This window comes from Lysinibacillus sp. FSL K6-0232 (assembly GCF_038008325.1).
In the GTDB taxonomy this organism is placed as follows: domain Bacteria; phylum Bacillota; class Bacilli; order Bacillales_A; family Planococcaceae; genus Lysinibacillus.
The window spans coordinates 12,501-70,171 of sequence record NZ_JBBOYW010000001.1; the positions used below are offsets into that span (position 1 = coordinate 12,501).

Consider the following 57,671-nt stretch of genomic DNA (forward strand, 5'->3'; position numbering starts at 1 on the left):
AGCTGACGCTGGATAACGATGTATATCGAAAGCCGACGGTTAAGTTATTAAGGGCGCACGGCGAATGCCTTGGCACTAGGAGCCGAAGAAGGACGGCACTAACACCGATATGCTTCGGGGAGCTGTAAGTGAGCTTTGATCCGGAGATTTCCGAATGGGGGAACCCACTACGTTTAATGGCGTAGTATCTTGACGTGAATACATAGCGTCTTGAAGGCAGACCCAGGGAACTGAAACATCTAAGTACCTGGAGGAAGAGAAAGAAAAATCGATTCCCTGAGTAGCGGCGAGCGAAACGGGAAGAGCCCAAACCAAGAGGCTTGCCTCTTGGGGTTGTAGGACACTCTATACGGAGTTACAAAAGAGCGAGTTAGATGAAGCGACTTGGAAAGGTCCGCCAGAGCAGGTAATAGCCCTGTAGTCGAAAGTTCGTTCTCTCCTGAGTGGATCCTGAGTACGGCGGAACACGTGAAATTCCGTCGGAATCCGGGAGGACCATCTCCCAAGGCTAAATACTACCTAGTGACCGATAGTGAACCAGTACCGTGAGGGAAAGGTGAAAAGCACCCCGGGAGGGGAGTGAAAGAGAACCTGAAACCGTGTGCCTACAAGTAGTTAGAGCCCGTTCATGGGTGATAGCGTGCCTTTTGTAGAATGAACCGGCGAGTTACGATTACGTGCAAGGTTAAGCTGTAGAAGGCGGAGCCGCAGCGAAAGCGAGTCTGAATAGGGCGAAGTAGTACGTGGTCGTAGACCCGAAACCAGGTGATCTACCCATGTCCAGGGTGAAGGTAAGGTAACACTTACTGGAGGCCCGAACCCACGCACGTTGAAAAGTGCGGGGATGAGGTGTGGGTAGCGGAGAAATTCCAATCGAACTTGGAGATAGCTGGTTCTCTCCGAAATAGCTTTAGGGCTAGCCTCGTGATGAGAATACTGGAGGTAGAGCACTGTTTGGACTAGGGGGCCATCCCGGTTTACCGAATTCAGACAAACTCCGAATGCCAGATATTTATACACGGGAGTCAGACTGCGAGTGATAAGATCCGTAGTCAAAAGGGAAACAGCCCAGACCACCAGCTAAGGTCCCAAAGTAATCGTTAAGTGGAAAAGGATGTGGCGTTGCACAGACAACCAGGATGTTGGCTTAGAAGCAGCCATCATTTAAAGAGTGCGTAATAGCTCACTGGTCGAGTGACGCTGCGCCGAAAATGTATCGGGGCTAAACGATTCACCGAAGCTGTGGATTGACATCTACGATGTCAGTGGTAGGAGAGCGTTCTAAGGGCGTTGAAGTCAGACCGGAAGGACTGGTGGAGCGCTTAGAAGTGAGAATGCCGGTATGAGTAGCGAAAGACGGGTGAGAATCCCGTCCACCGTATGACTAAGGTTTCCTGAGGAAGGCTCGTCCGCTCAGGGTTAGTCGGGACCTAAGCCGAGGCCGATAGGCGTAGGCGATGGACAACAGGTTGATATTCCTGTACCACCTCCTCACCGTTTGAGAAATGGGGGGACGCAGGAGGATAGGGTAAGCGCGCTGTTGGAAATGCGCGTCCAAGCAGTAAGGCGTGTGTGTAGGCAAATCCGCACACTGTAACGCCAAGCTGTGATGGCGAGTCCGTATGGACGAAGTTCCTGATTTCACACTGCCAAGAAAAGCCTCTATCGAGGTGAGAGGTGCCCGTACCGCAAACCGACACAGGTAGTCGAGGAGAGAATCCTAAGGTGTGCGAGAGAACTCTCGTTAAGGAACTCGGCAAAATGACCCCGTAACTTCGGGAGAAGGGGTGCTCTGTTAGGGTGAAAGCCCGAGAGAGCCGCAGTGAATAGGCCCAGGCGACTGTTTAGCAAAAACACAGGTCTCTGCAAAACCGTAAGGTGACGTATAGGGGCTGACGCCTGCCCGGTGCTGGAAGGTTAAGAGGAGTGGTTAGCGCAAGCGAAGCTACGAATTGAAGCCCCAGTAAACGGCGGCCGTAACTATAACGGTCCTAAGGTAGCGAAATTCCTTGTCGGGTAAGTTCCGACCCGCACGAAAGGCGTAACGATCTGGGCACTGTCTCAACGAGAGACTCGGTGAAATTATAGTACCTGTGAAGATGCAGGTTACCCGCGACAGGACGGAAAGACCCCGTGGAGCTTTACTGTAGCCTGATATTGAATTTTGGTACAACTTGTACAGGATAGGTAGGAGCCAGAGATCTCGGAGCGCCAGCTTCGAAGGAGGCGTCGGTGGGATACTACCCTGGTTGTATTGAAATTCTAACCCATGCCCCTTAGCGGGGCAGGAGACAGTGTCAGGCGGACAGTTTGACTGGGGCGGTCGCCTCCTAAAAGGTAACGGAGGCGCCCAAAGGTTCCCTCAGAATGGTTGGAAATCATTCGTAGAGTGTAAAGGCACAAGGGAGCTTGACTGCGAGACCGACAAGTCGAGCAGGGTCGAAAGACGGGCTTAGTGATCCGGTGGTTCCGCATGGAAGGGCCATCGCTCAACGGATAAAAGCTACCCCGGGGATAACAGGCTTATCTCCCCCAAGAGTCCACATCGACGGGGAGGTTTGGCACCTCGATGTCGGCTCATCGCATCCTGGGGCTGTAGTCGGTCCCAAGGGTTGGGCTGTTCGCCCATTAAAGCGGTACGCGAGCTGGGTTCAGAACGTCGTGAGACAGTTCGGTCCCTATCCGTCGTGGGCGTAGGAAATTTGAGAGGAGCTGTCCTTAGTACGAGAGGACCGGGATGGACACACCGCTGGTGTACCAGTTGTCTTGCCAAAGGCATCGCTGGGTAGCTATGTGTGGACGGGATAAGTGCTGAAAGCATCTAAGCATGAAGCCCCCCTCAAGATGAGATTTCCCATTACGCAAGTAAGTAAGATCCCTCAAAGACGATGAGGTAGATAGGTTCGAGGTGGAAGTGTGGCGACACATGGAGCTGACGAATACTAATCGATCGAGGACTTAACCAAAACCAGTTTGACGCAATTCAATGCCCGTTTATCCAGTTTTGAAAGAATAATTCTTTCAACCAAAAGAGAGCTTCAAGCTACAAATTGAAGGTCAAATATAGTCTAGTGATAATGGCAAAGAGGTCACACCCGTTCCCATCCCGAACACGGAAGTTAAGCTCTTTCGCGCCGATGGTAGTTGGGGGCTTCCCCCTGTGAGAGTAGGACATCGCTAGGCAATCTATATAGAAAAGCAGTTAGCTAAATGCTGGCTGTTTTTTTATTTTGATTCTTGTTGTTTTTATGATAGTGCCACCCCTGATCGGAATGAATCGTTGTTCGATATTGCATACACATTTGAAGAATTGGAAATGCTTGTTTGAGTGAATAGATCACGAACTCAAGTATTGGGCGTTTAGCCATACTCAAACCAACAATTTCTCCGCTATATAAATTCAATAATTGGGCTCAAATAAAGCTTTTCATTGTCTGTACATTTGAATTCTGTTACATCAGTCACTAGTTTTTGAAGGGCTATGGTGTGTTGAAACGTTTTTTTGCCACTTTCCTCACAGCCCTTTTATACGATTGATAACGAGATTTACACACGAATTTCATGTATTTAAAGTTCAAATTCTGCATAATGCGTTGTACTTTTTAATGTTTGATTGTGTGTCCTTGCGCTTTTAATTCCGCATGAATGTAACGATATCTATATCTACCTTCATGCTTCTCAAAAGTTTTTAGAATCAATGTTTTTCAAGCTTGATTCGGATTGTCCAACTGTAGCTGCTTCATGTGATAATGGTATGTGGCTTCAGGTATATCCACCTGTTGGAAAACACCTTTTAATCGGAATCGTTCTGCTTTATGTTCAAAGGTAATCACTGCTTGTGCTTTTTGAGGAAGGCATCCGGGTTCTCTCGAAAAGCCTTCCACTTTTTTTAATACGCAACCTCCAGACAAAGCAGTTCATTTCCAGATGGCAATTAAACTAGGGTTATTCATAATTAAATTGAATCGCTGTTGCCACTTCGTCCCAATTTTTTAAAGACATGTCCCCAATGTCTTACTTGAGATTTTGCAGCGATTCTATATTTCCTCGCAATGACTCGATAACTTAATGGACTATTTAAATAATCTTGTACCACCATGAATTTAAACTCTTCACTATATTTAGCCATAGAAAAACACCCCAAAACAAAGGTCTAATATGCTTATTTTTGAAAGTAGTAAATAGTTGCCCAGTATCGAATGCAATATGGCATCCTTCCTTATTACAATGTCAAAGTGCATTCTCAAAAATTTTAGGTATTATCACCATCTGCTTCTTAAATATTTGGTGATTCAAAATCTTTAATTGTAAATAGCTTGGTTATTCTGTTTAAAAGCTTTGTGTAGCATTGCTTGCCGTAGCAATAAATGTAATTTAAAATGATTTATTTTATTTAAATATTTATAATAATACTTATCGAAATAGGCTTTATCTTCCAAATGCAACAAACCAAACTGTACTTCTTTTATTGTAGATTCTTATTTTACAAATATGATGATGGTGTAAATGAAGTTTTGAAAGTCGCATTTCACTTATTACATAAAACTTATGTTTATCAATCAACATTTTATCTATATGTATAACTTTTATTTCTGACAAGAAAGTATAGAATTTGGTTCTAATCGACATGACCTGCTCTTATACTGTAAAGATTACGTGAAAAAGGAGAGGGAATTTTGTGGATTGATGGTGTGTTTTCTGGTGGAGGTTTGAAAGGATTTGCATTAGTAGGGGCATATCAAGTGTTAGAAGCTGAAAATTTCCGATTTAAACGTGTGGCTGGTACAAGTGCAGGCGCGATTCTAGCTGCCTTTATTGCTGCAGGATATAGTGGTAAAGAGATTGAAATAATGCTAGAAGAACTAGATATACCTTCATTATTAGATCCAAGAAGAACATTCTTTCCTTTTCCGTTTATGAAATGGATAAATGTATATAATCATTTAGGCTTGTACAAAGGTAAAGCATTAGAAAAATGGTTTTTCAAAAAATTATCAGAAAAAGGTGTATATACTTTTGGTGATTTACCTAAAGACTCTTTAAAATTAGTAGCGTCAGATTTAACAAATGGCAGAATGATTGTGTTGCCAGATGACTTGCATAAATACCATATTGATGCCGAAAACTTTTCTGTTGCCTGCGCATTACGTATGAGTTGTGGCATACCATTCTTTTTTGAACCAGTTACATTAAAAAATGGTAGAGGCGAATCAATCATTGTTGATGGCGGTGTTTTAAGTAATTTCCCATTATGGATATTTGATGATAGAGAGGGACGAAAAGCAAGGCCAATTTTAGGTCTAAAACTTAGTAGAAGAAGAGAAGAACAATGTCCTCATGAAATAAAAAATGGTTTGAATTTATTTGAAGCATTATTTTCAACTATGAAAGATGCACATGATGAACGATATATATCAAGACGACATGAGAGAGAGATTATTTTTATTCCTGTAGAAGATTATAGTGCAACTCAATTTGATTTGAATGAAGAAACAAAAGAAACGCTATTAGAAATAGGAAGAAATCGTACGATTCAATTTTTAAGAAATTGGCCGAGGTTCAGGTTATAAAAAATTATATAAAACTATTGACCATTCATAAACAAGGTGTTATTATATAAGAGTTGCTGCTGAAACAGTAACTACTAAAATAAAAAATAACTGTTTGACAAAGAATATAGAACATGTTATTATATAAAAGTTAACTCTTAATAAAGAGGTAACACTTATAAATGAACCTTGAAAACTGAACAAGCAAAACGTAATCAATAAATTTTAGTAGCTTACTTTAGTAAGTGAACGAAATAATTTTGGACATCGAATGAAGATGAGATGCCAGCAAAACAATTTGAGCAAATCAAATTTCTTTTTATGGAGAGTTTGATCCTGGCTCAGGACGAACGCTGGCGGCGTGCCTAATACATGCAAGTCGAGCGAACAGAGGAGGAGCTTGCTCCTCTGACGTTAGCGGCGGACGGGTGAGTAACACGTGGGTAACCTACCCTGTAGTTGGGGATAACTCCGGGAAACCGGGGCTAATACCGAATGATACTTGGAAACACATGTTTTTGAGTTGAAAGATGGTTCTGCTATCGCTACAGGATGGACCCGCGGCGCATTAGCTAGTTGGTGAGGTAACGGCTCACCAAGGCGACGATGCGTAGCCGACCTGAGAGGGTGATCGGCCACACTGGGACTGAGACACGGCCCAGACTCCTACGGGAGGCAGCAGTAGGGAATCTTCCACAATGGGCGAAAGCCTGATGGAGCAACGCCGCGTGAGTGAAGAAGGTTTTCGGATCGTAAAACTCTGTTGTAAGGGAAGAACAAGTACAGTAGTAACTGGCTGTACCTTGACGGTACCTTATTAGAAAGCCACGGCTAACTACGTGCCAGCAGCCGCGGTAATACGTAGGTGGCAAGCGTTGTCCGGAATTATTGGGCGTAAAGCGCGCGCAGGCGGTCCTTTAAGTCTGATGTGAAAGCCCACGGCTCAACCGTGGAGGGTCATTGGAAACTGGGGGACTTGAGTGCAGAAGAGGAAAGTGGAATTCCAAGTGTAGCGGTGAAATGCGTAGAGATTTGGAGGAACACCAGTGGCGAAGGCGACTTTCTGGTCTGTAACTGACGCTGAGGCGCGAAAGCGTGGGGAGCAAACAGGATTAGATACCCTGGTAGTCCACGCCGTAAACGATGAGTGCTAAGTGTTAGGGGGTTTCCGCCCCTTAGTGCTGCAGCTAACGCATTAAGCACTCCGCCTGGGGAGTACGGTCGCAAGACTGAAACTCAAAGGAATTGACGGGGGCCCGCACAAGCGGTGGAGCATGTGGTTTAATTCGAAGCAACGCGAAGAACCTTACCAGGTCTTGACATCCCGTTGACCACTGTAGAGATATAGTTTCCCCTTCGGGGGCAACGGTGACAGGTGGTGCATGGTTGTCGTCAGCTCGTGTCGTGAGATGTTGGGTTAAGTCCCGCAACGAGCGCAACCCTTGATCTTAGTTGCCATCATTTAGTTGGGCACTCTAAGGTGACTGCCGGTGACAAACCGGAGGAAGGTGGGGATGACGTCAAATCATCATGCCCCTTATGACCTGGGCTACACACGTGCTACAATGGACGATACAAACGGTTGCCAACTCGCGAGAGGGAGCTAATCCGATAAAGTCGTTCTCAGTTCGGATTGTAGGCTGCAACTCGCCTACATGAAGCCGGAATCGCTAGTAATCGCGGATCAGCATGCCGCGGTGAATACGTTCCCGGGCCTTGTACACACCGCCCGTCACACCACGAGAGTTTGTAACACCCGAAGTCGGTGAGGTAACCTTTTGGAGCCAGCCGCCGAAGGTGGGATAGATGATTGGGGTGAAGTCGTAACAAGGTAGCCGTATCGGAAGGTGCGGCTGGATCACCTCCTTTCTAAGGATATTTTCGGAATACAAACCTTGGGTTTGTACGATTACGTTTTGCTGTTCAGTTTTGAAGGTTCATTCTTCTGAATGAAATACTTCAAAATCATGTACTCCTGTTATTCTCAACAATAGAAGCAGGTAGTAGCTTTGTTCTTTGAAAACTGGATAAAACGACATTGAAATTGTAACAAACACATTTATTTTTTAAGTTTTTTAGGCTTAATAATTTAAGGGTTTTGAGATACGAGTTAGACAAGGAAGCGATTGAGTGAGTAAAGGAGCGTACCTCTGTACGTGACTGAGCGAGCGAATGAAGCTGACGCTGGATAACGACGTATATCGAAAGCCGACGGTTAAGTTATTAAGGGCGCACGGCGAATGCCTTGGCACTAGGAGCCGAAGAAGGACGGCACTAACACCGATATGCTTCGGGGAGCTGTAAGTGAGCTTTGATCCGGAGATTTCCGAATGGGGGAACCCACTACGTTTAATGGCGTAGTATCTTGACGTGAATACATAGCGTCTTGAAGGCAGACCCAGGGAACTGAAACATCTAAGTACCTGGAGGAAGAGAAAGAAAAATCGATTCCCTGAGTAGCGGCGAGCGAAACGGGAAGAGCCCAAACCAAGAGGCTTGCCTCTTGGGGTTGTAGGACACTCTATACGGAGTTACAAAAGAGCGAGTTAGATGAAGCGACTTGGAAAGGTCCGCCAGAGCAGGTAATAGCCCTGTAGTCGAAAGTTCGTTCTCTCCTGAGTGGATCCTGAGTACGGCGGAACACGTGAAATTCCGTCGGAATCCGGGAGGACCATCTCCCAAGGCTAAATACTACCTAGTGACCGATAGTGAACCAGTACCGTGAGGGAAAGGTGAAAAGCACCCCGGGAGGGGAGTGAAAGAGAACCTGAAACCGTGTGCCTACAAGTAGTTAGAGCCCGTTCATGGGTGATAGCGTGCCTTTTGTAGAATGAACCGGCGAGTTACGATTACGTGCAAGGTTAAGCTGTAGAAGGCGGAGCCGCAGCGAAAGCGAGTCTGAATAGGGCGAAGTAGTACGTGGTCGTAGACCCGAAACCAGGTGATCTACCCATGTCCAGGGTGAAGGTAAGGTAACACTTACTGGAGGCCCGAACCCACGCACGTTGAAAAGTGCGGGGATGAGGTGTGGGTAGCGGAGAAATTCCAATCGAACTTGGAGATAGCTGGTTCTCTCCGAAATAGCTTTAGGGCTAGCCTCGTGATGAGAATACTGGAGGTAGAGCACTGTTTGGACTAGGGGGCCATCCCGGTTTACCGAATTCAGACAAACTCCGAATGCCAGATATTTATACACGGGAGTCAGACTGCGAGTGATAAGATCCGTAGTCAAAAGGGAAACAGCCCAGACCACCAGCTAAGGTCCCAAAGTAATCGTTAAGTGGAAAAGGATGTGGCGTTGCACAGACAACCAGGATGTTGGCTTAGAAGCAGCCATCATTTAAAGAGTGCGTAATAGCTCACTGGTCGAGTGACGCTGCGCCGAAAATGTATCGGGGCTAAACGATTCACCGAAGCTGTGGATTGACATCTACGATGTCAGTGGTAGGAGAGCGTTCTAAGGGCGTTGAAGTCAGACCGGAAGGACTGGTGGAGCGCTTAGAAGTGAGAATGCCGGTATGAGTAGCGAAAGACGGGTGAGAATCCCGTCCACCGTATGACTAAGGTTTCCTGAGGAAGGCTCGTCCGCTCAGGGTTAGTCGGGACCTAAGCCGAGGCCGATAGGCGTAGGCGATGGACAACAGGTTGATATTCCTGTACCACCTCCTCACCGTTTGAGAAATGGGGGGACGCAGGAGGATAGGGTAAGCGCGCTGTTGGTAATGCGCGTCCAAGCAGTAAGGTGTGTGTGTAGGCAAATCCGCACACTGTAACGCCAAGCTGTGATGGCGAGTCCGTATGGACGAAGTTCCTGATTTCACACTGCCAAGAAAAGCCTCTATCGAGGTGAGAGGTGCCCGTACCGCAAACCGACACAGGTAGTCGAGGAGAGAATCCTAAGGTGTGCGAGAGAACTCTCGTTAAGGAACTCGGCAAAATGACCCCGTAACTTCGGGAGAAGGGGTGCTCTGTTAGGGTGAAAGCCCGAGAGAGCCGCAGTGAATAGGCCCAGGCGACTGTTTAGCAAAAACACAGGTCTCTGCAAAACCGTAAGGTGACGTATAGGGGCTGACGCCTGCCCGGTGCTGGAAGGTTAAGAGGAGTGGTTAGCGCAAGCGAAGCTACGAATTGAAGCCCCAGTAAACGGCGGCCGTAACTATAACGGTCCTAAGGTAGCGAAATTCCTTGTCGGGTAAGTTCCGACCCGCACGAAAGGCGTAACGATCTGGGCACTGTCTCAACGAGAGACTCGGTGAAATTATAGTACCTGTGAAGATGCAGGTTACCCGCGACAGGACGGAAAGACCCCGTGGAGCTTTACTGTAGCCTGATATTGAATTTTGGTACAACTTGTACAGGATAGGTAGGAGCCAGAGATCTCGGAGCGCCAGCTTCGAAGGAGGCGTCGGTGGGATACTACCCTGGTTGTATTGAAATTCTAACCCATGCCCCTTAGCGGGGCAGGAGACAGTGTCAGGCGGACAGTTTGACTGGGGCGGTCGCCTCCTAAAAGGTAACGGAGGCGCCCAAAGGTTCCCTCAGAATGGTTGGAAATCATTCGTAGAGTGTAAAGGCACAAGGGAGCTTGACTGCGAGACCGACAAGTCGAGCAGGGTCGAAAGACGGGCTTAGTGATCCGGTGGTTCCGCATGGAAGGGCCATCGCTCAACGGATAAAAGCTACCCCGGGGATAACAGGCTTATCTCCCCCAAGAGTCCACATCGACGGGGAGGTTTGGCACCTCGATGTCGGCTCATCGCATCCTGGGGCTGTAGTCGGTCCCAAGGGTTGGGCTGTTCGCCCATTAAAGCGGTACGCGAGCTGGGTTCAGAACGTCGTGAGACAGTTCGGTCCCTATCCGTCGTGGGCGTAGGAAATTTGAGAGGAGCTGTCCTTAGTACGAGAGGACCGGGATGGACACACCGCTGGTGTACCAGTTGTCTTGCCAAAGGCATCGCTGGGTAGCTATGTGTGGACGGGATAAGTGCTGAAAGCATCTAAGCATGAAGCCCCCCTCAAGATGAGATTTCCCATTACGCAAGTAAGTAAGATCCCTCAAAGACGATGAGGTAGATAGGTTCGAGGTGGAAGTGTGGCGACACATGGAGCTGACGAATACTAATCGATCGAGGACTTAACCAAAACCAGTTTGACGCAATTCAATGCACCGTTTATCCAGTTTTGAAAGAATAATTCTTTCAACCAAAAGAGAGCTTCAAGCTACAAATTGAAGGTCAAATATAGTCTAGTGATAATGGCAAAGAGGTCACACCCGTTCCCATCCCGAACACGGAAGTTAAGCTCTTTCGCGCCGATGGTAGTTGGGGGCTTCCCCCTGTGAGAGTAGGACATCGCTAGGCAATCTATATAGAAAAGCAGTCAGCTAAACGCTGGTTGCTTTTTTATTTTTAAGAAATTTGTTTATAATTTAAAGAAAATATTGCAAAACTTGCTTATTCTATCATCATATATTTTCTATTATAAAATACTTTTTGCATTGCTATTTAGTTGGAATTTTTGATTAGATTTACTATGATTAAAAATCTGAATTGTCTTTCTTTTAGAAGTTTCTTGACAGTAGCAGTCCACGTTGTTAATCTTACAATTAATATTCTTTTAACCATAGGAGGAAGTTACGAAAATGTGGGAAACTAAATTTGCCAAAGAAGGTTTAACTTTTGATGATGTATTATTAGTACCAGCTCATTCCGAAGTATTACCGAAAGATGTTGATTTATCTGTTCAACTAACGCCAAAGATTAAATTAAATATTCCGTTGGTCAGTGCAGGTATGGATACAGTGACAGAGTCTAAAATGGCAATTGCTATGGCACGCCAAGGTGGTATCGGTATTATCCATAAAAATATGGGAATCGATGAGCAAGCTGAACAAGTAGAAAAAGTAAAACGTTCTGAAAATGGTGTTATTACAAACCCATTCTTCTTAACTCCGACTCATCAAGTTTTCGATGCTGAGCACTTAATGGGGAAATATAGAATCTCTGGTGTACCTATTGTAGATAGCATGGAAAACCAAAAGCTTGTAGGGATTATTACAAACCGTGACTTACGTTTTATCTCTGACTATTCTTTAAAAATTGAAGATGTTATGACAAAAGAGGATTTAATTACAGCACCTATTGGGACAACTTTAGAAGATGCTGAAAAAATTCTTCAACAATATAAAATCGAAAAACTTCCAATTGTCGATGAAGAAGGTCGATTAACTGGACTTATCACAATTAAAGACATTGAAAAAGTGATTGAATTCCCGAACGCTGCTAAAGATACACATGGTCGTTTACTTGTAGGTGCAGCTGTTGGTGTATCAAAGGATACAATGGTACGTATTGAGAAGCTTGTAGAAGCACAAGTTGATATTGTTGTAATCGATACAGCACATGGTCACTCAGAAGGTGTGTTACAAACAATTCGTTCTATCCGTGAAACATATCCAGAGCTAGAAATTATCGCTGGTAATGTAGCAACTGCAGAAGGTGCGCGTGCATTGTTTGAAGCTGGTGCAGATGTTGTGAAAGTTGGTATTGGTCCTGGCTCTATATGTACTACACGTGTAGTTGCTGGCGTAGGTGTACCGCAAATTACAGCAGTTTATGATTGTGCTACAGTAGCTCGTGAGCTTGGTAAAACAATTATTGCCGATGGTGGTATTAAATACTCTGGTGATATCGTAAAAGCTTTAGCTGCTGGTGGGAATATTGTTATGCTTGGTTCATTGCTTGCAGGTACATCTGAATCTCCAGGAGAAACAGAAATTTTCCAAGGTCGTCGCTTCAAAGTTTATCGTGGTATGGGCTCAATTGGGGCAATGGAAAAAGGTTCAAAGGATCGTTACTTCCAAGAAGATGCGAAAAAATTAGTGCCAGAAGGTATTGAGGGACGTCTTCCATATAAAGGACCTCTAGCTGATACAGTTTACCAATTAATCGGTGGTATTCGTGCTGGTATGGGCTACTGTGGAGCACCAAATCTTGAATATCTACGAGAAAATGCACAGTTTGTTAAAATGACAGGTGCAGGTCTACGTGAATCGCATCCACATGATGTACAAATTACAAAAGAATCGCCAAATTATTCAATGTAATATATTGCTTGCAACTTTTATGCTTTCGCTTCGTCTACAAAGATGGCGCGAAGGCATTTTTTTATGGTAGAGAGTCAACACGTTGATAGCTATCTATGATAAAATGTCGAGGACAAGATTATTTTTTGGAGGGCTTTCAAGGTGAAAAAGAAAATAAGCACCGTATTACGCTTACTCCTAATTCCTGTTTTGCTATTAAGCGTGTTTGCTGGTATCCCTACACAGGCAAATGCAGAAACAGATTTAGGATTAACAGTGGATGCTGCGATTTTAATTGACGCAGACTCAGGGAAAATTTTATATGAACAAAATGCAGATACTTCGCTAGGTATCGCAAGTATGACAAAAATGATGACTGAATACCTGTTATTGGACGCAATTAATGCAGGGACAGTTAAATGGGACCAAGAGTATCATGTAACAGATTATACGTATCGTATGTCGCAAAATCGTGCATTAAGTAATGTACCTTTACGTAGAGATGGATCTTATACGATTCGTGAATTATATGAGGCAATGGTTATTTATTCAGCGAATGCAGCAACAGTAGCGATTGCAGAAACAATTGCAGGCTCTGAAACTGAGTTTTTAAAGTTAATGAATAAAAAGGCGGAAGAACTTGGTTTAGAGAACTACAAATTTGTAAATGCTACGGGTCTTAATAATGCTGATTTATTTGGTATGCATCCATCAGGCACAGGACCAAAGGATGAAAATGTGATGCCTGCTAAATCTGTAGCAAAACTGGCATATCATTTGTTAAAAGATCATCCAAATGTGTTAGAAACGTCTAGCATTGCTAAGAAGATATTCCGTGAAGGTACAGAGGATGCTATTAAAATGTCTAACTGGAACTTTATGCTGCCTGGGTTAATCTATGAGTATCAAGGAGTAGATGGATTAAAAACGGGTACAACAGACTTTGCAGGTCATAGTTTTACAGGAACTGCAAAGCGTAATGATACACGTTTAATTGCAGTTGTGATGAAAGCTGTTGATGCAAATGGTGTGGGTTCATATGAAGCACGTTTCGATGCAACAGCAAAATTATTTAACTATGGCTTTTCACAATTTTCAAAAGAGGAAATTTTACCAGCCAACTATACATTTAAAGATCAAAAAACAGTAAAAGTAACAAAAGGGAAAGAAGATAAAGTAGAGATTGCTGTAAAAGAGCCTATTTCATTTATGGTGAAATCTTCTGATAAAGATTTATATAAACCTACACTTGTTTTAGATAAAAAGAGCTTAGAAGCAGGTGTTAAAAAAGATACTGTTGTAGGGAAAGTTGTTCTTGAGCGCACAGAAGGCACAGATTACGGCTTTATCGATGGGAAGGATATTTCATCTGATGTTGTAACAACAACCGCTGTAGAGCGTGCTGGGCGTATCTCATTATTCTTCCAAGGCGTTGGTAACTTCTTCGGCAATTTATGGGGAGGCATTTCAGACTTTGTTGGAGGCTTATTTTAATAATTAATACTAGGGCACATGATTGTTTTCAAACATTCATGTGCTTTTTCACATTTTCACACAGTAATGCATACGCTAGTAGGCGAAAGGATGTGGCTAAATGTGTGGCATAACAGGATGGGCTAGCTTTCAAAAGGATTTAAGAACAAGTGATGCAATAGTAAAATCCATGACACAAACATTGAATAAGAGAGGGCCAGATGATGAAAATATTTGGTGTAGTGAGCATATTGCATTTGGCCATCGACGGCTAGCTGTTATTGATTTGATTGGTGGCAAACAGCCAATGCACAAAGCATATGATGGAGCCAACTATGTCATTACATATAATGGCGAGCTTTATAATACAGAAGAACTGCGTAAGGAACTGCAAAAAAGAGGACATTCTTTTTCAACGCATTCAGATACCGAAGTATTATTAACAGCCTATATTGAATGGAAGGAGCAATGTGTAGATTTTCTAAATGGTATTTTTGCCTTTGGTATTTGGGATGACCAAACGCAATCACTGTTTTTATGCAGGGATCGACTTGGGGTGAAGCCTCTGTATTATATAGAGCAGCGGGGGGATATTATGTTTGCCTCTGAAATGAAAGCATTATTGGTACATCCATCAGTGCAGGTAGCTATTCATTCAGAGGGGCTCGCAAGCATGATGGCTGTAGGGCCGTCTAGGGTACCTGGCAAGACTCTTTTTCACAATATTGAGGAAGTGCGACCTGGCCATGCTATGCGATTTTCTAAAGAAGGTATAAAAAAGTGGCAATACTGGCGGCTACAAAGTTATCAGCATAAGGAATCTGTGGAAGAAACGATTGAGCATGTACGCTTCTTAGTAACAGATGCTATTGAACGACAGCTTATTTCAGATGTGCCAGTTTGTACATTTCTATCAGGTGGACTTGATTCAAGCATTATTACAGGAATTGCCGCAAAACGATTTCAACAACAAAACAGTAAGCTGCATACGTACTCCATTGATTATGAGGATAATGAGCGCTTTTTTCATCCACATGCTTTCCAAACATCAACAGATACGTATTGGATTCAGAAAATGACAGAGGCGTTTCAAACAACACACCATGCAGAGGAAATATCTCAGCAACAGCTCATCGACTTATTAGTAGAATCTGTGATTGTAAGAGATTCGCCCGGTATGGCAGACGTAGACTCATCATTATTATGGTTTTGCCGCAACATCCAAAAGGACTTTACTGTAGCATTATCAGGTGAATGTGCAGACGAAATTTTTGGTGGGTATCCATGGTTTCAAGAAAAAGCTTCAGGCTTTCCTTGGATTCGCTCATTGTCAGAGAGAAGTACATTGTTACAAGATAGGTGGCAGAAGAAATTAAACATTGAATTCTATGCCCAACAGCTATATGCTCAAACAATAGCAGAAGTACCATTATTAGATGGGGAAAGCTCCGCAGCAGCAAGCCATCGTGAAATGCTTTATTTGAATATGCAATGGTTTATGCAAACCTTGCTGGAGCGTAAGGATCGTATGAGTATGGGAGCAAGTTTAGAAGTACGTGTTCCCTTTGCAGACCATCGCCTTGTAGAATATGCATGGAATATTCCGTGGGAAATAAAGAATTTAGATGGGATAGAAAAAGGTTTACTGCGAAAGTCAATGGCACACTTATTACCAAATGAAGTATTATACAGAAAAAAGAATCCCTATCCAAAAACGTACCATCCAGCCTATACTGCAGGTGTGCAAAAGTGGTTAAAGGAGATTCTTAAAGATAAAAATTCAATTCTACATGAGCTATTTGTTCAACAAAAGCTATTGGAATTAATTGAATCTGGTGGTAGCTCCTTTAAGGTTCCATGGTATGGTCAATTAATGGCAGGCCCTCAGCTACTAGCATATTTAGGGCAAATTCATATATGGTTTGAACATTACCATATCCAATTAGTCGAAGCTTAAGAGATGTCCCTCAGCTAGTACCTGAGGGATTTTTTTGTATGCCCCAGCAAGCCATTAATTGTTCAATGGATGACTCAATTGCTTGTACGGGTATGCCACCAAATCCTAGTAAAAATTGAGCTTGTCTAGATTCGCAATGGTCTAATCGATAATCAGATAATGGATAGATGCCGATATTTGCTTGGGAGGCAAGTTGTTGTAATTGTTTTTCTGATAATGTGTGTTGAACATCTAATAAAATATGCATGCCTGCTTGCTCACCTGTAATATTAATGGACGCTGAATATTTCTCTAAAATCGCAGTGAGCCTGTCATGCTTTTTACGATAAACTTTGCGCATGCGATTAAGATGCTTAGCAAAATGACCATCACGCATAAAATTTGCGACGATATGCTGATCGAAACGGGGCACTGTGGATGAATAATAATTAAAAACATCGTTATAGGTAGCTAGTAGCTTAGGTGGCAGCACAAAATAGGCTACACGTAAGGATGGCATTAATGATTTTGTAAAGGTGCTCATATAAATGACCTTATCATTTCGATCTAAAGCATGTAGTGCAGGTATTGGTTTTCCAGTATAACGGAATTCTGAATCATAATCATCCTCAATAATATAACGGGAAGGGCTTTGTGCCGCCCAATTTAAAGCCTGTGCACGTCTTGTAGCAGACAATACTGCCCCTGTTGGGAATTGATGTGATGGTGTAATATATGCAACATTAGCATCCGCTTGCTCAAGCGCATGAATAATGATACCTTCGTCATCAACTGCGATTGGGCAGACTTTACGCTTATGTTGTGTAAACATACGGTGCACAGCGGGATATCCTGGGTTTTCCAATCCAAAGCAGGTGTCTTCATTAAAAAGGCGCAAAATCATTGGAAGAAGCTGCTCAGTACCTGAACCAATCACAATCTGCTTAGGGCTACAAACAACACCACGCGATTGATATAAGTAGTTTGCAATTTCCGTGCGTAAAGATAACTCCCCTTGAGGTTCTCCTGTTAGTAATAGCTCCTTTGAAGTGTCATCAAAAAGCTCCTTCGCATACTTCCTCCAAGTTTGAAAAGGAAAGGCATCAATATCAATAGAACCTGGATTAAAATCGATTTTATATGATTTTTTCTTCGGCTGTGCATTGATGGATGTCACAATTTCCTGCTGAATATAGGGGAGTTCATCAATTGCCTCGACAAAATAACCAACACGCGCTTTGGACATAATATAGCCTTCAGCAAGTAATTGTGCATAGGCAATTTCGATTGTTGTTTGAGAAATATTTAAAAAATCCGCTAATTTTCTTTTAGATGGTAATTTTTCTCCTACAGCAATTTTTTTGGAAATAATGGCATCTTTAATTCCGTTATAAAGCTGATCATAAAGGGGTTTTTCATTATCTTTTTCAAGCTGAAATAACAGCATGTCCATCTGCTAATTACCTCCTGACCTTATAATTTTTTAGAAAACTGGATATTTTGATATGGTCAATTTCTATTATACTAAATTTCATCACAAAGGTGGAGGTTAGAATAATGAAACAAACAGGTACGGAATTAGTAAAACGTGGGATGGCAGAAATGCAAAAGGGTGGCGTTATTATGGATGTAATAAATGCCGAGCAAGCAAAAATTGCAGAAGCAGCAGGAGCAGTAGCTGTGATGGCATTAGAACGAGTACCGTCTGATATTCGGAAGGCAGGCGGGGTTGCACGTATGGCTGATCCTCGGATTGTGGAAGAGGTGATGGGGGCTGTTTCTATTCCTGTAATGGCTAAAGCGCGTATTGGACATATTGTGGAGGCGCGTGTATTAGAGGCAATGGGTGTTGATTATATTGATGAAAGTGAAGTGTTAACACCAGCAGATGAAGAGTATCATTTATTAAAAAGTGATTACACAGTACCATTTGTTTGTGGCTGTCGTGATTTAGGGGAAGCCGCACGTCGCATTGGTGAAGGAGCATCGATGCTGCGTACAAAGGGTGAGCCGGGAACAGGCAATATTGTAGAGGCTGTACGCCATATTCGCAAAGTAAACGCTCAGGTACGTAAGGTAGTGGGTATGACAGAAGATGAGCTAATGACAGAGGCAAAATTACTTGGAGCGCCTTTTGAATTATTAAGAGAAATTAAGCATCTTGGCCGTTTACCAGTTGTGAACTTTGCGGCTGGTGGTGTTGCTACACCTGCTGATGCTGCATTAATGATGGAGCTTGGCGCTGATGGTGTATTTGTTGGCTCAGGTATTTTTAAATCTGACAATCCTGAAAAATTTGCACATGCAATTGTAGAAGCAACAACACATTACAAGGACTACAGGCTGATTGCTGAAATATCCAAAGAGCTTGGTGTACCTATGAAGGGGATTGATATTGCACAGCTAGGACAAAACGAGCGTATGCAGGAGCGTGGCTGGTAGCATGAAGCGAATGGGTGTGTTGGCGTTACAAGGAGCGGTACGTGAGCATATGCGAATGTTAGAGGCGCTTGGCTGTGAAGCTGTGCTAGTAAAACAAAGACAAGATTTAGTAAAGCTTGACGGTCTTATATTGCCTGGTGGGGAAAGTACAGCAATGCGTAAATTGCTGGATCGCTTTGAGCTACTAGAGCCAATCCGTCAGCTAGCACAGCAAGGCTTACCGATGTTTGGAACCTGTGCAGGCTTAATTTTATTAGCCAACCATTTAGTGGATGATACGCGACATTTAGCTGTGATGGATGTGACAGTGGCAAGAAATTCATATGGTCGTCAGGTGGATAGCTTTGAAGTAAAGCTGGATATTCCTAAAATAGGTAATGCGATTCCAGCCGTATTTATTCGTGCGCCTCATATTGAAGCGGTTGGTAAAAATGTTGAAGTGCTTGCACGGCATGAAGGAAAAATTGTGTTAGCACAGGATAGGCATTTATTAGGCTGTGCGTTCCATCCCGAATTAACAGCAGATACACGTATTCTTGAATATTTTGTAGCATCTATAGTATGACTTGCAAAATTCTTTTTCATATAGTACAGTATGGTTAAATTTTAAATAACTGAACACGATGATAGGAAGTAGTAACAAGCACGTTTTTTGTAGAGAGTCAGCGGCTGGTGGGAGCTGATAAAAGCACTTGTGAATCCGTCCTGGAGTTGCACAGTCGAAGTTTAATGAAAGTAGGCTGTAGCCGGCTGAAATGCCGTTATGAAACAAGTGGATTAGGCATATGTCTAGTCAATTAGGGTGGCAACGCGGGTAGCTCTCGTCCCTTTTATGGGATGGGGGCTTTTTTGTGTTCTGATTTCAATCATTTACTGGAGGTATGAACTATGTTAGATATTAAACGCGTGCGTGATAATTTCGCAGAAGTCAAAGAAATGCTATTAACACGTAATGAGGATTTAGGGAACTTGGATGACTTTGAGGAGTTAGATGCAAAGCGCCGAGTATTAATCGCTAAAACAGAGGAGCTTAAAGCAGAACGTAATAAAGTATCTGAGCAAATTTCTATTATGAAGCGCAATAAAGAAAATGCGGATGAAGTCATTGCTCGTATGCGTCAGGTTGGTGATGAAATTAAAGAATTAGATAGCCAATTAAATGAAGTAGAAGAGCGTTTTAAAGATATGATGATGCGTTTACCAAATATTCCACATGAATCAGTCCCAGTTGGCACAACAGAGGACGATAATGTTGAGGAATATACATGGGGTGAAGTACCAGCATTTGATTTTGATATAAAAGCGCATTGGGACATTGCAACAGATTTAGATATTGTTGATTTTGAACGTGGTGCGAAAGTAACTGGTAGCCGTTTCTTATTCTATCGTGGTCTTGGCGCTCGTTTAGAACGTGCATTAATGACATTTATGATGGATTTACATGCAGAGGAGCATGGCTATGAGGAGATGCTACCACCTGTTATTGTCAATCGTGAAAGCTTAACAGGCACTGGTCAGCTACCGAAGTTTGAAGAAGATGTTTTTAAGCTAGAGGAAACAGATTATTTTATGATTCCAACTGCAGAAGTACCCGTGACAAACTTCTATCGTGATGAAATTTTACCAATTGAAATTTTACCAAAAGGTTTTGTTGCGTATAGTGCATGTTTCCGTTCAGAGGCAGGTTCTGCTGGGCGTGATACACGTGGCTTAATTCGTCAGCACCAATTCAACAAAGTAGAATTAGTTCGTTTTGTAAAGCCAGAGGAATCATACGAGCAGCTAGAGCTTTTAACAAACCATGCTGAAAAAGTATTACAACTACTTGGGTTACCATACCGCAGATTAAAAATGTGTACGGCTGATTTAGGTTTTACAGCAGCGAAAAAATATGATTTAGAGGTTTGGATTCCAGCTCAAAATATGTACCGTGAAATTTCTTCTTGCTCTAACTTTGAGGATTTCCAAGCACGACGAGCAAATATCCGCTTCCGTCGTGAGCCAAATGCGAAGCCAGAATATGTTCATACATTAAACGGTTCAGGTCTTGCCCTTGGTCGTACGGTAGCAGCAATCTTAGAAAACTACCAGCAAGCCGACGGAAGCGTAGTAATTCCTGAAGTATTAAGACCATATATGGGCGGCAAGGAAGTAATCGTACCAAACTAAACAAAGTCGGCTCTGCCTCGAAAGCGAAGTGACAGAGGCAAACCAAGGAAGCGTAGTAATTCCTGAAGTATTAAGACCATATATGGGCGGGAAAGAAGTAATCGCACCAAACTAAACGACAAAAGCTATTTTAGATACCTTACTAAAGGAAAATCTAAAATAGCTTTTTCTTAATTACAATTTTCACAGTTGGATGCACCTTCTGTAATTGTTAAAGCCGCTCTTGCCTTTTTTTCGGCCTTTTTACGCTCCCGTAAAGCCTTAAAAAAGTTAGTTAAAATTTGCCCACATTCCGCTGCTAAAATTCCTTCTGTTACCTTACATTCATGATTAAGGCGCGCATCATTCAATAAACGATATAAGGAATCCACACAGCCAGCTTTACTATCTCTTGCCCCATAAACAACACGAGGAATACGAGATTGTAGAATGGCTCCAGCACACATTGGACAAGGCTCCAGCGTCACGTAAAGCGTTGTATTCTCTAAACGCCAGCTACCTATTTTTTTACAGCCTTGTTGAATCGCTAATAATTCTGCATGAGTAGTGGCATTTTGAGAGGTTTCTCGTAAATTATGGGCACGTGCAATAATTTCGCCATTATAAACAAGAACCGCTCCAATTGGTACTTCTCCAAGAGCTGCTGCTTTTTTAGCTTCCATTAAGGCTTCTTGCATAAATTGCTGATCTCTTGTCATACTAATCGCTCCTTCCTTCCAGTTTAGCTTGCTTTGCTAGCAATATCAAAATTTTAAGATAGTTATTTAATTAAGTTAACTTTATAATTAAGATAACTTAATTATAAGGGCTGATAATAAATGAAGGATTTAATTACAAAAATTAATCGTTTACAGGACCAATTAAATATTGAAATGGCAGTGCAATATGAAACAACAATGGATAATGAATTAACGGCTAAGCAAGTATTACTATTGGAGCTAGTTCGTGCAGGGGCAACAACGACAAAGGAGCTTGCTACTACATTACAGGTAACAACTAGCGCTGTTAGTCAGCTTTTGAATAAGCTAGAGGATAAGGGCTATATTTATCGGGCAATTAATCCAGAGAATCGACGTGAAATTAAGTTAGAGCTGGCAGAAAAAGGGCAGCAATATTTTAAAAAGCTACAGCAATTTGAGCAAGACACCACCTACGCAATTTATGGACAATTGCCAATAGAGGATTTACAGCATTTAGGGCGTATTTTAGAAAATTTATTAACAATTGTTAGGAGGGATAAAGCATGAGCTGGGTTGAAAAGTCAAAACCTATATGGCTTATTTTAGTGTTATTTGTGTTGAGTGGTAATTATATGTTGTACCATACATCTATAGGGAGCAATCTATTACCTGATGAGGCACAGGCTGTTGTGTTAGGGTCGTTGTTAGATTTAATGATTTGTTTCCCATTATTTATGATACTTTACCGCAATAAATTTTCGCCGAAGGCATTGATTGCATTCGTCGCATTTGGCTGTATCTTGCTTCGATTAATAGTGCCAACAGATTTATTAGCTCCGTATGCAATGATTACATGGAGTGGCATTGCGGTTGAGGGCTGTATAGTATTGGTAGAAATTTTATTGCTTATAACATTGCTACGTTACACGCCGAAGATTATCCATGATGTAAAAGAGAGCCAATTGCCAACATTATTTGCATTTTCACAGGCTGTAGGAAAATATGTGAAGCAGCATCCAATTATTCAAGTGATTTGTTCTGAAATGCTTGTCTTATATTATGCATTTGGGAGTTGGCGACAAGCAGTGCCTAAAGGGCTGACATTATATAAAAAATCAAATTATATGGCATTTCAAATTATGATCATTCATGCCATTATTATAGAAACCATAGGCATACATTATTGGCTACATACAAAGGCACCAATTGTTTCCATCGTGTTATTAATTCTTAATATTTATTCCATCATTTTTTTCCTAGCAGATATGCAGGCAATGCGCTTGAATCCAATTTTTATAGATAAAAAGTCCATATATCTATCATTAGGCTTAATAAAACGTACCAAAATTGACCTTGATAATATTGCTGTAATTATAGATGATCCAGAGTTACTTGCCCAAAAACGCTCAAAGGAAACGATTGATTTTATTTTGCGAGATTTTGAGAGTGTCCAGCCTGATTTTATTGTGCAATTAAAGCAGCCCGTTATCGTAACTTTTATGATGGGGATTGAAAAGAAGTATCAGTATATAGCTATAAAATCTGATCATCCTACAGAACTAAAGAAAGCTTTAGCTAGAGCTTAAAATAAGGTGAGATTTTGAAAAAATTCATAATGGGCTCGTCCGTTATTTTCTTAATAATTGTAGTGATTCCGTTTAATGCTATGTTTCCTTTTAGTAGAGGCATGGCATTTTATATTTTCCAAAGCGTTTGACAATAATAAACAGTCGTTATATATTTATATATGATTATATGTTCATATATAAAAGGAGTTGTCTGTTATGGGTAATGGCAATCAGCATTTAGATGAGGAAACATTGTTTGTAGTTTCGCAAACATTTAAAGCATTAAGCGATCCAACGCGCATTCGTATTTTAAATTTACTATGTACCGACGAGCATTCTGTCAATGATATTGCAGAAATTTTAGATTTAGGTCAATCAACCGTTTCACACCAATTGCGTTTTTTAAAAAATTTACGCTTGGTGAAGTTTCGACGAGAGGGCACAACCCTCTACTATTCAAAGGATGATGACCATGTGATGAATTTATTGCAACAAGCGATCGACCATGCAACACATCATTAAATGGGAGGGATACTAATGGGACATCATCACGATCATGGGCATGACCATACACATGGTGCAAATAAAAAAGTATTATTACTATCATTTATTATTATTACAAGCTATATGATTATTGAGGCAATTGGTGGCTTTGTTACAAATAGCTTGGCACTTCTGTCAGATGCAGGACATATGTTAAGTGACGCTATTTCTTTAGGTATTGCCCTGTTAGCTTTTATTATGGGGGAAAAGGCTGCTAGCTATAGTAAAACTTATGGTTATAAACGATTTGAAATTTTAGCGGCTGTGTTAAATGGTGTAACATTAATCGTTATCGCATTATTTATTTGTTATGAGGCGATTGAACGCTTTGCCAATCCACCAGCAGTAGCGACAACAGGAATGCTTATTATTAGTACAATCGGGCTTTTCATAAATATTTTAGTCGCATGGATTATGATGCGTGGTAGTGATACAAAGGATAACTTAAATATGCGTGGTGCTTTTTTACATGTGCTTAGTGATATGCTAGGGTCTGTAGGAGCTATTACTGCTGCATTATTAATTATGTTTTTAGGCTGGAGTTGGGCAGACCCACTAGCAAGTGTGATTGTAGCATTACTGGTGCTAAGAAGCGGCTATTACGTCACAAAGGATGCTGTTCATATTTTAATGGAGGGCACACCGAAGAATGTAGATGTTGCAGAGATAGTTGAAGTGATTGAACAAACAAGTGGCATTAAAAGTATTCATGATTTACACATTTGGACAATTACAAGTGGTACAAATGCATTGTCCTGTCATGCGGTTGTTGATGGGCAATTAACAGTAGCTGATAGCGAGCATATATTGCGAAAGGTTGAACATAATCTTGAGCATAAAGGCATTAAGCATGTCACAATTCAGCTAGAAACAGCCTCCCATCAGCATGATAATTCAATTTTATGTCAATTGAAAAATCAACAGGAGCACAATTATCATTAATTATTTTCTTTTAAAAAAGCTTTTTAAATTAACAGAAAATATTGAAAAATATCCAGTGTATAGTTATAATTGAGAAAATTGACAATATAGGAGAAGGAGATGCAAATGAAAAAAACTATAAGTATTGTATTATGTACAGTAGCATTAGTTTTTGGGATTTTTTCATTTTCAACAAACACTATAGCCATTAGTCCTGAGAAAAATGATGGAACGGGTGAAATTATAGCTGCTTCAGATACTTTATATATACCAGAGCCAGTTGCTGGTTTTGATAGTGAAAAAAGCTATAATGAAGGCGAAATTGTCACTATATCAGATAGTTTATATTTACCAGAGGGGCAAACAAATAATACGATAAACAACACAAACAACACAAACAACACAGCCACTCCATATGGCTGGTATGATTCTAAGGACAAAACAATTACAGCGTACTATTCAAGTATCAGCAATGTACCAGAAACTCGTTACTATGAGGAATACAGGGGTGGCTATTGGTATAAAGGTCATCTAAAATTACAAAGCGTTGTAGCATCTGGAAGTGGTTATGTTGCTACATTTAGTGGTCAGATTGTTGCATGGATAAATTGACTTCGATTTTAATAAAATAAGCAGTCTAAGCATCTCTAATGATATGGTAGAGATGCCTTTTTTATGATGTGGGAAAATATTAATATTATGATATAGAAGGTGCACTATGCAATATAAAATGAAGAGATGGATAATTATTATTAGTATTATTTTAGTGATTTGTCTACCTTTCATTAATGGAAGTAGGGAAATTATAGGTGATAGAGGGGATTTTATAAAAGCTATCTATGGCTTTCCATTCGATTGGTTATATTTGTATATTAATGGAAGTTTTAGCTTTCTGGTAATAGGGTTTATCGGGAGTATTATATTTTTTATTGCATCATTAAAATTTTAATATGTGCTTATAAAAAAATAATGGATTGGATTAAAGGAATTTGGCTAATCTCACTAGCGTCGCATAAATTTTAACTGAATTTTCTGTTTTCTTTTCGTTCCTTTTATGAAGAAAAACGAAGACACTTAAGCAGAGGTAGTAGTCATCCATTTTTTTACTATAACCTGTGACGTGTGCGACAGAAAAGATGAACCCTTTATGGAATCGCTTTCCCGGCAATTTTTCGAACCCATAAGTGAGCGGATTTCCATGGAGCTGCCTTTAATAATCGACCAATTGTTAAATAGGTTTTCGAACTATTCGTGTTCAGTTGTGCCAACACATGTAGGCAATACACAATCATCGCAATGTAGACTTGATTATGCACGCCCTGTTCACTTTGCGCGTAAAACTTTTTAATATTTAGGTGTTGTTTCAACCATTTGAAAAATAGTTCAATTGCCCAGCGCGATTTGTACAGTTCTGCGATTTCGTCTGCGTTTAAATCAAACCGATTTGTAAGTAACTGCAGCTCATTTCCTTTTGTATCCGTTACTTTGACCCGACGAAAGTAGTTTTCTGCTCGGTTTTGGGGTGTGCCAATTAAAATCATTTCATCGGATAAGGCGATTGATTCTTCGGGCAATTGAAAGGCTTCAACGACACGAACCGCTGCGTTTTTTCGTAAGCGCGAGACAAAGAAATAACCGTCATCCGTCATCTGATCAAATTGTTTATAGTCTAAATAACCACGGTCAAAAACGTACATGCATTCCTTGTCGTCAACGAGCAGTTCGAGCTGACCATGATCGTGCTCAATCGCATTTGTGAGAATCGCCTGATCCGGATACGAATGCCCTTCTTCTACGTAAATGAGTCGTAAATGAAGCTTGATGCCCGACTTCGTTTGGCGAAATTCAGCCCACTTATGGTTGTTCAAATTCAACGGCAACGTACTCGAATCAATGATTTTCAATGGTGTCGTGATTTGCCGGCGCTGCTTATACTGTGCCTTTTCGTGAATTTGAGCGACTAAATCATAAAATACCTGTTGAAACACCTCTGTTGGTACGTAATTTAACCGACGACCTAACTGTGAAAAGCTGATGGATGTTAATTTAGTGGCTTGTTGAAGTTCATCTGAAAATAACTTCAATTGCACATCGCGCATACTTTCGGCTTCATTCAGTTGGGCGAACAGCAGTAGTTTTAAAAATGAATCCATGTATAGCTTCTTTGTATAGTTATTTAATTGATGGGTTTCAACCAAATCCGCGAATTTCGTGGAGGAGATGGGTGAAAACCATTGTTCAAATGATGTTTTTCGTGTAAACTTATCCATGCTTGAGTCCTTTGTATTGGATTTGGATGGTTTGCTACCACCAACCAGTATAAAGGATTTTTTTATGCTTGGAATAGATGACAGAAATTTCAGTTTAATTAAACGCGTTGGATTATTTTAATGCGACGCTAGTGGGCTAATCTATATTAATTAGAGATATTTTTCTCAGTTATTTTAACTTGCATACCCTGCTGAGGTATGGTATTATGATTTCAAATAGGAGGTGTAGTGATGGAGAATATCATAAAAGAAGATGTTTGTCATACAGAGGAAACTACGTCTTGTCGCAAAAGTCATCATCCTGAGCGTGTGAAAAAGGATTTAACTACTCGATTAAATCGTATTGAAGGTCAGATTCGTGGCATTAAAGGGATGATTGAAAAAGATGTGTATTGTGATGATGTAATTACACAGCTGTCTGCTACACAGTCTGCTTTAAATAGTGTCGCAAAAATATTATTAGAGGGTCATTTAAAGGGCTGTGTCGTAGATCGTCTATCAGAGGGCGATGAGGCTGTATTAGATGAGCTAGTTGTTACTATTCAAAAATTAATGAAAAAATAAAGGAGCGATTTATGATGCAAAATGTAACATTAAATGTACAGGGAATGTCATGTGGTCATTGTGTCAATGCGGTGGAAAAAAGTGTAGGTGCTTTAGCTGGTGTAGAGCAAGTAACCGTTCATTTAGCGGAAGGTTCAGTTGATGTAGCTTTCGATGATGCAAAAGTATCACTTGAGCAAATTAAAGAAACAATCGATGACCAAGGCTATGATGTAAAATAATATTACAGGGTGCTTCTATAGGCACTCTCTTATTTTCAAAATTTTATACCCCCTATCGGTATAAGGAGAGGTGAAAGATAGATGAGTTCTGAAATGAAAGAAGCAAACTTACAAATTACAGGAATGACCTGTGCAGCCTGTGCGACTCGTATTGAAAAAGGTTTGAATAAAATGGATGGTGTAGAGCAGGCAACTGTTAATTTAGCGCTTGAAAAATCGTCTATTAAGTATGATCCGGCAAAGCTAAGTGAAGCAGATTTTGAGCAGAAAATTGAAGCACTTGGCTATGCCATTGTGAAACAAAAGGCAGAGCTTGATATTACAGGGATGACTTGTGCAGCCTGTGCGACTCGTATAGAAAAAGGACTGAATAAACTTAGCGGTGTATCTACTGCTACTGTTAACTTAGCACTTGAAAAAGCAATGATTGAGTTTAATCCTTCAGAGGTAAGCATGGTGGATATTATTGCAAGAGTAGAAAAGCTAGGCTATGGGGCGCATCAAAAGGTAGATGAACAGGAAACAGTAGATCATCGAGAAAAGGCAATTAAACAGCAGCAGCAAAAATTTATTTTATCAGCTATTCTTTCGCTGCCGTTGCTGTGGACGATGGTTGGGCATTTTTCATTTACATCGTTTTTATATGTGCCAGAATTTTTGATGAATCCATGGGTACAAATGCTACTAGCAACCCCGGTGCAATTTATTATTGGTAAACAGTTTTATGTAGGTGCTTATAAAGCATTGCGCAATGGCAGTGCCAATATGGATGTCCTTGTTGTTATGGGCACATCGGCTGCTTATTTCTATAGTGTTTATCAAGCAATTGCCACAGCAGGCTCACATCATGGACCACATCTTTATTTTGAAACAAGTGCCGTTTTAATTACATTAATATTATTAGGTAAATTATTTGAGGCAAAGGCAAAAGGTCGCTCATCAGAGGCGATTAAAAAGCTAATGGGGCTACAAGCAAAAACAGCCTTTGTTGTACGTGATGGCGTGGAAAAGGAAGTTCCTTTAGAAGAGGTTATTATTGGCGATACAATTCTCGTTAAACCGGGTGAAAAAATTCCAGTTGATGGCGAAGTAATAGAAGGTACAACAGCCGTTGACGAATCCATGCTAACAGGTGAGAGTTTACCAGTCGATAAAAAACAAGGTGATCCATTATTTGGTTCTACAATCAATAAAAATGGCTTTATCAAAATGATAGCTACAAAGGTTGGTCGCGATACAGCCTTAGCGCAAATTATTAAAGTGGTAGAGGATGCACAAGGCTCCAAAGCCCCTATTCAACGTTTAGCAGACCAAATTTCAGGTATTTTTGTACCGATTGTTGTTGGTATCGCGCTTGTCACATTTTTAGTATGGATTATTTGGGTGCAACCGGGAGAGTTTACACCTGCGTTAGAAGTATTAATTGCAGTGCTTGTAATTGCTTGTCCATGTGCGCTTGGGCTAGCTACACCAACATCCATCATGGCAGGGTCAGGGCGTGCTGCTGAATTTGGTATTTTATTTAAAGGTGGCGAGCACTTAGAGCAAACGCAAAGTATTAATACAGTTGTTGTTGATAAAACAGGTACAGTAACACATGGTAAGCCTGTTTTAACAGATGTGTTATTAGCTTCGGGACAGGAGGAAGCACACTTTTTATCATTAATTGGTGCAGCAGAGAAGCAGTCAGAGCATCCATTAGCAGAGGCAATTGTCCAAGGAATTGAGGAGCGTGGTATTGAGCTAGGGCATGTTCAATTTTTTGAGGCAATTCCAGGCTATGGTGTACAGGCAACTGTGGCAGGGCAAGGTGTTATCATTGGTACACGGAAATTAATGCAGCAATACAATATTGCTATTGATGCAGTTTTACCGACAATGGAGCAGCTTGAACGCAGTGGTAAAACAGCAATGCTAGCGGCGATTAACGGTCAATATGCAGGCTTAGTTGCTGTTGCTGATACAGTAAAGGATACATCAAAAGAAGCGATTCATCGACTACAGGAAATGGGCATTACAGTCATTATGATGACAGGAGATAATGAACGTACAGCTCAGGCAATTGGGGCAGAGGTTGGCGTTGATCGTGTTATTGCTGAGGTTCTACCAGAGGGCAAAGCAGAGGAGGTAAAAAAATTGCAGGCTGCTGGTAAAAAGGTAGCGATGGTGGGTGATGGCATTAATGATGCACCAGCACTTGCTACAGCGAATATTGGAATGGCAATTGGTACTGGTACAGATGTTGCCATGGAAGCGGCAGATATTACATTAATTCGTGGTGACTTAAATAGTATTGCAGATGCTATTTTAATGAGCCGTAAAACAATGCGTAATATTAAGCAAAATCTATTTTGGGCATTTGCCTACAATACATTAGGTATTCCAATTGCCGCCATTGGTTTATTAGCCCCATGGGTAGCAGGTGCAGCGATGGCGTTTAGCTCTGTATCAGTTGTCTTAAATGCATTGCGTTTACAGCGAGTGAAATTATAAATCATGATGAACTGTAGACCTATTGATTGGGGATGCAGTTCATTTTGCTTTTAGCGATTAATTTAATAAATAGTTTGTGTTGGATATTTTTAACATTATGATTTTCCATTTCACATCAGTATTAATTTCAAACTCTTTTTTACTTAACTAACCATTAGGATAATTCTATTTTTCATGTTCACGATATGGTACAATGAAAAGCACTGATTTATTTTTAAACATAAAGGAGGGGCCTCTTGTGACGGTTCCATTTGTTACGGTAGAAGGTCCGATTGGTGTTGGGAAAACCTCTTTATCGAAAGAGATAGCCACAACATTTAATTACCATCTATTAAAAGAAATAGTAGACGAAAATCCCTTTTTAAATAAGTTTTATGAAAATATAGAGGAGTGGAGCTTCCAAACGGAAATGTTCTTCCTTTGTAATCGCTATAAGCAATTAACAGATATTCAAAAATTTCGATTGGCACATGCTAAGCCTGTTGTAGCAGATTATCATATTTTTAAAAACTTAATTTTTGCGAAGCGTACATTGGCACCCACAGAGTATGAAAAATATGAGGAAATTTATAAAATCTTAACGAAGGATATGCCAGTGCCGAATGTAGTCGTTTATTTATATGCAAGCGTTGACATGTTAATGGAACGTATTGCCATGCGTGGTCGAGAGTTTGAAAAAATGATTTCTCGCGATTATATGGATCAGCTTGTGCTGGATTATCATTCTTTTATCGAGCATTTTGAGAAGATGCACCCTGAAATTCCCGTTATTCGCTTTAATGGGGATCAGCTTGATTTTGTGAAAAATCCAGATGATTTAAGCTATGTTTTAAAAACAATTAAGGATACGTTACAACAAAGGAGTCTGCAATTATGAGTTTAAGAGAGAAATATGATATTCCACCACAAACAGTTATTACGATTGCAGGTACTGTAGGGGTCGGGAAATCAACGATGACAAAGGCGCTAGCGGAGGCATTGCAGTTTCGTACATCCTTTGAAAAAGTCGATACAAATCCATATTTAGATAAATTTTATGAGGACTTTGAAAAATGGAGCTTCCATTTACAAGTGTACTTTTTAGCAGAGCGCTTTAAAGAGCAAAAACGTATTTTTGAGTATGGTGGAGGATTTGTACAAGATCGTTCTATTTATGAGGATACAGGGATATTTGCTAAAATGCATTATGATAAAGGAACAATGAGTCCAACAGATTATGAAACATATACAAATTTATTTGATGCAATGGTGATGACACCATATTTCCCACATCCTGATTTACTGGTTTACCTTGAGGGACCGATTGATGCGGTGATTGGACGCATTCAAGAGCGTGGACGTGCAATGGAGCAACAAACACCAAATGATTACTGGGTGGAAATGCATGAGCGCTACGAGCATTGGATTAATAATTTTAACGCTTGCCCAGTGTTACGTTTAGATATTAATGATTATGATTTATTAAAAAATCCAGATGCCATTGAATCAATTGTAAGCCGCATCAGTCATATGCTAAAACAAACAAGCCATTTACGAAAATAACTACAAGACGTGGAACAATATATAGCTGATTGTTTCACGTTTTTTGAATAGGAGGGATTATTATAAAAATCGCTGTTTATTGTGGTTCTAGTTTAGGGAAAAATGCAATCTATGCGGAGAAGGCGAATGAGCTAGGCACATTGCTTGCTGAAAATGGTCATGGTGTGGTGTATGGCGGTTCAAAAACAGGATTGATGGGCAAGGTAGCCGATGCTGTACTAGCAGCAGGAGGAGAAGTAATCGGTGTGATGCCTACACATTTACAGAAGCGAGAATTGGCACATGCTTCATTAACAGAGATTCATTTTGTTGATTCCATGCATATCCGTAAGGCAAAAATGGTAGAGTTGGCTGATGCATTTATTGCTCTTCCAGGCGGTGCAGGTACATTAGATGAATATTTCGAGGTGTTTACATGGGCACAGATTGGACTGCATGAAAAGCCAATTATTTTATATAATGTACAAGGATTTTATGATGCAATTTTACAGCATTTTAAGCGAATGCTGGAGGAAGGCTTTATACGTGCTGAGCAACAAGCACTTATTCATGTAGCCACTACAGCAGACGAGCTATTACATTTATTAAAAGCATATAAGTAATAAATGATCGCACCAGCTATTTTTGATTGGTGCGATTTAGTTTTTGAGATGTATTGAAATAGTGACTGTGTTTTATTTACAATAAAGGTGTAAGGATTATATTAATCATAATAGGGGTGCTACGGATGACGAAAGTGGAAGTAAGTTTTCAGCATTTACCAACAACAGCAATCTCAGATGCAACAGGTGGGCATACGAATTTACGTAGCGATATTAAGCCATTAGCAGATCATTTTAAAATTGCTGGACGAGCAGTAACAGTACGTTTGCCAGATGGCGAAAATGGAGCAGTGTTGGAGGCGATTCGAGCTGCCAATGAAGGTGATATTTTAGTTATTGATGCAAAGGGTAATACAAATCGAGCTGTGGCTGGAGATTTTGTAATATCCTTAGCGAAGGGGATTGGCGTACAGGGCTTTGTTGTGGATGGGGTAATTCGTGATATTGCGGCCATTCGTGAACTGGATTTCCCTGTATTTGCTTTAGGTACAACGGTAGCGGCTGGCAATAAAAATGGCGGTGGTAAAGTAAATGTGCCGATTGCTATAGGTGGCGTAACCGTTCAGCCTGGAGATTATATTATTGGAGATATAGACGGCGTTATTGTTGTACCACAAGAGGATGCAGAAAAAGTGGTTGAGGCTGCTGAGGCAAAAGTCGACAAGGATGACAAGCGCGCACAGGAAGCACATGCAAATGGCAAGGAATCCATTATTGCTTATTTAGATAAAGTATTAGCGAAGTAAACTAAAATGCCAAAGTGTTGATCACACAACGCTTTGGCATTTTAGATTATTGCAATGCTAAACTTGTCGTAAATTCAAAGCGATTTTCCTCTTTTAAACGATCCACATAGCCAACAATATAAATATTCGCTATTCTTACCTCAGATTCTGTAAATTCTTTATAGAAAGTAGGTGGAAAGGAAACAGACAGCTCCACACTTTCACCAGACTTAATATTTAAGCGATTGCCTGTCGCAAGCACTCTAAACGGATTAGTCGTTTCTCCATGCTCTTCAGGATCATTAATAAAGCCGAATAATACGTTATTTTGGGCAATTGTATAATCACTGTTATTCGTTAGTTTAATGAGATATTCTATCCTCGTGTTTGGATTAATGCTTTTAGAGATTAATTCAAATGTTATATCATCTATAATGCCAGATTCAACCTGATCAAATTTAGGACTACATCCTGATAATATAAAACAAAATAGGATTATAATAAATATTTTTTTCATAAATTAATAAACCGATCTTTTGAGTTACTTACTTGAGCAGAAACTGGTGAAAATAAAGGGATCGATAACATTGTTGTACATAAAACAGTTGCTGTAGTTAAACGTATTTTTCTCTTCAATTTTACCACTCCTATAGTATATATTTATTTACTACATTTATATATTAACACTAAAAAAATCCATTTCCAATCCTTGAATACAAAATATTACTTTTTTACCAAATGAGCTACCATCAAAAAGTAATAAAAATGACTTTTTGATGGTAGCTCTATAAAAATATATTTATCTTTTACGCTAAATTTTCATTATCATTAAAGTAATTTTTCATTTTTTCCTGATCGAAACGGTTTTCCCATTTTGCCATCACTAATGATGCTAATGAGTTACCAATTACGTTAACGACTGTACGTCCCATATCAAGAATACGGTCAATACCTGCGATAAATGCTAAACCTTCAAGTGGAATGCCAACAGTACCTAATGTTGCTAAAAGAACGACGAATGACACCCCTGGTACACCTGCAATACCTTTAGATGTAACCATTAATACAAGCATTAACGTAATTTGTTCACCAATGCTTAGGTGAATACCGTACATTTGCGCAATAAATAATGCAGCGATTGCTTGATAGAGCGTTGAGCCATCTAGGTTGATTGACCTCTTTTGCAAATGCATTTTGTTTGTTGGCATAAGAAAAACCTCCCTAGAATTTATACCTTAATAGTATTGGGAGGCGTATCGAAAAAATATGTGTGGTTTGATATCGGGCTTACCGTATACTTATTCAGGTTTTAGTTCAATAAGTTATACTTGTTTTTTTTTCTTAAAGGAATCTTCAAAATCAAAAGGAATTGTATGAATCTTATCATCTAAGATATTTAAATATTTCTTTATTAACGTCTTTGTGATTTTTATACTAGAAACATTAGGTTTAAAATGGCCAGATTTATTGTTGATTAGAATGTGCATATCATCACTTACCTTATCATTTGTTACTAACATTTCTCCAGCAGATTTAACTATAAGATTTTCGTAATCGCATAATAAAAGAGGATGTTCAGGTTGTACGTCCCCCCACAAATTGTTTTTTCTACCAGTAATTAATTCTGTGGTAGTTTGAGGACTATCTAGAATCAAAATTTTATCATCTAGAGTGGTTACGTATATATACCAATTATTAATTTTTATGTTATTAAATTGTTCAGGCATGTCCATATTAATGATGCGGGTCTTAATTTCATTTTTATGTCTATCATATTGATCATTTATATCAGGAATAAAAATAAAAGCGTCCTCCCCATCATTATCAATCATCACAGGTGGACGTGTAGATAATAACGGAGCATCGTTATATTGCTTGATTATATCGTTAAGTAATTCTATTCTATATTGAAAAGGCTTTAAATTACTATTTTCAATTAAAAAGATATAAATAGATAATTTAACGATAAGAGTGGAATTACTAAATTCACCATATTTTGTTTTGCATTCTTCTAATAAATTTATAAAAGATTTATACTCATCTAGAATAGTCATTTTGCTTCCTCCAGAGCACTCAAAAATGCCAATCCATGTTCATATTTTGACTTATTTGATGATATACCTCTGTATTTAGTTTTTATAATATTTATAAGCTCTTTAATTTTTTCTTCAACGAATACAGATACAGAAATCTCAGCTGTTTCTATTTCACAAATATATATAGTTCCGATGATATTATTTAAATCCTCAGGCCTAAAATAAGAAATGGAATCTATGCTTATAAAAATTTTTGTATTATCTTCAATGAAATATCTTTTATACCTTTTCTGTTTCATAACAAGTTGAGAAATTAAATTTTTAGTTAAATTTTCTTCTCCAGCAAGCAAAAAAATTTCATTTAAATAGCCGTCTATGTCCTTACCTCTTTTAAAGAAAACATTAAATTCTTTCCTGAAATTGTCTTCGTATTTACCGATTTTAAACATAACTTTATTCATATTAGGCTCTTTTAAGCTAGCGTTTGTAACTAAAGATAAAACTTTGTTATTTCTATATAATTTGAAATTTTTTGTGTCTAAAAATACCGAAGATCTTTGAACAACAAAAGGTGAAATCCAGCCTCCGAATTCCTCTCCCTTCCAATCACAAATTTCAGAAAAAAAATTAGCATCTGGAAGAATAAAACCGATTTCATTCTCTATATTAGATGTCATATATTATTCCTTTCTACAATAAGAAACCGATTCAAAGTGAAGACATCCTTGAATCGGTACTTTTTTGTTTTAGATTAGTTGACTAACTTTAATAGTTAGACTGAACAAAGCGAAGCAGTTTGTTCTAATGTAGTTTCTGAAGCTTTGTTTAAATCTTCTAATAAATTATCGAAAGACATAGCGACAACCCCCTTTTTAAATATACAGAAAATTACTTTAATAATTCTCTTAATTAAAATTTAACCAATAATTTACGAAAAAGTAAATACTTTTTTTAGTATTTATATTTTTTTTTGGAATTTTTTTAAATAAATAAAAATTCTTACGTTTTTTATGGTAAAATTCTATAAATCAATATTAAAGGAGCTTTTTATGAATAGAAAATATTTTATTTTGGCCTTTTCTATTACAATGATAGGAACTCAAATGTTTGATTTCGTTGTGAAATGGTGGATTGTAAAAGAAACTGGCGATGCTCAAATTCTGGGTGCGATTATAGGTATACCTGCTATGGTTATAGCAATATTATCCTTTATTCCAGGCGTTTTAGCTGATATCTTCAATAAAAAGAAAATAATGATTATTACAGATTTAATTAGTTCTGCAGCATGTTTTGCAGCATTTCTAATATTAATTGAATATGGCTTTTCTTTAATAGTTATTGCTATTACTAGCTTAGTTTTGGGATTAATTAAATCATTATATGCTATAGCTAGTAAAGGAATTTTCAAGAATATTTTCGAAAATTCAGAAATAAAATCTATTAATAGAGTTCAAGCGATACTAAAACAAATAATTAAGTTAATATCTCCAGTTTTAGCAAATATATTAATTTTATATATTAAACCGGAATTATTTTTCTTATTTAATGGTATTTCTTTCTTAGTTTCTGCAATTCTCGAAATGAATTTTAAGTATTCTACTAGTAATAAGATTAAAAGTAAGTTAAGTTTTTCAACTTTTATAGAGCAATTACAGCAAGGTTTCTTAGTAATTAAAAATAGCCCTTTGATCATCAACACATTAATATTAGTTAGCATCGCCAATATTTTTATTGGAGGGTATGACATTTTTATGCCTATGTTTGTTATTGAGTATATGGGTTCTGATTTTGGGTATAGTATGATTCTTACAACTACTGCTATTGGTGCTTTAATAGCTCCTTTATTACTTCAATTTTTTGATAAGAAAAAAATATCTATTCCGTTATGGACTCCAGTATTATTGATAATGACCGGTATTATTATTAGTTCTTTTTCTATGATTGGTTGTATAACAGGAGGATTTATTATAGGGTTAAGTACAACAATTTTTGATGTTGAATTTTTCACAAAATTACAATTGAGTGTTGACGAGGATAATATTGGCAAAGTGTTTGGGGTTGTTTTTTTAATTGCTGGTGTTTTAACACCACTCGGACAGCTTTTATTTCCTTTGATACTAGCATCACTAGTTAAATATGCCTTATTTGTAATAGGAGCCTTCGGATTAGTTACAGTTATAATTATAAAAATATGGGATACAAAGAGAGGGAATTTAATTGGATAATACTATTAATGAAAATAAATACATACGATTAAATGGAATAGAACAATTTATTTCAATCAATGGTAAAAATAGTGAACAACCGTTAATTATATTTTTACATGGGGGGCCAGGAGCTGCATATGGTACACGCTCATATATATTTAAAGAGTGGTTTAAGCATTTTAACGTAGTGTTTTGGGACCAACCAGGTGCTGGAAGGACGGCTATAAAAAATCCAGATTTTATTCCAACTTTTGAATACATTATTGACAGTTTGAAATCACTTATTGAATATTTAAAGCGAAAGTTTAATAAGGAAAAGATAGGAATTATAGCAAGATCTTGGGGTACTGTTCCGGGGTTATATTATGTAAATCATTTTCCTAAAGATATTTTATTTTATTGTGGAACTGGACAACTCATAGATACTCAGAAAGACGAACACGTTGTTTATCAAGAATTGCATAAAAGATTACTTAAAGAAAAAAATGCAGAGGGATTAAAAAAATTATCTGAATTAGGAAAGGATTATCCAGGTAAAAATTTATCGAATATTAGAGAGAAATTAGATAAATTTCATCAGTATATAGAAGACTACGGAATGTTTTTTGAAAATTCCAATTCCGGAATGAGCAAGAAGGAAGAATTACTTAACAGTCCAATATATATTCCTGAAGATTTGACAATTCAAAAAAGAGTTAGTTCTAATCAAGATGAAATTTTTAAATTTTTAGGAATGTTCAGTGCTTATAATTATTCTTTAAATTATAGGATTCCATTCTGTTTAATATTGGGGCAAAAAGATTGGGTTGTTCCTGTTCAACATCAAATTAACTTCTTTAACGATATTAGCGCACCTAAAAAGGAGCTAGTTCTTTTAGAAAATGCAGGACACAAAGCAATGATGGATCAACCAAAAGAATTTTTAAAGGCATTGATTAATTTTATTCAATCAACACACGAGGCTGATAGCTTCAATTAAAGAGTGTATTTTATAAAAGAAATATTGCCACTATCTTTTTTGTTCAATTTGAATTAGAAAAAATTTAAACAACATGGAGATAAATCAAATGTATTTATCAACAATTAGAAGTGATGAAGGACCAAAAGACTTTTTAGTAAGTCTGGTTTTATAGTTGAAGAAAAACGTATTAGAATGACAAAACATATATGTGAGAGAACTTAATATAAATATTATTTTAGGAGATATATTTATGATTAATACTATTCCCGTAGAAATTTTAGAAGAAAATGATGAACATGTTATAGGACCGAAAAATGAGGATATAGGTTTTTAACTCTTTCGTACCATCTAAAATACATTCTAATATGATTTTTCAATGAAAATTAACGGATCACTTGAATTAAATTGATTTTACAATGCAAAATTTATTCATATTTTCGCCTTTAACATATGATATTTACAAACAACGGAGAGATTATTACTTACACAATTGGTTATCGACCAACGTATTCACTTGTTTCAGAAATGTTGGAGAAAGCATTAGAGAAGTTACTAGAAGAACGCCAATTACTGATGCATTCCGATCAAGGCGGGCATTATCAAATGAAGCAATACCGTCACGCACTTGCATGAAAAGGCATTGTACAAAGTATGTCACGTAAAGGCAACTGTTATGACAAATCAATGATGGAGAATTTCTTTAGGATTTTGAAATCGGAATTCCTTTATTTAAAGGAGTTCGAAAGTGTTGAGCATTTTAAATTGGAACTCGAAAACCATATAACGTATTACAACACGAAACGAATTAAGGCAAAATTAAAACTGAGTCCGGTACAATACCGAACTCAGCTTACCCAAGTAGCCTAAATGAAATAACCGTGTCTAACTTTTAGGGATCACTTCACGATGCCATCCAACATCTTTAGGATTTTTTTAAATTACGCTAAATTTTCATTATCATTAAAGTAATTTTTCATTTTTTCCTGATCGAAACGGCTTTCCCATTTTGCCATCACTAATGATGCTAATGAGTTACCAATTACGTTAACGACTGTACGTCCCATATCAAGAATACGGTCAATACCTGCGATAAATGCTAAACCTTCAAGTGGAATGCCAACAGTACCTAATGTTGCTAAAAGAACAACGAATGACACTCCTGGTACACCTGCAATACCTTTAGACGTTACCATTAATACAAGCATTAACGTAATTTGTTCACCAATGCTTAGGTGAATACCGTACATTTGCGCAATAAATAATGCGGCAATGGCTTGGTATAACGTTGAGCCATCTAAGTTAAAGGAGTACCCTGTTGGTATAACAAAGGAAACGATATCCTTTGGCGCACCTAATTTCTCCATTTTCAGCATAATACGTGGTAATACAGCTTCAGAACTAGCTGTTGAGAATGCTAGGATTAATTCATCCTTCAAGACTTTAATTAAGTAGAAGATGCTAATGCCAGCAAATTTTGCTACAAGTCCAAGCACAACAAAGATAAAGAATAGCATTGTTGCATAAACAAGAATCGCTAGCTTAGCAAGTGGTATTAATGAAGCGAACCCATATTTGGAAACGGTTACACCAATTAACCCAAATACACCAAATGGAGCAAACTTCATCACAAGGTTTGTTACCCAGAACATCGCATCTGCTACCCCTTGGAAGAAATCTAAGACTGGCTTTCCTCGTTCACCGATTGCGGCAACCCCTAAACCAAAAATAACAGAGAAGAAGATAATCGCAAGCATATTGCCTTCAGCCATAGACTGAATAATATTTGTTGGCACAATGCCTACAATAATATCAAATGGCCCCTCGTGCTGAACTTCCTCTGTTGTTGTGACATATTTTGAAATATCTCCTTGAGATAGCTCGTTCATGTTTAGCCCTGCACCAGGCTGGAATAGGTTTGCGGAAAGTAGCCCAACGATAATCGCTACTGTTGTAATAATTTCAAAATAAATAATTGATTTTCCGCCTAGTCGCCCAAGCTGTTTCATATCCCCAGTACCAGCTACACCAACGATTAGTGTTGAAATAATAATCGGTACAACAATCATCTTAATTAGATGTAAAAAGATATCCCCTAATGGTTGTAAATATGTTTCAATCTTGGGGTTTCCATAAAAGATACCACCAACGATGATCCCTAAAACTAAACCAAGTAAAATTTGAGTGGCTAAACTGATTTTAAATTTCTTTTTCAAGTCCCTCGTACCCCCTATTATTAAATTTTTAGGACATGCCTTATTTTAATAATATGGAGGACTTATGGAATCCGACAAAATCCGAACAAATTAATTTACTTTTGTTAAAATGTCTGAATATAACACTTGAATAAACTTTTTAATATTTACCTTTGCTTTTCGATTTTTATGGTCTTCAATCTGTGTCATTAACTGACGAATTTCTTTAAAATCAAAATAACGAGGGGCATAATATTCAAATTCTGAGTTTGTGTAATCAACAACCCCTAAATTAGCAAGATTAATCATAGCAGCTAATATTGTTCGACGTACACGCTGCTCAATAGCTTTACTTTCCTTTAATATTTCATCTGGTGTAGTTTTTGTAGTAGCTGCGATTTCCTCATAAAGCTCCTTTAAAGGAGGAAGAGGTGCAATTTTATGTTGATGCGCCAGCAATGTTTCAATAATCGCAATAATATCCTCACTACCGATTTCGCCAACAATGCCCATATCATTTAAAATAGATTGAATATGATCTCGTGATGTTGCTTTATGAGCCTTTTGTTCGCTTAATTCGATGTTTGTTAGTGATTGACGTATTACTAGTAAGGAATTCTTCAGCCGAAACTGTTCGGTTGTTTTTTTCAACACATTTTCAACTTCGATACGATTAATTGGTTTATGAATGAAGAATTCAATACCTTTTTCATACGCCTCACCAACCATTTCCTTATTGACAACCTGTGAAATCATAATAAATTGCCCTTCAAAGCGATTTTGCATAAGCTGTTCAACTGTTGCAATTCCATCAAGCTTTGGCATTAGTAAATCAATTAATACAAATTCAGGCTGTGTCATTAAAATTTGTGGTATGGCATCCTCGCCATTACGAGCCTCACCAATTACTGTACCTAAGCCACTATCCTCAATAATTTGTTTTAACATCACACGACTTGCACGATCATCATCTACAATAAAATACCTCATTTAACTTTCTCCTGTTTGTATAGTTTGTGTAGGAACTATGATTTTAAATGTTGTGTATTGTTGATTTGATTCAACGGTTATTGAACCTTTTAATTTTTCTACTAATTCAGTTACATGTGAAAGTCCAATACCGGTTGCTGCAACACCATCTATATTATATTTTGTGGTGTATCCTGGTTCAAAGATAACCGAATAATCATGATGGGAAATCCCTCTGCCATTATCACATACTGTTATTACAGTATTATCTTCTTGCTGCCGAATAGCAATAGAAATAAATCCTTGTTCTTCGATAGCTTCAACTGCATTTGCTGATAAATTATTTAACAGAGCTAAAAGTGCGATAGGCTCTTTTGCTTCAAAATCAACATCTATACTTGTTTTAAATTGTATTTCCTTTCCAAGAAATTCAGCATATTTACGATTCCCTTCTTCAATATAATGCAATAATGTTGAAATCACAAAAGGATCAAAGTTTCTTTCACCAACAATTTTTGAAATACCAGCGTATATACGTTGTGAATCCTTTTTTACCTCATGAATTTCCTGGGCAATATGAAGAGCCTGTATACTTTCTGCACGTTGACCTTGTGCCTTTAAGCGCTGGTATAATTCAAATCCACTTGCTGTGATGGTTTCAATATGGTTCATAGACTTTTTTAAATACAATGTTTCCACATAGAGATCAGAGCCAATATTCAACATTTCTTGTACACGCTTTTTTTGTTCAGCTATTAAAATTGAGCTATAAATACCAACAACAAAAAAGCTGCGTAGTAATGCGACTGCTAATAAAATCAAAAGATCATGAAGAAATAAAAATGTATAGGTTTGCACAAAAAAGCGCAATATTTGTTCAGCTAAATTACAAATAACCTCACTAAAAGCAACAAGTAAACCTAGCTTGAACGGCTTTTCTTTATATTGTTGAACATTTAATATTTGTAGGCATATGGCAAATAATATATAGAATGCTGCTGCTGGCAAATGCGTTGACATACTATCAGCTAATGGAACAGCATGAAAAGTAGAATAACTAATACGAAAAATTGCCGTTACGATACTTGTAGCAATACCAGCTAAAATAATCGGTGTTGGCTTAATCAACGTACATAAAAAGAAGATAATTGTCCCTAAGCCAAAGCGGAATGTTGTATTGGCAAAAGGGATGATTTTAATTTCACTACCAATGGCAGTCAAGATAGCAATGACAAAAATCCAAGTTAGGGAAGCTCGCGTTATGGATACCTTTGAATGCACTTAAATAACCTCCAGGTATGATGATGTTCCTTTATTTTAGCAAAAGTTAATATTTATGCCCTTATTTAAAAAGTATTTGCTAATCAATTATGCCCCATCATAATTGTACCTGCCGCTAACGCTTCGCTTTCGATACAAAAATAATTTGCTGAACCAAGGTAAAGCGAAAAAATACCACAACCGAAATGGAAGTGGTATTTAATAAGTAATACATACAATTTTGGGCAAAAAAAAACGGCTACATTTGTAGTCGGAATTTTAAAACTGGAGGAGGTAGAGGGATTCGAACCCCCGCGCGGTGTTACCCGCCTGTCGGTTTTCAAGACCGATCCCTTCAGCCAGACTTGGGTATACCTCCATAATATATAACTCGTTTATCTTATCGACAGAAATAAATCTAACACAATTAAAAGCATACGTCAATATATTTATTGAAAAAATTAATTTGCTTCAAATTAATAACTTGAGAAGTGAAGCGAGTGTACTTCATAAATTGGCAATAAATAATTGGTGTATTAAGTTGCAATTTATGCAAACTGTCAGTATACTAGTTATTGCCGTGCTAGGTGGGAAGGTAGCGGTGTCCTGTAACTCGCAATCCGCTCTAGCGAGACTGAATTCCTTTTTCGAGGCTGTCCGTATTGTTTGGTCTGCCTTTTGCACGTAGTGTTGACGATTGGGTCCTGCGCAATGGATACCCATGAACCATGTCAGGTCCGGAAGGAAGCAGCATTAAGTGGTCTTATTCATGTGCCGCGGGGTTGCCTAATCTGAGCTAACGACAAGAGTAACGCTTATGTGCGGCTGTCAAGGAAAGGTGCACGGCATAAATTTGCCAATTCAAACGCATCCGCCTACTTATAGGTGGATGCGTTTTTATTTTTAATGTCATAACTTCATTTTATATATAAGGAAGCAAATGCTATAATAAAACTATTCTATTTAATGGAGAAGGGGAGAGGGAAATAGTGACGTACCAAGCATTTTATCGTGTGTATCGACCACAATCTTTTCGAGAAATGTCAGGTCAAGCACATGTCAAAAGAACGCTACAAAATGCTCTCCTAGCGAATAAAACGACTCATGCTTACTTATTTTCTGGGCCACGTGGTACAGGAAAAACAAGTACAGCTAAAATCTTTGCTAAAGCTTTAAATTGCGAGCATGCGCCATCAAAAGAGCCTTGTAATGAGTGTGCTACCTGTCTAAGTATTACAGATGGCTCTCATCCAGATGTTATTGAATTTGATGCAGCTTCGAATTCACGTGTTGAAGAGATTAGAGATATTATAGAAAAGGTGCGCTTTGCACCCGCAAATAGCCGATACAAAGTGTATATTATTGACGAAGTGCATATGCTTTCTACAAGTGCCTTTAATGCACTATTAAAAACATTAGAAGAACCACCCCCACATGCTGTATTTATTTTAGCAACGACAGAGCCTCATAAATTGCCTGCTACGATCATTTCTCGTTGTCAGCGCTTTGATTTTAAACGACTTTCTACTAATGATATTATTGAACGTATGAAGGTTGTTTTAGAAGATATTGACTTGCCTTATGAAGAACAAGGTTTAAAGGTGATTGCACAATCAGCCGCAGGGGGAATGCGTGATGCGTTAAGCTTATTAGACCAAGTAGTTTCATTCAGTGGGGAAAAATTAAAGCTTGAGGATACATTGCTTGTTACCGGCTCAATTAGTCAGGATGTTTTTTATGACTTAGCTGAGGCGCTTAAAGAGAAAGATGTTGCGCAAATGCTGGCACTATTAGAGCAGCTTATTGCAGATGGTAAGGACCCACTGCGTCTTTCAGAAGATTTAATTACATTTTTCCGTGATTTATTATTACTGCAAATAAGTGACGACTTAGCTGAATTATTAGAACTTGTGTCACCTGAGGAGCGTGTATTTACATTAGCACATGAATTTGCGCCAGATATGCTCTATGGCTATATCGATATCCTTGCTAAAACACAGCAAGAAATGCGATTTTCTCACCATACGAAAATTTATTTAGAAACAGCGTTATTAAAAATGGTACAGTTTTCGGGGGGAGCTACAAATCAAGGTGCTACGACAAATGAAGTAGCATTAAGTCCAGAACTTGCTCAAAAAATTGTGGCACTTGAGCAAACGGTTCAACAACTATCCTTACAATTACAAACAGGAGCATCTCCACAAGCAACACAGGCTCCCAAAGAGCAACGACCACGCGCCAAAAGTCCAAACGGTTATAAAGCACCAACTGGTCGTATTCAAGAGGTGCTAAAGGATGCGACAAAGCAAGATGTGCAGCGTATAAAATCTGGATGGGCACAAGCGCTAAGTCAAATGCAAAAATCACAATCAGCCCTTTTGGCAGAAGCTGAGCCTGTTGCGGCATCTTCGAGTGCTTTTGTGTTAAAATTCAAGTATGATATTCATTGTCAGATGGTTGCTGATAATCAGTCCCTAAAGGCTCATTTTACACAATTGATTGCTGGGCAAACTGGTACAACGTATGAAATGCTATGTATACCAGAGGAATCTTGGTTAAAGATGCGAGAAGAGTTTATTCGTGACCATGGTCTGCAGCAACGCAAGCAAACAACAGCAGCTTCAGAGCATGAGGAGGAGCTGGAGCTATTAGAGCCGCCACCAGCAGAAATGTCAGAAGAACCATTTATTGATGATGCTCAACCTCTTGCTTCACAGGACCCTCTTGTGACAGAGGCAGAAAAATTATTTGGGAAAGACTTTGTTGAAGTAGTGGAAGATTAAATTTTAGGAGGAAAATATTTATGCGTGGAATGGGAAATATGCAAGGTATGATGAAAAAGATGCAAAAAATGCAAAAGGAAATGATGGAGGCACAAGAAGCGTTAAATGCAGAGCAATTTGAAGGCACTGCTGGCGGCGGCATGGTAAAAGTCATTGTGTCTGGTCAACGTGAAGTAGTAGAAGTAAATCTTGATGAATCAGTGGTGGACCCAGAAGATATCGAAATGCTACAAGACCTAATTGTGATTGCAACAAATGAAGCGTTGAAAAAGGTAGAAGAAAAAACAAACTCAACAATGGGTAAATTCACACAAGGCTTAAACCTTCCATTCTAGGAGGTCATTGATATGTACTACCCAGAACCAATATCAAAATTAATTGATAGTTTTATGAAATTGCCAGGTATCGGGCCGAAAACCGCGGCTCGTCTGGCGTTTTTTGTGTTGTCAATGAAAGAAGATGATGTTTTATCTTTTTCTAAAGCATTAATTGATGCTAAACGTAATTTAAGCTACTGTTCTGTTTGTGGCAATATAACAGATGTTGATCCATGCCATATTTGTACGGATAAACAGCGAGATCATTCTGTTATCTGTGTTGTGCAAGATACGAAAGATGTCATCGCCATGGAAAAAATGCGCGATTATAATGGTATGTATCATGTATTACAGGGTGCGATTTCACCGATGGATGGTATTGGACCAGAGGATATTAACGTTGCTTCCTTATTAGTTCGTTTACAGGATGAAAGTGTTCAAGAGCTTATTTTAGCTACAAACTCAACAATTGAGGGTGAAGCAACGGCTATGTACATATCTCGACTTGTAAAGCCGTCAGGTATTCGTACAACGCGTATTGCACATGGTTTACCAGTAGGTGGAGATTTAGAATATGCTGATGAGGTAACGTTATCTAAAGCAATGGAAGGCCGAAGAGAGTTATGAGTGAGGGATTGCTATGTTCTTCCGTAGTAAAAGAAAGTTAAAAAAAGAATTCGATGATAAACTTGTAAATCTTATGAAGGCAACAAAAGAGGATTTGCAACAGGCAAAGGTCATAGAAGAATTAATGGATGACTATGATCTTGAAATTATTGCCCAACGCAAAGCAACAGAAAGCATTCATTTTTATTTATTTAAGGAAGCTAGAATCCGTAAAATATTATTAAAATAGGTCCTACTAAGCATTCATAGAAGCAAAACAGGAAACATAAACTTTCATAGTTATTCTATTTAAGGAGGTAGCCATATGTCATGGTTAGTAATTATGAGTATTTGTGTTCCTGTAGGGCTTCTTTTTCTTTATGTCATAATAAGACATGCTAAGCTAGGTAAAATATTAGAGGGACTATCTGTGTTTTGGTTTAGATTTGCATTTGCCTTTCTATTATTATTTATGATTCATTTAGGTATTGGTTATCTTGGATATAATGTGCCAATCAATTTATTCTCAGTGCTAACAATTGCTATTTTAGGTATTCCAGGCGTTTTAGGGATAACAGCTTTAATATTTTTTCTATAAAACACTTGCAATATAAAAATATTATGGTATATTTATAAAAGTCGCTAATACAACAGCTTGAAACAAAAAAGTAAATAAAATTTTATGTTGACACTTTGTTTGTGGCGTGATATTATATAAAAGTTGCTGTCGAGAAGCGAACGGCAACGAATAAATGAACCTTGAAAACTGAACAAGCAAAACGTAATCAATAAATTTTAGTAGCTTACTTTGGTAAGTGAACGAAATAATTTTGGACATCGAATGAAGATGAGATGCCAGCAAAACAATTTGAGCAAATCAAATTTCTTTTTATGGAGAGTTTGATCCTGGCTCAGGACGAACGCTGGCGGCGTGCCTAATACATGCAAGTCGAGCGAACAGAGGAGGAGCTTGCTCCTCTGACGTTAGCGGCGGACGGGTGAGTAACACGTGGGTAACCTACCCTGTAGTTGGGGATAACTCCGGGAAACCGGGGCTAATACCGAATGATACTTGGAAACACATGTTTCTGAGTTGAAAGATGGTTCTGCTATCGCTACAGGATGGACCCGCGGCGCATTAGCTAGTTGGTGAGGTAACGGCTCACCAAGGCGACGATGCGTAGCCGACCTGAGAGGGTGATCGGCCACACTGGGACTGAGACACGGCCCAGACTCCTACGGGAGGCAGCAGTAGGGAATCTTCCACAATGGGCGAAAGCCTGATGGAGCAACGCCGCGTGAGTGAAGAAGGTTTTCGGATCGTAAAACTCTGTTGTAAGGGAAGAACAAGTACAGTAGTAACTGGCTGTACCTTGACGGTACCTTATTAGAAAGCCACGGCTAACTACGTGCCAGCAGCCGCGGTAATACGTAGGTGGCAAGCGTTGTCCGGAATTATTGGGCGTAAAGCGCGCGCAGGCGGTCCTTTAAGTCTGATGTGAAAGCCCACGGCTCAACCGTGGAGGGTCATTGGAAACTGGGGGACTTGAGTGCAGAAGAGGAAAGTGGAATTCCAAGTGTAGCGGTGAAATGCGTAGAGATTTGGAGGAACACCAGTGGCGAAGGCGACTTTCTGGTCTGTAACTGACGCTGAGGCGCGAAAGCGTGGGGAGCAAACAGGATTAGATACCCTGGTAGTCCACGCCGTAAACGATGAGTGCTAAGTGTTAGGGGGTTTCCGCCCCTTAGTGCTGCAGCTAACGCATTAAGCACTCCGCCTGGGGAGTACGGTCGCAAGACTGAAACTCAAAGGAATTGACGGGGGCCCGCACAAGCGGTGGAGCATGTGGTTTAATTCGAAGCAACGCGAAGAACCTTACCAGGTCTTGACATCCCGTTGACCACTGTAGAGATATAGTTTCCCCTTCGGGGGCAACGGTGACAGGTGGTGCATGGTTGTCGTCAGCTCGTGTCGTGAGATGTTGGGTTAAGTCCCGCAACGAGCGCAACCCTTGATCTTAGTTGCCATCATTTAGTTGGGCACTCTAAGGTGACTGCCGGTGACAAACCGGAGGAAGGTGGGGATGACGTCAAATCATCATGCCCCTTATGACCTGGGCTACACACGTGCTACAATGGACGATACAAACGGTTGCCAACTCGCGAGAGGGAGCTAATCCGATAAAGTCGTTCTCAGTTCGGATTGTAGGCTGCAACTCGCCTACATGAAGCCGGAATCGCTAGTAATCGCGGATCAGCATGCCGCGGTGAATACGTTCCCGGGCCTTGTACACACCGCCCGTCACACCACGAGAGTTTGTAACACCCGAAGTCGGTGAGGTAACCTTTTGGAGCCAGCCGCCGAAGGTGGGATAGATGATTGGGGTGAAGTCGTAACAAGGTAGCCGTATCGGAAGGTGCGGCTGGATCACCTCCTTTCTAAGGATATTTTCGGAATACAAACCTTGGGTTTGTACGATTACGTTTTGCTGTTCAGTTTTGAAGGTTCATTCTTCTGAATGAAATACTTCAAAATCATGTACTCCTGTTATTCTCAACAATAGAAGCAGGTAGTAGCTTTGTTCTTTGAAAACTGGATAAAACGACATTGAAATTGTAACAAACACATTTATTTTTTAAGTTTTTTAGGCTTAATAATTTAAGGGTTTTGAGATACGAGTTAGACAAGGAAGCGATTGAGTGAGTAAAGGAGCGTACCTCTGTACGTGACTGAGCGAGCGAATGAAGCTGACGCTGGATAACGATGTATATCGAAAGCCGACGGTTAAGTTATTAAGGGCGCACGGCGAATGCCTTGGCACTAGGAGCCGAAGAAGGACGGCACTAACACCGATATGCTTCGGGGAGCTGTAAGTGAGCTTTGATCCGGAGATTTCCGAATGGGGGAACCCACTACGTTTAATGGCGTAGTATCTTGACGTGAATACATAGCGTCTTGAAGGCAGACCCAGGGAACTGAAACATCTAAGTACCTGGAGGAAGAGAAAGAAAAATCGATTCCCTGAGTAGCGGCGAGCGAAACGGGAAGAGCCCAAACCAAGAGGCTTGCCTCTTGGGGTTGTAGGACACTCTATACGGAGTTACAAAAGAGCGAGTTAGATGAAGCGACTTGGAAAGGTCCGCCAGAGCAGGTAATAGCCCTGTAGTCGAAAGTTCGTTCTCTCCTGAGTGGATCCTGAGTACGGCGGAACACGTGAAATTCCGTCGGAATCCGGGAGGACCATCTCCCAAGGCTAAATACTACCTAGTGACCGATAGTGAACCAGTACCGTGAGGGAAAGGTGAAAAGCACCCCGGGAGGGGAGTGAAAGAGAACCTGAAACCGTGTGCCTACAAGTAGTTAGAGCCCGTTCATGGGTGATAGCGTGCCTTTTGTAGAATGAACCGGCGAGTTACGATTACGTGCAAGGTTAAGCTGTAGAAGGCGGAGCCGCAGCGAAAGCGAGTCTGAATAGGGCGAAGTAGTACGTGGTCGTAGACCCGAAACCAGGTGATCTACCCATGTCCAGGGTGAAGGTAAGGTAACACTTACTGGAGGCCCGAACCCACGCACGTTGAAAAGTGCGGGGATGAGGTGTGGGTAGCGGAGAAATTCCAATCGAACTTGGAGATAGCTGGTTCTCTCCGAAATAGCTTTAGGGCTAGCCTCGTGATGAGAATACTGGAGGTAGAGCACTGTTTGGACTAGGGGGCCATCCCGGTTTACCGAATTCAGACAAACTCCGAATGCCAGATATTTATACACGGGAGTCAGACTGCGAGTGATAAGATCCGTAGTCAAAAGGGAAACAGCCCAGACCACCAGCTAAGGTCCCAAAGTAATCGTTAAGTGGAAAAGGATGTGGCGTTGCACAGACAACCAGGATGTTGGCTTAGAAGCAGCCATCATTTAAAGAGTGCGTAATAGCTCACTGGTCGAGTGACGCTGCGCCGAAAATGTATCGGGGCTAAACGATTCACCGAAGCTGTGGATTGACATCTACGATGTCAGTGGTAGGAGAGCGTTCTAAGGGCGTTGAAGTCAGACCGGAAGGACTGGTGGAGCGCTTAGAAGTGAGAATGCCGGTATGAGTAGCGAAAGACGGGTGAGAATCCCGTCCACCGTATGACTAAGGTTTCCTGAGGAAGGCTCGTCCGCTCAGGGTTAGTCGGGACCTAAGCCGAGGCCGATAGGCGTAGGCGATGGACAACAGGTTGATATTCCTGTACCACCTCCTCACCGTTTGAGAAATGGGGGGACGCAGGAGGATAGGGTAAGCGCGCTGTTGGAAATGCGCGTCCAAGCAGTAAGGCGTGTGTGTAGGCAAATCCGCACACTGTAACGCCAAGCTGTGATGGCGAGTCCGTATGGACGAAGTTCCTGATTTCACACTGCCAAGAAAAGCCTCTATCGAGGTGAGAGGTGCCCGTACCGCAAACCGACACAGGTAGTCGAGGAGAGAATCCTAAGGTGTGCGAGAGAACTCTCGTTAAGGAACTCGGCAAAATGACCCCGTAACTTCGGGAGAAGGGGTGCTCTGTTAGGGTGAAAGCCCGAGAGAGCCGCAGTGAATAGGCCCAGGCGACTGTTTAGCAAAAACACAGGTCTCTGCAAAACCGTAAGGTGACGTATAGGGGCTGACGCCTGCCCGGTGCTGGAAGGTTAAGAGGAGTGGTTAGCGCAAGCGAAGCTACGAATTGAAGCCCCAGTAAACGGCGGCCGTAACTATAACGGTCCTAAGGTAGCGAAATTCCTTGTCGGGTAAGTTCCGACCCGCACGAAAGGCGTAACGATCTGGGCACTGTCTCAACGAGAGACTCGGTGAAATTATAGTACCTGTGAAGATGCAGGTTACCCGCGACAGGACGGAAAGACCCCGTGGAGCTTTACTGTAGCCTGATATTGAATTTTGGTACAACTTGTACAGGATAGGTAGGAGCCAGAGATCTCGGAGCGCCAGCTTCGAAGGAGGCGTCGGTGGGATACTACCCTGGTTGTATTGAAATTCTAACCCATGCCCCTTAGCGGGGCAGGAGACAGTGTCAGGCGGACAGTTTGACTGGGGCGGTCGCCTCCTAAAAGGTAACGGAGGCGCCCAAAGGTTCCCTCAGAATGGTTGGAAATCATTCGTAGAGTGTAAAGGCACAAGGGAGCTTGACTGCGAGACCGACAAGTCGAGCAGGGTCGAAAGACGGGCTTAGTGATCCGGTGGTTCCGCATGGAAGGGCCATCGCTCAACGGATAAAAGCTACCCCGGGGATAACAGGCTTATCTCCCCCAAGAGTCCACATCGACGGGGAGGTTTGGCACCTCGATGTCGGCTCATCGCATCCTGGGGCTGTAGTCGGTCCCAAGGGTTGGGCTGTTCGCCCATTAAAGCGGTACGCGAGCTGGGTTCAGAACGTCGTGAGACAGTTCGGTCCCTATCCGTCGTGGGCGTAGGAAATTTGAGAGGAGCTGTCCTTAGTACGAGAGGACCGGGATGGACACACCGCTGGTGTACCAGTTGTCTTGCCAAAGGCATCGCTGGGTAGCTATGTGTGGACGGGATAAGTGCTGAAAGCATCTAAGCATGAAGCCCCCCTCAAGATGAGATTTCCCATTACGCAAGTAAGTAAGATCCCTCAAAGACGATGAGGTAGATAGGTTCGAGGTGGAAGTGTGGCGACACATGGAGCTGACGAATACTAATCGATCGAGGACTTAACCAAAACCAGTTTGACGCAATTCAATGCCCGTTTATCCAGTTTTGAAAGAATAATTCTTTCAACCAAAAGAGAGCTTCAAGCTACAAATTGAAGGTCAAATATAGTCTAGTGATAATGGCAAAGAGGTCACACCCGTTCCCATCCCGAACACGGAAGTTAAGCTCTTTCGCGCCGATGGTAGTTGGGGGCTTCCCCCTGTGAGAGTAGGACATCGCTAGGCAATCTATATAGAAAAGCAGTTAGCGTTTAGCTGACTGCTTTTTTTGCGTATCTATTATAAAAAACAAAACCATATTTATTTATAAACCTATGAAATGTTAGACTTTAATGGAATGACATGAACATAGAGAGGGGAGAAATAAATTGGCAACTGGGGAATATCGTGAGGAAATTTATATTGAACAAGAAAAACTACAGGAATTTATTCAAAATAAAGAGGAATGGGCAGTTTTAATACCGGGTTATTTGCATCATGAATTTCCTAATGATCAAGATATGATATGGGTCTTTCAAGGCGACTTTGGCCTTATTCAAAAGGCGGTAAAAGTAGAGCTTAAGGTGAAACCATCACAACCATATCAGGTCCTATTTGACATAGTAGGCTTATCAGATCCGATAAATGGTGATGGATCATTTGAAATCAAAGAAAATGAAAATCATTCATGCCAGCTGATTGGCAGCTTAACAATGAAGGCTAGCGGTTTTTTAGCAGGAATAATGAACCCAGTGTTAGAAAAGTTTGTACCACAATTAGTTGAGCAATTAGTAAAAGAAATGGCTATTAAAGCAGCAAAGTAATGATTTTATTTAATAAGCCAACTATAATAAATTATAGCTCGATGCCTTTTGTAAAAGGCCCAGTTTAATTTGATTGTTGTTTTCCTCCAGCTAAAAGCGTATTCAAAAATTTTTGAATGCGCTAGTTTATACATAAAAAATCTACCTTTATAACGTTTCAATCTTTTGAAAAATCTCTTTGTAAAGAATATCTAATTCTTTTTCATCTTTTAAATAGAAATACCAAGTATCTTCTCTATTTGCATTGTTGTTAGGTAAATAAATTGTTGTATGGGAACCGTTATTTAATGATTCCCAATGAGCGGTTTCATAGGTAATCCCTTCTCTTGTAAATGGAAAATGACGTTTGGTTGAATCCAAAAAAATAATAGGTATTTTAGAATTATCATAAACTTGAGCAAATCTATCATCTGATGCTTCTTCAAACATCATTGGTGTTATCATAACAGCATCAAAATTCAATGTACCTTCACTAAATTCATCTAATGTAATTGGTTCGAAATGAATTTTTTCGTTATTTAATTCAGGAATATCACCAACAACAGCAATTTTTAAAGGTGTTCCATCATATTTAACTTCATTGTTTGAACACGCCCCTAATAATAACAAGCCTACTATTAATAAAATTTTTTTCAAATTTATTCTCCTCTTTTTCGTCACGCTATCTTTTTATGAACTAATTATATATTAGCATTCTATAAATATTCCTAGAAACCTTGTTATGCTATCATTTTATTTATTGGGTATAAGCGGTTTTCCACTGCAAATGCACGAATGCAATGTTTATCAAAGTCAAGTGAATCCGAGAAATTAAACAACGTCAAATACCACTGTAGCAACTCCTTTAAAACGCATTATCCCCTTTTATGATTAGATGATTTATTGAATAGAGAAGGGAGAGCTTTGTTATCGCGTTATAATCTCGTATAATTATAAAGAAGAATATAACGAAAATAGGTGTTTGGTTTGCAAAAGAAAAGGCCAATTGTAGAAGGATTAGAGCATTTTCGACAACAACAAAATATTTCTTTTCATGTGCCAGGGCATAAGCATGGTGAGTTATCCCAGCTTCCACAGGCATTTAAAGATGTGATGCGTTATGATGTCACGGAATTATCAGGGTTGGATGATTTACATTACCCTGAGGAAATGATATTCGAAGCAGAAAATTTATTGGCAAAGACATATGGAGCCATGAAGAGCTTCTTTTTAGTTGGGGGCTCTACGGTTGGTAATTTAGCAATGATTTATGCAACTTGTCAGGCAGGGGATACAATTATTGTGCAACGCAATGCGCATAAATCTATTTTTCATGCGATTGAGCTTGTTGGTGCAAAGCCTATATTTGTGTCACCACAATGGGACGAGCGCACATTAACAGCTACATATGTTAGTTATAGAAATTTAAAGGAAGTCATTGAGCGCTATGCAGAGGCGAAAGCAGTTATCCTAACATATCCTACTTATTATGGGGTGGCTTCACCTGATATACAACAGCAAATTGCTTATTGTCATGAAAAAGGAATTCCTGTATTGGTGGATGAGGCACATGGTGCACATTTCAATGCTTGTACTTTATTTCAGCCATCTGCTTTATCGCTTGGGGCTGATGTTGTTGTACAATCGGCACATAAAACATTACCTGCTATGACAATGGCATCCTTTATGCATGTTAACTCACAATTCATCGATGCGGATCGGATCCATTATTATTTACGCATGCTGCAATCTAGCAGTCCATCCTATCTATTATTAGCTTCATTAGATGATGCACGTCACTATGTACAGACATATCTAGAGAGTGATGGGGCATATATAATAGAAAAAAGAAATCAATGGATTGAAGCGTTACGATCAATTGGTTCATTAGAAGTTATTGAGGTAGATGACCCTCTTAAATTGTTGCTACGTGTTGATGGCTATAGTGGTTTTCAATTACAGCAAGCATTGGAGAAGCAGCATGTTTATGGAGAGCTGGCTGATGCACATCAGGTGTTACTGATGCTCCCTTTGCTAAAGCAAGGGCATAACTATCCATTTGCAGAAATTCGCGTGCGCATAAAGGATGCTGTCACGATGCTTGTTGATACAGCAAAAACAACTAATAAAGCAGCTTGGCAAACAGCCTATCAGTTTACACCAATTACTGAGCCTGTGTATACATTTAATGAGATTGCCTCATTAACTAAAGAGTGGTTACCTTATATGCGTACAATTGGGCGAATTGCAGCAAGTATGGTCATTCCATATCCGCCGGGTATTCCATTACTTGTTCCTGGGGAGAAAATAACGGTGGCAAAGCTGAGCCAGTTAGAGGAATTACTAGCAGTAGGTGCTACATTTCAGGGGCAACATCGTTTAACAGAGAAAATGATTCAGGTCATTAAATAGTTGGAGGCAAAACAGCATGAATAGCAATTTATTTATTACATTTGAAGGTCCAGAGGGTGCTGGTAAAACAACCATTATTGAAAAAATAACAGAGCGACTTGCACAGGCAAATATTGATGTGTTAGCAACAAGAGAACCAGGTGGCATTGAAATTGCAGAAAAAATAAGAACGATTATTTTAAATCCTGCACATACGGCTATGGATGAGCGAACAGAAGCATTGCTATATGCGGCAGCAAGAAGTCAGCACTATTTTGAAAAAGTTCGTCCTGCTTTAGATGCTGGAAAGCTGGTAATATGTGATCGCTTTATTGATTCATCATTAGCTTATCAAGGTTATGCAAGAGGGATAGGCATTAATGAGGTGCTTGCCATTAATGAGTTTGCAATCGGTAAGAAGCTACCTGATGTAACAATTTTATTTGATCTTGCACCAGAGGTTGGCTTAGCACGTATTCATGCAACTGGCAGTCGTGAGGTAAATCGTTTAGATGTTGAAAGTTTAGCATTTCATCAAAAGGTACGTGAAGGCTATTTACAACTTGTGGAGCAGTATCCAGAGCGTATACGTGTGGTGAATGCAGAGCAAGCTATTGAGGATGTTATTGAAGATGTATGGTCATTATTATTAGAAGCAATGCAGTAAATGCATGAAGTTGTCTTCAAAATTGTGATATAATGATATTATCCATTATTATATCTATGTCAACATGTTTAGATAAAGTCGATTTAGATGAATTTTATAAAAGGGGTGAGTGCGAATGAAGTTAGTCGTAGCTGTAGTACAAGATCAGGATAGCGGCCGGTTATCGAATGCTTTAACGAAAAATCAGTTTCGTGCAACTAAATTAGCGAGCACAGGAGGATTTTTACGTTCTGGAAATACGACGTTTCTTATAGGAACTGAAGACTCTCTCATACCCAAACTATTAGATATAATTCGGGACAATTGTCGAGCACGAGAGCAAATGGTTGCACCAGTTTCTCCATTAGGTGGGAATGCTGACTCCTATATCCCTTATCCAGTAGAGGTAGAGGTGGGAGGAGCCACTGTTTTTGTTTTACCAATTGAACAATTCCATCATTTTTAAGGTAGTAAAGATTTGAATATGAGGCTGATTGCTGCAAAGCCTTCAGCCTACTTTATAATCCTGACGCAATTATGCTAAGGAGAAATTGATACAGATGGTGGGGCGAATCCAACTTGAAAATTAATCAAGATATACGTGTTGGGGTAAATACCAGTCATAAAGAGCCACTACAAAATAATAATCAAAATAACCGATTTGGAGATCTGGTTGTTAAGCAAGGGTCGAAGCTGGAAACAGAGCAATTAACACGTTTACTAGGCGATATTTCTACTGCGGGTGATCGTGTTGCAAGATCACGTAATTTACGAGAGCTTGCTAGGTTTAAAATGCTTGTAAAACGCTTTCTCCAAGAAACGGTAGAGCATGGTATGGAGTTGAAGCAATCACATACATGGAATCGCTTTGGTGAGGGAAGACGCCTAAAAATTATTGACACGATTGATGCGCGTCTAGTGGAACTTGCTCAGGATATTTTAGATGAGGAAAAGGAAGCGATTGACCTGCTCGATAAAATCGGTGAGATTAAAGGCTTACTAATTAATTTATATATGTAAAACCCGTGTCTCATTGTTAAGATAGGCGCGGGCTTTTTTCAAGTATTGATTTGCAGCACTGCAATGTTTCTAGACAAAAGTGATAACACTTTAGGTATAGATACAGGAAGGAATTTACTATATGAGCAAGAATGTTGAAGAGCTATTCACGCTACAACCAGTCGTAATGAAGCAACTTCAAACGATTTTTGACAAAAATAGATTAGCACACGCATATATTTTTGACGGTGAAAAAGGGACAGGCAAGGCTGATATTATGCACTTTTTTGTCAAATTAATGCTATGTGAGCAACCAACTAACAATGTTCCATGTGAAACATGTCGAAATTGCAGACGTGTGGATTCGGGAAATCATCCGAATGTTCATCAAATTTATCCAGAAGGTCAGTTTATAAAAATTGATCAAATGCGGGAATTAATTGGAGAAATGAAGATGATGGGTGTTGAGGAAGGGCGTAAAATTTATGTGCTTCATCATGCAGACCGCCTTAATGTAGCCTCTGCTAATATGATACTTAAATTTTTAGAGGAGCCAGATGGAGAGGTCACTGCTATTTTATTAACAGAGCAAATGCAGTCCATTCTTCCAACTATCCGATCACGCTGTCAGCATATTAAATTTCAAAAATTGCCACGTCATGTTTTATTAAAGCATTTGCAGGACAACAATATTTCTTATGCAATGGCTTCAACAGTGAGCATGATGACAAATGAGCTCGAAATGGCTCTAACTTTAGCAAATAATGAGCAATTTGCACTTGCTCGAAAAACAGTGTTAAAATTAGTAGACGCCATTCAGCAAAATGTACATGAAGCAATGCTTATTGTATATGATGAGTGGTTGCCACATTTTAAAGAAAAGGGCGAGATGGAGCAAGCATTGGATTTATTACTATTTGCTTACCGTGATATAGTGTCAATAAAAGCTAATCCCGAAGCAGCTTGTACTTATCCAGACATGTTACCGCTATTTAAAGAAGCCGCTTTACATTCCACTTATGAAAAATTATCTAAG

General features: G+C 39.6%; 45 protein-coding genes, 1 tRNA gene, 8 rRNA genes, 1 other RNA gene, 2 pseudogenes and 1 other annotated feature (1 of these 58 only partly in view). Of the genes and pseudogenes, 43 read left to right on the top strand and 14 right to left on the bottom strand.

Annotated elements, in window-relative coordinates:
* The first annotated feature begins 37 nt into the window (after positions 1-37).
* Positions 38-2,966, top strand: a 23S ribosomal RNA gene (locus MHB42_RS00055).
* A gap of 101 nt (positions 2,967-3,067) precedes the next feature.
* Positions 3,068-3,183: ribosomal RNA gene (gene rrf, locus MHB42_RS00060) — 5S ribosomal RNA — on the top strand.
* Positions 3,184-3,704: 521 nt separating this feature from the next.
* On the opposite strand, the gene MHB42_RS00065 is transcribed toward rrf (MHB42_RS00060), so the two are convergent.
* Both MHB42_RS00065 and MHB42_RS00070 read right to left on the bottom strand, forming a co-directional pair.
* The gene (locus tag MHB42_RS00065; protein ID WP_340803713.1) at positions 3,705-3,833 is read right to left on the bottom strand and encodes a hypothetical protein; all 129 of its coding nucleotides are present in this window, start codon (positions 3,831-3,833) and stop codon (positions 3,705-3,707) included.
* A 122-nt stretch (positions 3,834-3,955) separates the two neighbouring features.
* Positions 3,956-4,129 (bottom strand): transposase, encoded by a 174-nt coding sequence (locus MHB42_RS00070; protein WP_340803714.1) that lies wholly within the window; start codon positions 4,127-4,129, stop codon positions 3,956-3,958.
* 547 nt (positions 4,130-4,676) lie between these two features.
* Here MHB42_RS00070 and MHB42_RS00075 point away from each other — a divergent pair.
* From MHB42_RS00075 to asnB, 7 genes are all read left to right on the top strand, one after another.
* Complete coding sequence (locus tag MHB42_RS00075; RefSeq protein WP_340803716.1) at positions 4,677-5,570, top strand: patatin-like phospholipase family protein; 894 nt, start codon at positions 4,677-4,679, stop codon at positions 5,568-5,570.
* Positions 5,571-5,867: 297 nt separating this feature from the next.
* A 16S ribosomal RNA gene (locus MHB42_RS00080) occupies positions 5,868-7,418 on the top strand.
* Between the two features lie 344 nt (positions 7,419-7,762).
* A 23S ribosomal RNA gene (locus tag MHB42_RS00085) occupies positions 7,763-10,691 on the top strand.
* 102 nt (positions 10,692-10,793) lie between these two features.
* A 5S ribosomal RNA gene (gene rrf, locus MHB42_RS00090) occupies positions 10,794-10,909 on the top strand.
* Together the 16S, 23S and 5S rRNA genes form the textbook arrangement of a ribosomal RNA operon.
* A 281-nt stretch (positions 10,910-11,190) precedes the next feature.
* On the top strand, positions 11,191-12,654 hold the full coding sequence (gene guaB, locus MHB42_RS00095; RefSeq protein ID WP_340803717.1) for an IMP dehydrogenase: 1,464 nt from the start codon (positions 11,191-11,193) through the stop codon (positions 12,652-12,654).
* A 141-nt stretch (positions 12,655-12,795) separates the two neighbouring features.
* The gene (locus MHB42_RS00100) at positions 12,796-14,127 is read left to right on the top strand and encodes a D-alanyl-D-alanine carboxypeptidase family protein (RefSeq protein WP_340803718.1); all 1,332 of its coding nucleotides are present in this window, start codon (positions 12,796-12,798) and stop codon (positions 14,125-14,127) included.
* 100 nt (positions 14,128-14,227) lie between these two features.
* A complete protein-coding gene (gene asnB, locus MHB42_RS00105) occupies positions 14,228-16,063 on the top strand; it encodes an asparagine synthase (glutamine-hydrolyzing) (RefSeq protein ID WP_340803719.1) in 1,836 nt (611 codons plus the stop codon).
* A 10-nt stretch (positions 16,064-16,073) separates the two neighbouring features.
* On the opposite strand, the gene pdxR is transcribed toward asnB, so the two are convergent.
* A complete protein-coding gene (gene pdxR / locus MHB42_RS00110; protein WP_340803720.1) occupies positions 16,074-17,495 on the bottom strand; it encodes a MocR-like pyridoxine biosynthesis transcription factor PdxR in 1,422 nt (473 codons plus the stop codon).
* Between the two features lie 104 nt (positions 17,496-17,599).
* Here pdxR and pdxS point away from each other — a divergent pair, with 104 nt between their 5' ends.
* The 3 genes from pdxS (at position 17,600) to serS (ending at position 20,653) form a co-directional block, all read left to right on the top strand.
* Positions 17,600-18,484, top strand: a complete 885-nt coding sequence (pdxS, locus tag MHB42_RS00115; RefSeq protein WP_340803721.1) for a pyridoxal 5'-phosphate synthase lyase subunit PdxS — start codon at positions 17,600-17,602, stop codon at positions 18,482-18,484.
* Between the two features lies 1 nt (position 18,485).
* A complete protein-coding gene (gene pdxT / locus MHB42_RS00120) occupies positions 18,486-19,049 on the top strand; it encodes a pyridoxal 5'-phosphate synthase glutaminase subunit PdxT (protein ID WP_340803722.1) in 564 nt (187 codons plus the stop codon).
* A 49-nt stretch (positions 19,050-19,098) separates the two neighbouring features.
* Positions 19,099-19,316 (top strand) — a binding site (T-box leader).
* 56 nt (positions 19,317-19,372) lie between these two features.
* Entirely contained in the window at positions 19,373-20,653 is a 1,281-nt protein-coding gene (serS, locus tag MHB42_RS00125) for a serine--tRNA ligase (RefSeq protein ID WP_340803724.1), read from the top strand.
* Between the two features lie 170 nt (positions 20,654-20,823).
* On the opposite strand, the gene tadA is transcribed toward serS, so the two are convergent.
* Entirely contained in the window at positions 20,824-21,351 is a 528-nt protein-coding gene (gene tadA / locus MHB42_RS00130) for a tRNA adenosine(34) deaminase TadA (RefSeq protein WP_340803725.1), read from the bottom strand.
* Between the two features lie 120 nt (positions 21,352-21,471).
* Between tadA and MHB42_RS00135 the strand changes: the two genes are divergently transcribed.
* The 5 genes from MHB42_RS00135 (at position 21,472) to MHB42_RS00155 (ending at position 24,977) form a co-directional block, all read left to right on the top strand.
* A complete protein-coding gene (locus MHB42_RS00135) occupies positions 21,472-21,900 on the top strand; it encodes a MarR family winged helix-turn-helix transcriptional regulator (protein ID WP_340803726.1) in 429 nt (142 codons plus the stop codon).
* Positions 21,897-22,919 carry a beta-carotene 15,15'-monooxygenase gene (locus MHB42_RS00140; RefSeq protein ID WP_340803727.1) on the top strand — a complete coding sequence of 341 codons (1,023 nt, stop codon included), beginning with the start codon at positions 21,897-21,899 and terminating at the stop codon, positions 22,917-22,919. Before MHB42_RS00135 ends, MHB42_RS00140 begins: the two co-directional genes overlap by 4 nt.
* A 198-nt stretch (positions 22,920-23,117) precedes the next feature.
* The gene (locus MHB42_RS00145) at positions 23,118-23,423 is read left to right on the top strand and encodes an ArsR/SmtB family transcription factor (protein ID WP_340803728.1); all 306 of its coding nucleotides are present in this window, start codon (positions 23,118-23,120) and stop codon (positions 23,421-23,423) included.
* A gap of 15 nt (positions 23,424-23,438) precedes the next feature.
* A complete protein-coding gene (locus tag MHB42_RS00150; RefSeq protein ID WP_340803729.1) occupies positions 23,439-24,386 on the top strand; it encodes a cation diffusion facilitator family transporter in 948 nt (315 codons plus the stop codon).
* Between the two features lie 105 nt (positions 24,387-24,491).
* Positions 24,492-24,977 (top strand): hypothetical protein, encoded by a 486-nt coding sequence (locus MHB42_RS00155; protein WP_340803731.1) that lies wholly within the window; start codon positions 24,492-24,494, stop codon positions 24,975-24,977.
* A 533-nt stretch (positions 24,978-25,510) separates the two neighbouring features.
* On the opposite strand, the gene MHB42_RS00160 is transcribed toward MHB42_RS00155, so the two are convergent.
* Positions 25,511-26,635 (bottom strand): IS4 family transposase, encoded by a 1,125-nt coding sequence (locus MHB42_RS00160; protein ID WP_340803732.1) that lies wholly within the window; start codon positions 26,633-26,635, stop codon positions 25,511-25,513.
* 231 nt (positions 26,636-26,866) lie between these two features.
* Here MHB42_RS00160 and MHB42_RS00165 point away from each other — a divergent pair, with 231 nt between their 5' ends.
* From MHB42_RS00165 to MHB42_RS00195, 7 genes are all read left to right on the top strand, one after another.
* Positions 26,867-27,199 carry a metal-sensitive transcriptional regulator gene (locus MHB42_RS00165; RefSeq protein WP_340803733.1) on the top strand — a complete coding sequence of 111 codons (333 nt, stop codon included), beginning with the start codon at positions 26,867-26,869 and terminating at the stop codon, positions 27,197-27,199.
* A gap of 14 nt (positions 27,200-27,213) precedes the next feature.
* The gene (copZ, locus tag MHB42_RS00170) at positions 27,214-27,420 is read left to right on the top strand and encodes a copper chaperone CopZ (protein WP_053995257.1); all 207 of its coding nucleotides are present in this window, start codon (positions 27,214-27,216) and stop codon (positions 27,418-27,420) included.
* Between the two features lie 81 nt (positions 27,421-27,501).
* Entirely contained in the window at positions 27,502-29,913 is a 2,412-nt protein-coding gene (locus MHB42_RS00175; RefSeq protein ID WP_340803735.1) for a heavy metal translocating P-type ATPase, read from the top strand.
* Positions 29,914-30,151: 238 nt separating this feature from the next.
* A complete protein-coding gene (locus MHB42_RS00180; protein ID WP_340803736.1) occupies positions 30,152-30,790 on the top strand; it encodes a deoxynucleoside kinase in 639 nt (212 codons plus the stop codon).
* Positions 30,787-31,455, top strand: a complete 669-nt coding sequence (locus MHB42_RS00185; protein WP_340803738.1) for a deoxynucleoside kinase — start codon at positions 30,787-30,789, stop codon at positions 31,453-31,455. Before MHB42_RS00180 ends, MHB42_RS00185 begins: the two co-directional genes overlap by 4 nt.
* A 68-nt stretch (positions 31,456-31,523) precedes the next feature.
* A complete protein-coding gene (locus MHB42_RS00190; protein ID WP_340808497.1) occupies positions 31,524-32,057 on the top strand; it encodes an LOG family protein in 534 nt (177 codons plus the stop codon).
* Between the two features lie 125 nt (positions 32,058-32,182).
* Positions 32,183-32,803: an RraA family protein gene (locus tag MHB42_RS00195; protein ID WP_340803739.1), complete on the top strand. Its 621-nt coding sequence runs from the start codon at positions 32,183-32,185 to the stop codon at positions 32,801-32,803.
* 46 nt (positions 32,804-32,849) lie between these two features.
* Here MHB42_RS00195 and MHB42_RS00200 read toward each other — a convergent pair whose 3' ends face one another.
* From MHB42_RS00200 to MHB42_RS00215, 4 genes and pseudogenes are all read right to left on the bottom strand, one after another.
* Positions 32,850-33,299: a hypothetical protein gene (locus MHB42_RS00200; protein ID WP_340803740.1), complete on the bottom strand. Its 450-nt coding sequence runs from the start codon at positions 33,297-33,299 to the stop codon at positions 32,850-32,852.
* Positions 33,300-33,588: 289 nt separating this feature from the next.
* Positions 33,589-33,957: pseudogene (locus MHB42_RS00205) on the bottom strand (cation:dicarboxylate symporter family transporter); the annotation flags it as partial.
* Positions 33,958-34,104: 147 nt separating this feature from the next.
* Positions 34,105-34,836 (bottom strand): hypothetical protein, encoded by a 732-nt coding sequence (locus tag MHB42_RS00210; protein ID WP_340803741.1) that lies wholly within the window; start codon positions 34,834-34,836, stop codon positions 34,105-34,107.
* Positions 34,833-35,495 carry a hypothetical protein gene (locus tag MHB42_RS00215; protein ID WP_340803742.1) on the bottom strand — a complete coding sequence of 221 codons (663 nt, stop codon included), beginning with the start codon at positions 35,493-35,495 and terminating at the stop codon, positions 34,833-34,835. Before MHB42_RS00215 ends, MHB42_RS00210 begins: the two co-directional genes overlap by 4 nt.
* A gap of 372 nt (positions 35,496-35,867) precedes the next feature.
* Between MHB42_RS00215 and MHB42_RS00220 the strand changes: the two genes are divergently transcribed.
* The 4 genes and pseudogenes from MHB42_RS00220 to MHB42_RS00235 form a co-directional block, all read left to right on the top strand.
* The gene (locus MHB42_RS00220; protein WP_340803743.1) at positions 35,868-37,043 is read left to right on the top strand and encodes an MFS transporter; all 1,176 of its coding nucleotides are present in this window, start codon (positions 35,868-35,870) and stop codon (positions 37,041-37,043) included.
* Positions 37,036-38,004, top strand: a complete 969-nt coding sequence (locus tag MHB42_RS00225) for an alpha/beta fold hydrolase (protein WP_340803744.1) — start codon at positions 37,036-37,038, stop codon at positions 38,002-38,004. Before MHB42_RS00220 ends, MHB42_RS00225 begins: the two co-directional genes overlap by 8 nt.
* Before the next feature lie 190 nt (positions 38,005-38,194).
* Positions 38,195-38,320, top strand: a complete 126-nt coding sequence (locus MHB42_RS00230) for a hypothetical protein (RefSeq protein WP_340803745.1) — start codon at positions 38,195-38,197, stop codon at positions 38,318-38,320.
* A gap of 131 nt (positions 38,321-38,451) precedes the next feature.
* A pseudogene (locus MHB42_RS00235) lies at positions 38,452-38,853 on the top strand (transposase); the annotation flags it as partial.
* Between the two features lie 71 nt (positions 38,854-38,924).
* On the opposite strand, the gene MHB42_RS00240 reads toward MHB42_RS00235, so the two are convergent.
* The 4 genes from MHB42_RS00240 to MHB42_RS00255 form a co-directional block, all read right to left on the bottom strand.
* The gene (locus MHB42_RS00240) at positions 38,925-40,199 is read right to left on the bottom strand and encodes a cation:dicarboxylate symporter family transporter (protein WP_340803746.1); all 1,275 of its coding nucleotides are present in this window, start codon (positions 40,197-40,199) and stop codon (positions 38,925-38,927) included.
* Positions 40,200-40,289: 90 nt separating this feature from the next.
* The gene (locus MHB42_RS00245; RefSeq protein WP_340803747.1) at positions 40,290-41,168 is read right to left on the bottom strand and encodes a response regulator; all 879 of its coding nucleotides are present in this window, start codon (positions 41,166-41,168) and stop codon (positions 40,290-40,292) included.
* Positions 41,169-42,428 carry a sensor histidine kinase gene (locus tag MHB42_RS00250; protein ID WP_340803748.1) on the bottom strand — a complete coding sequence of 420 codons (1,260 nt, stop codon included), beginning with the start codon at positions 42,426-42,428 and terminating at the stop codon, positions 41,169-41,171. It lies immediately after the preceding gene.
* Positions 42,429-42,693: 265 nt separating this feature from the next.
* Positions 42,694-42,786, bottom strand: a tRNA-Ser gene (locus MHB42_RS00255).
* A gap of 199 nt (positions 42,787-42,985) precedes the next feature.
* On the opposite strand from MHB42_RS00255, the gene ffs reads away from it, so the two are divergent.
* From ffs to MHB42_RS00305, 10 genes are all read left to right on the top strand, one after another.
* An RNA gene (gene ffs, locus MHB42_RS00260) (signal recognition particle sRNA large type) lies at positions 42,986-43,253 on the top strand.
* A gap of 143 nt (positions 43,254-43,396) precedes the next feature.
* Positions 43,397-45,190 (top strand): DNA polymerase III subunit gamma/tau, encoded by a 1,794-nt coding sequence (gene dnaX / locus MHB42_RS00265; RefSeq protein ID WP_340803749.1) that lies wholly within the window; start codon positions 43,397-43,399, stop codon positions 45,188-45,190.
* Positions 45,191-45,210: 20 nt separating this feature from the next.
* The gene (locus MHB42_RS00270; RefSeq protein WP_053995236.1) at positions 45,211-45,525 is read left to right on the top strand and encodes a YbaB/EbfC family nucleoid-associated protein; all 315 of its coding nucleotides are present in this window, start codon (positions 45,211-45,213) and stop codon (positions 45,523-45,525) included.
* A gap of 12 nt (positions 45,526-45,537) precedes the next feature.
* Positions 45,538-46,134 (top strand): recombination mediator RecR, encoded by a 597-nt coding sequence (recR, locus tag MHB42_RS00275; RefSeq protein WP_205446338.1) that lies wholly within the window; start codon positions 45,538-45,540, stop codon positions 46,132-46,134.
* Between the two features lie 13 nt (positions 46,135-46,147).
* Positions 46,148-46,363 carry a YaaL family protein gene (locus MHB42_RS00280; protein WP_340803752.1) on the top strand — a complete coding sequence of 72 codons (216 nt, stop codon included), beginning with the start codon at positions 46,148-46,150 and terminating at the stop codon, positions 46,361-46,363.
* A gap of 75 nt (positions 46,364-46,438) precedes the next feature.
* Entirely contained in the window at positions 46,439-46,711 is a 273-nt protein-coding gene (locus tag MHB42_RS00285; RefSeq protein WP_340803753.1) for a pro-sigmaK processing inhibitor BofA family protein, read from the top strand.
* Between the two features lie 290 nt (positions 46,712-47,001).
* A 16S ribosomal RNA gene (locus MHB42_RS00290) occupies positions 47,002-48,552 on the top strand.
* Positions 48,553-48,896: 344 nt separating this feature from the next.
* Positions 48,897-51,825, top strand: a 23S ribosomal RNA gene (locus tag MHB42_RS00295).
* A 101-nt stretch (positions 51,826-51,926) separates the two neighbouring features.
* A 5S ribosomal RNA gene (gene rrf, locus MHB42_RS00300) occupies positions 51,927-52,042 on the top strand.
* Positions 52,043-52,185: 143 nt separating this feature from the next.
* Positions 52,186-52,620, top strand: coding sequence for an SRPBCC domain-containing protein (locus MHB42_RS00305; protein WP_340803754.1), 435 nt, complete (start codon positions 52,186-52,188; stop codon positions 52,618-52,620).
* A 147-nt stretch (positions 52,621-52,767) separates the two neighbouring features.
* On the opposite strand, the gene MHB42_RS00310 is transcribed toward MHB42_RS00305, so the two are convergent.
* The gene (locus MHB42_RS00310; protein WP_340803756.1) at positions 52,768-53,256 is read right to left on the bottom strand and encodes an amino acid oxidase; all 489 of its coding nucleotides are present in this window, start codon (positions 53,254-53,256) and stop codon (positions 52,768-52,770) included.
* A 321-nt stretch (positions 53,257-53,577) separates the two neighbouring features.
* Between MHB42_RS00310 and MHB42_RS00315 the strand changes: the two genes are divergently transcribed.
* From MHB42_RS00315 to holB, 5 genes are all read left to right on the top strand, one after another.
* Positions 53,578-55,011, top strand: coding sequence for an aminotransferase class I/II-fold pyridoxal phosphate-dependent enzyme (locus MHB42_RS00315; RefSeq protein WP_340803757.1), 1,434 nt, complete (start codon positions 53,578-53,580; stop codon positions 55,009-55,011).
* Positions 55,012-55,027: 16 nt separating this feature from the next.
* Positions 55,028-55,657 (top strand): dTMP kinase, encoded by a 630-nt coding sequence (gene tmk, locus MHB42_RS00320; protein ID WP_340803758.1) that lies wholly within the window; start codon positions 55,028-55,030, stop codon positions 55,655-55,657.
* A 115-nt stretch (positions 55,658-55,772) separates the two neighbouring features.
* Positions 55,773-56,102, top strand: a complete 330-nt coding sequence (locus MHB42_RS00325; RefSeq protein ID WP_340803759.1) for a cyclic-di-AMP receptor — start codon at positions 55,773-55,775, stop codon at positions 56,100-56,102.
* A gap of 113 nt (positions 56,103-56,215) precedes the next feature.
* A complete protein-coding gene (locus MHB42_RS00330; protein WP_340803760.1) occupies positions 56,216-56,656 on the top strand; it encodes a YaaR family protein in 441 nt (146 codons plus the stop codon).
* A 121-nt stretch (positions 56,657-56,777) separates the two neighbouring features.
* Positions 56,778-57,671: the 5' portion of a DNA polymerase III subunit delta' gene (gene holB / locus MHB42_RS00335; protein ID WP_340803762.1), read on the top strand. The gene runs 111 nt beyond the window's last position; 894 of the gene's 1,005 nt are visible here — the first part of the coding sequence; it begins with the start codon at positions 56,778-56,780; its stop codon lies beyond the right edge, outside the window.

Excerpts from the sequence above, each read along its gene's own strand:
- MHB42_RS00175 (WP_340803735.1), top strand. The coding sequence starts at position 27,502 with ATGAGTTCTGAAATGAAAGAAGCAAACTTACAAATTACAGGAATGACC.
- MHB42_RS00245 (WP_340803747.1), bottom strand. The coding sequence starts at position 41,168 with ATGAGGTATTTTATTGTAGATGATGATCGTGCAAGTCGTGTGATGTTA.
- pdxT (WP_340803722.1), top strand. The coding sequence starts at position 18,486 with ATGAAGCGAATGGGTGTGTTGGCGTTACAAGGAGCGGTACGTGAGCAT.
- MHB42_RS00185 (WP_340803738.1), top strand. The coding sequence starts at position 30,787 with ATGAGTTTAAGAGAGAAATATGATATTCCACCACAAACAGTTATTACG.
- recR (WP_205446338.1), top strand. The coding sequence starts at position 45,538 with ATGTACTACCCAGAACCAATATCAAAATTAATTGATAGTTTTATGAAA.
- MHB42_RS00220 (WP_340803743.1), top strand. The coding sequence starts at position 35,868 with ATGAATAGAAAATATTTTATTTTGGCCTTTTCTATTACAATGATAGGA.
- MHB42_RS00165 (WP_340803733.1), top strand. The coding sequence starts at position 26,867 with ATGGAGAATATCATAAAAGAAGATGTTTGTCATACAGAGGAAACTACG.
- MHB42_RS00210 (WP_340803741.1), bottom strand. The coding sequence starts at position 34,836 with ATGACTATTCTAGATGAGTATAAATCTTTTATAAATTTATTAGAAGAA.
- MHB42_RS00280 (WP_340803752.1), top strand. The coding sequence starts at position 46,148 with ATGTTCTTCCGTAGTAAAAGAAAGTTAAAAAAAGAATTCGATGATAAA.
- MHB42_RS00195 (WP_340803739.1), top strand. The coding sequence starts at position 32,183 with ATGACGAAAGTGGAAGTAAGTTTTCAGCATTTACCAACAACAGCAATC.
- MHB42_RS00145 (WP_340803728.1), top strand. The coding sequence starts at position 23,118 with ATGGGTAATGGCAATCAGCATTTAGATGAGGAAACATTGTTTGTAGTT.
- MHB42_RS00270 (WP_053995236.1), top strand. The coding sequence starts at position 45,211 with ATGCGTGGAATGGGAAATATGCAAGGTATGATGAAAAAGATGCAAAAA.
- MHB42_RS00325 (WP_340803759.1), top strand. The coding sequence starts at position 55,773 with ATGAAGTTAGTCGTAGCTGTAGTACAAGATCAGGATAGCGGCCGGTTA.
- serS (WP_340803724.1), top strand. The coding sequence starts at position 19,373 with ATGTTAGATATTAAACGCGTGCGTGATAATTTCGCAGAAGTCAAAGAA.
- MHB42_RS00200 (WP_340803740.1), bottom strand. The coding sequence starts at position 33,299 with ATGAAAAAAATATTTATTATAATCCTATTTTGTTTTATATTATCAGGA.
- MHB42_RS00155 (WP_340803731.1), top strand. The coding sequence starts at position 24,492 with ATGAAAAAAACTATAAGTATTGTATTATGTACAGTAGCATTAGTTTTT.
- tadA (WP_340803725.1), bottom strand. The coding sequence starts at position 21,351 with ATGACAAGAGATCAGCAATTTATGCAAGAAGCCTTAATGGAAGCTAAA.
- MHB42_RS00140 (WP_340803727.1), top strand. The coding sequence starts at position 21,897 with ATGAGCTGGGTTGAAAAGTCAAAACCTATATGGCTTATTTTAGTGTTA.
- MHB42_RS00070 (WP_340803714.1), bottom strand. The coding sequence starts at position 4,129 with ATGGCTAAATATAGTGAAGAGTTTAAATTCATGGTGGTACAAGATTAT.
- tmk (WP_340803758.1), top strand. The coding sequence starts at position 55,028 with ATGAATAGCAATTTATTTATTACATTTGAAGGTCCAGAGGGTGCTGGT.
- MHB42_RS00135 (WP_340803726.1), top strand. The coding sequence starts at position 21,472 with ATGAAGGATTTAATTACAAAAATTAATCGTTTACAGGACCAATTAAAT.
- MHB42_RS00150 (WP_340803729.1), top strand. The coding sequence starts at position 23,439 with ATGGGACATCATCACGATCATGGGCATGACCATACACATGGTGCAAAT.
- pdxR (WP_340803720.1), bottom strand. The coding sequence starts at position 17,495 with ATGGACATGCTGTTATTTCAGCTTGAAAAAGATAATGAAAAACCCCTT.
- MHB42_RS00215 (WP_340803742.1), bottom strand. The coding sequence starts at position 35,495 with ATGACATCTAATATAGAGAATGAAATCGGTTTTATTCTTCCAGATGCT.
- asnB (WP_340803719.1), top strand. The coding sequence starts at position 14,228 with ATGTGTGGCATAACAGGATGGGCTAGCTTTCAAAAGGATTTAAGAACA.
- MHB42_RS00160 (WP_340803732.1), bottom strand. The coding sequence starts at position 26,635 with ATGGATAAGTTTACACGAAAAACATCATTTGAACAATGGTTTTCACCC.
- pdxS (WP_340803721.1), top strand. The coding sequence starts at position 17,600 with ATGAAACAAACAGGTACGGAATTAGTAAAACGTGGGATGGCAGAAATG.
- guaB (WP_340803717.1), top strand. The coding sequence starts at position 11,191 with ATGTGGGAAACTAAATTTGCCAAAGAAGGTTTAACTTTTGATGATGTA.
- copZ (WP_053995257.1), top strand. The coding sequence starts at position 27,214 with ATGCAAAATGTAACATTAAATGTACAGGGAATGTCATGTGGTCATTGT.
- MHB42_RS00285 (WP_340803753.1), top strand. The coding sequence starts at position 46,439 with ATGTCATGGTTAGTAATTATGAGTATTTGTGTTCCTGTAGGGCTTCTT.